Raw genomic sequence first — 57671 nt, forward strand, 5'->3', positions numbered from 1 at the left:
CTATTTTACTTTTAATCATGGCCAGGAAATATGGGTGGAGCAATTGGAAGGAAAGATTAACTGGCAAAGTCCTGAAAGTAGAAGCCATTGCAGAATCAGACTCAAATGAAAGACTCATCGAATAATATCCATCCTTCTTTCAGATTAAACGGAATCTCCTATTCTGCTGAAGAACTAAATGAGGTGGCGTACAGCCTTGTAAAGGAAGGACAGGATCATGAGATAGAGGTTGGAGATTTCCTATTAGACTGGCTTTCAGCTTCAGATACCTTGCAGGTTAGCACTTCCGGCTCTACAGGGCCACCCAAAGTAGTTCGTCTGCACAAAAAACATATGAAGAATTCGGCAATAGCAACAGGAGACTATCTGGGGCTAAAAGCCAATGATACGGCTTTATTGTGTTTGCCGATGAGCTATATTGCAGGGAAAATGATGATGGTCAGGGCCCTGGTCCTGGGTTTAGATCTGCATTATATTATCCCGTCATCCTCTCCTCTTAAAAACACCGCAAAACAGTTCAATTTTGCCGCTATGGTCCCTAACCAGCTCAAAAATGATATCGGTGAAATTGAGAGGGTCCAAAAACTAATTGTAGGGGGCGCAGCTATTTCTGAGACCTTAAAGAATTTGATAATTGATAAGGCCAATGACATCTATGAAACATTTGGGATGACAGAGACCATTTCGCATATTGCCATGAGAAAGCTCAGTGGGGGTCACAGTCAGAAGAACTTTAAAACCTTGAACCATATTGCGATCGCTACAGACCAACGTAAGTGTTTGCTGATAAAGGCTCCCCAAATTGGTGTTGAAGAATTAATTACCAATGATATGGTAACTATTGTTTCTGATGCAGAATTTAACTGGCTGGGCAGGATAGATAACGTTGTCAACTCCGGAGGGGTGAAATTGCATCCCGAAAAAATTGAAGCAAAGCTAGAGTCATTCTGCGCCGGAAGATTTTTTGTAGCCGGTGAACCAGATGAATCACTTGGGGAGAAGTTAGTATTGGTAGTAGAAGGCGATCCGGAACCTGAGCAACTGTTTGCTAAGATTAGATTGATTGAAGACCTGGAAAAGTTTGAGGTACCCAGATCTATTCATACGCTGCCCAATTTTGTAATGACCAGCAGTGGTAAAATTAACAGAAAAGAAACACTGAAACTTATATCAGCATAATCAGAATTACCGGGTCTTAATGATGCCAATATTTAATTTTAGTATATCTTTTGAGCATATACTCGTAAAAAGCAATTTTATGAATCGCACAATTACTCTTCTTTTACTGTTCCTATGTTTATCATTACAAGCCCAGCGTGTATTACCAGAAAGTGAGCGGGCAAAAGTGATAGATGAAATCCTGGAAGACCGTTTTAATAATCTGCTTCCTGAGCTTATGGACCGGACTGGAATTGATATGTGGTTACTTATATCCCGAGAGTACAATGAGGATCCTGTCTTAAGGACTATGTTACCCGCAACATGGTTAAATGCGCGAAGGAGAACAATTTTGTTGTTCTATCGCAATAAGGAAAATAATACTATTGAAAAGCTGGCTGTTGCCCGATACGATGTAGGTAACAATATTACCTCTGCCTGGGACAAAGAAAAGCAGCCAGATCAGTGGAAGCGCCTGATAGAGTTGATAGCTGAGCGAAATCCAAGTAAAATTGCACTTAATTTTTCTAAGGACCACAATATAGCGGATGGGCTGGATAAGACAGATTATGATGAATTTATGCAAAACCTGCCAAAAGCGTTTCACAAGAATGTGGTGTCTGCGGAGCAGCTAGCTGTTGGTTGGATAGAGACCAGGACAAAACGTGAAATGGTCATCTATGATCAATTGGTAGATATTACGCATGATATCATTGAAGAGGCCTTTAGTGAACAAGTGATAACGGCAGGAATTACCACCACAACTGAAGTAGAGTGGTGGATGCGTCAAAAAGTTACCGATATGGGTTTGGAAACCTGGTTTCATCCCACAGTAGACATACAACGCAGCAGTGAAAATCTAGTGAGTCATTTATATTCATTTTCGGGAAGGCCGGATGATATGGTCATTTTACCAGGAGATTTGTTGCATTGCGATTTTGGGATAACCTATTTACGATTAAATACAGATTGCCAGGAACTGGCTTATGTACTTAAACCAGAAGAAACCCAGGCCCCTGAATTTCTCCGCAATGGCTTAAAGGCCGGGAACAGGGTGCAAGATTTTCTAACGAGGAATATGATAAAGGGGAGAACAGGCAATGAGATTCTGGCTACTGCGCTGCAACAGGCGAGGGCAGCCGGACTACAACCTGCTATTTATACTCACCCATTGGGAATGTATGGACATTCTGCAGGGACAACCATTGGCATGTGGGATTCCCAGGACGGCGTGATGAAAGATGATGGGGAGAATTATCCCCTTAACCCCAATACGGTTTATGCAATAGAGTTGAATACAACAATCACAATTCCGGAATGGAAAAGGGATATAAGAATAATGCTCGAGGAAGCCGGGTTCTTCGGGGAAGAGGGGTTCAGATATGTTAATGGAAGGCAAACAGACTTATTGCTGATCCCTAGGGTTAAAAAACATCAGGGCAACTAGAATTTATAACAGGTGATCTTGACCACGGTTGTGTTACACTTGCAACACTCCCATATTAAATGCCTTCTCTATCGGCGCATTATTCGCCGCTTCAATTCCGGTTGAAATCCATTTTCTGGTATCCAAAGGATCAATTACGCCATCTGTCCATAAGCGAGCTGCTGCATAATACGGAGAGCTTTGGGTATCATATCGCTCCTTAATTTCTTTATAGAGCGCCTCCTCTTTAGCCGTGCTGATCTTTTCTCCTTTTTTTAAGAGCGAAGCTTTTTCTATTTGCAGTAAGACCTTAGCTGCTGAATTACCGCCCATAACCGCTAATTCTGCACTTGGCCAGGCCATTATAAGCCTGGGATCATAAGCTTTACCGCACATCGCATAATTCCCGGCGCCATAGCTGTTTCCTATAACCACTGTAAATTTGGGAACAACAGAATTACTAACTGCATTCACCATTTTGGCACCATCCTTAATTATGCCGCCGTGTTCACTTTTACTTCCTACCATAAAGCCTGTGACATCTTGTAGGAAAACCAATGGAATTTTCTTCTGATTACAGTTGGCAATAAATCTGGTGGCCTTATCAGCAGAATCTGAGTATATAACCCCTCCGAAACGCATTTCGCCCTGTTTGGTCTTTATCACTTTGCGCTGGTTGGCTACTATGCCAACTGCCCATCCGTCTATGCGGGCATAACCGGTTAATAGTGTTTTACCAAAGCCCTCTTTGTATTGTTGAAATTCAGAATCGTCTACCAGGCGCTTAATGATCTCGAGCATGTCGTATTGTTCTGTCCGGGTGTCTGGCAGAATACCGTAAATTGCCGAAGTGTCTTCTTTAGGAGGGAGTGCTTTGTCCCTGTTGAAACCTGCATAATTGGGAGTGCCGAGTTTATCTATTAAATTTTTAATAGTGTCCAGGGCATCTTTGTCATCTTTTGATTTATAATCTGTTACGCCACTTATTTCACAATGCGTTGTGGCCCCACCAAGGGATTCATTATCAATATCTTCGCCTATTGCAGCTTTTACCAAATAACTGCCAGCAAGAAAAATGCTTCCCGTTTTATCTACAATAAGCGCCTCATCACTCATTATTGGCAGGTAGGCACCACCAGCCACGCAACTCCCCATAACTGCAGCTATTTGGGGTATTCCCATACTGCTCATCACTGCATTGTTGCGGAAAATACGGCCAAAGTGTTCTTTATCCGGGAAGATCTCACTTTGCATGGGAAGATAAACTCCTGCACTGTCTACCAAATAAATTATAGGTAGTCTGTTTTCCATTGCTATTTCCTGCGCTCTTAAATTCTTTTTGCCGGTAATTGGAAACCAGGCACCGGCTTTTACTGTTGCATCATTGGCAACTACTACGCATAATCTGCCTTTGACATGACCAATTTTTATTACAACACCACCAGAGGGGCACCCACCGTGTTCTTCATACATACCTTCACCCACTAATGCCCCAATCTCTATAGCGTTATTTGAATTATCAAGGAGATAATCTAAACGTTCTCTGGCCGTCATTTTTCCCTGGGCATTTTGTTTTTCAATTCTTGATTTACCGCCGCCTAGTTTTACCTTTACCAGTCTTTTCTTTAAATCTGAGAGTAGTAGTTTGTTGTGATCTTCGTTTTTGTTGAAGTTGATATCCATGCTAAAATTTACGTTTCTTAACACCTATAAAGATAAGGAGTATAATTGACTAACTTTGACAAAAATAAATTCACATATGACAAAAACAATAGGTTGGGGAATCATAGGCTTGGGTAATATTGCGCACAGCTTTGCAAAAGATCTGGAACTCGTTAATGGAGGCCGACTGGTTGGCGTGGCCTCAAGAAGCCTGGACAAGGCCGTTGAATTTGGAAATCTGTATAAGGCCGACTATCAATTTGGCAGTTATGAAGAATTATTTCGGTGTAAGGAAATAGATGTTGTTTATATCGCCACCCCCCATACATCGCATGCAGAATTGTCTGTTATGGCCATGAATATGGGAAAGGGTGTTTTATGCGAAAAACCATTTGGAATTAACTCTCTTGAGGTAGAGAAGATGATTGCGGCTGCAGAGCAGAACGGAGTATTTCTAATGGAAGCCATGTGGAGCAGGTTTAACCCCTCAATAAAAAAAGTGAAGCAGCTTATTGCTGAAGGTAACATTGGAAAAGTAGGCTACCTTCATGCAGACTTTGCTTTTTACGCCCTGGACCGCAGTGAGCAGGGGAGATTATTAAATCCGGCGCTGGCGGGTGGTTCTCTTTTGGATATAGGGATTTATCCTATCTTTTTATCGTATCTCATGTTGGGAAGTCCTGATAGTATAGAGGCTATTTCTAATTTTCATACTACAGGGGTTGAAGTACAAACATCTATGATATTCAATTACCCTTCGGCCCAGGCATTGCTATATAGTGGTTTAAATTCCAATTCTGAAATGAAGGCCCAAATAGCAGGGAGTGAAGGCAGTTTATTTCTTCATTCGCGCTGGCACCAATCTCAAGGCTATTCTCTGGAAAAAGATGGAGAACTGCATCAATTTGAATTGCCTACAACTGGTAAAGGCTATTCACATGAAATAGAAGAAGTACATCATTGCCTTAATCAAAATCAGAAGCAAAGTAAACTTTGGTCGCTTGAAGACAGCCGAAATCTTATGGCCATCATGGATGAGATCAGACAGAAATGCGGCATTAGCTTCCCTTCGGAAGTATAAAGTTTAGTAAAACCACTTAAAATATCCTCTAAAATTTACGATATTTGAGATTCAGCTAAACCAACTAACATGGGAATGAATAAAAATACAGTCTTGGCATGGGCCACTTTTATAATGATAATTGTTGGCCTTGGTCTAATGGCACTAGGGGCCTTTAGATATGATGATGTTGCTGGCTGGGGATTTGGAGCAGTAGGTTTGGGATTCTTTGCCGTTGCATGGGTATTTAATGCCCTGAAGGGCCGGGTATAGCATTTACAATCAGGAATGCTAGATAGTTGATTTTTTTGAAGTTGTATTATGTTTTGCCTACTGATCTGTTTGGGATTTACAGAACCTCAGGCATCCGTTAGATTGCCGAAACCCTATGTACTACTTCATGTTAAAAGTTAAATACACACTTCTATTTTCTTAATATTCAACAAACTATTTACAGAATAAATACATTATGAGCGACGATAAGAAAGTGATTTTCTCCATGTCCGGGGTTACAAAAACCTATAAGAATGCTAATACTCCGGTAATTAAGAACATTTACCTAAGCTTCTTTTATGGTGCTAAAATTGGAATTCTGGGGCTGAATGGCTCTGGTAAATCTACCTTGCTCCGAATTATTGCCGGAGAGGATAAGAACTATCAGGGAGATGTTGTTTTTTCTCCTGGATATAATGTTGGCTATCTGGAGCAAGAACCCCAGCTTGATGAAGATAAAACAGTACTTGACATTGTTAAAGAGGGAGTAGGAGAGACCGTTGCTATTCTGGACGAGTATAACAAAATTAACGAGATGTTTGGTTTGCCCGAAGTTTATGAAGATGCGGATAAGATGCAAAAATTAATGGACAAGCAAGCCGAACTCCAGGATAAAATAGATGCCTCCAACGCCTGGGAGCTGGATACCAAACTGGAAATTGCCATGGACGCCCTGAGAACCCCGGAACCAGACAAGAAAATTGCCGTACTTTCCGGAGGAGAACGCAGAAGGGTGGCGCTGTGTAGATTATTGCTTCAGGAACCGGAAATATTGCTCCTGGATGAACCTACCAACCATTTGGATGCGGAGTCTGTGCATTGGTTAGAACATCATCTGGCACAATATAAGGGAACCGTGATTGCGGTAACGCACGATAGATATTTTCTGGACAATGTTGCTGGGTGGATTTTGGAATTGGATCGTGGAGAAGGTATTCCCTGGAAAGGAAACTACTCTAGCTGGTTAGACCAAAAATCCAAGCGACTAGCCCAGGAACAAAAGCAGGCCGGGAAACGTCAAAAAACATTAGAACGTGAACTAGAATGGGTGAGACAGGGAGCAAAAGGAAGGCAGGCTAAACAAAAGGCAAGACTAAACAATTACGATAAACTCCTTAGCCAGGATCAAAAAAAGCTGGATGAGAAACTGGAAATATATATACCTAACGGACCACGCTTAGGTACCAATGTCATCGAAGCAATTGGGGTAAGTAAAGCATATGGCGAGAAACTCTTGTATGAAGATCTGAATTTTAAATTACCCCAGGCCGGTATTGTGGGCGTAATAGGGCCCAATGGTGCAGGGAAAACAACCATTTTCAGAATGATAATGGGAGAAGAACAACCAGATGATGGAGAATTTAAGGTAGGGGAGACCGCAAAAATAGCCTACGTGGACCAAAGTCACTCTAATATCAATAGGGATAAAACCATTTGGGAGAATTTTAGCGACAGCCAGGAATTAATAATGATGGGTGGCAGACAAGTAAACTCCCGTGCCTATTTAAGCCGGTTTAACTTTTCCGGAAGTGAACAGAACAAGAAAGTAAGTATGCTCTCGGGGGGGGAAAGAAACAGGCTGCACCTGGCGATGACATTAAAAGAAGAAGGAAACGTGCTATTGTTAGATGAGCCTACTAACGATTTGGATGTGAACACCTTAAGGGCTTTAGAAGAAGGATTAGAAAACTTCGCAGGTTGTGCGGTTGTGATCTCTCATGACAGATGGTTCCTGGATAGAATTTGTACCCATATATTGGCCTTTGAAGGGGATTCTCAGGTATATTTCTATGAGGGGTCATTTACAGACTATGAAGAGAACAAGAAAAAACGCCTGGGCAAAGATATCATGCCCAAGCGTATTAAATATAAAAAATTAATAAGATAACTGCTCTCTTTGTTTGCAATACTATTATTGCTTCAAAGGTTGCTGCATAGTCTGCTGTATCTGATTTTCAATCTTCTCTTTGTCCCCGACAACAATAAGGGTCATGTTCTCCGGCTTAATGTATTTCTTGGTCATCTCACGGACTTTTTCCGGAGTAACCGCATGCATGTTTTTGACCTTATTGGTCAGAAATGACTCATCCAGATCATGGGTGTCTAGAAATATCAATTGCCCAATTATCCCATTCGGTGTTGAATTTTGAAGTACATATATTCCCGATTCATAGTTTATGATGCCATCCAGTTCCTCCTGGCTGGGCGGTTCGGTCTGTAGCTTCTCTATTTCTTTTTTAATCTCGGTCAATGAAGCTCCGGTATGCTCTGTAGTAACATCTGCCACCTGATACCACACCCCGGATTTATAATTGGCCTGTAAACTGCTGTAGGGCGAATAGGTATATCCTTTATCTTCCCTGATGTTACTTGTAATTCTAGAGGCAAATGAACCTCCAAGTATAGAATTAGTAACGTCTAAAGCAATATAGTCAGGATCAGATGGGTCTGCTACAGGAAGACCATAATATATTGTTGACTGGGGTGCCCCAGGACGATCTATTATCTTCACCTGGTTTGCAGTAACCGGCTGGGCAATAACATAATTGGCCTCTTTACCTTTTCTCCAGTCTCCCAGGGCTCCTTCAACCGACTTTGTAACTGCTTCCCTGTCAAAGTTGCCAGCCACGTAAACGGTGGTTCTGAGGGCTCCAAAATTTTCATCATAGAACTTTTGTATTGCTTCTACAGTATATGAATCTATTTGTGCCTCTGTAGGGAATACTCTTCCATAGGGGTGATCCGGATAAAGTTCCGCAAAGAAATCCCTGTTGGCTTGTGATTGTGGAGTAGACAGATTTACGGCCAAATTCCGTTTCATATCATTCTTTAATCGCTCTAATTCTTCCGCTGGCCATTTTGGAGATTTCAATACTTCTGCCATCAATGCAATAGCATCAGGGGCAAATTCGTAAAGTACAGAAGAGCTTATCCTGGAGGTATGGACTCCAACCCCAATATTGAGGTTCCCGCCCATTCCGGCCATTTCATCGGCGATCTCTTTTGCTGTTTTGGTTGTAGAACCTTCCTCCAGCAAGTCTGCCAATAAATCTGATAACCAAACCTGGTCTTCCTGTTCGTCTATATTTCCGGTTTTAATGCTAATACGAATGTTAGCCTTGGGGATAGACCCGTATGGTACCATTACAAGAGTAAGCCCGTTATCATAGGTAACTACTTCTTTTTTTGGTAATGTAAAGTTTTTGGGTTCGCCTCCCTTTGGAGGTTGTTCTTTTTCCTGCGCGTTCACAAGAGACAGGGAAAATAGAAATGCTATGAGGTAAATTGCTATATTTTTCATGTAACTAGTTTGTTTTTTCGTTTTCTGCAAGTAATGGGTTAACTTCCAGGATAGTCCTGTTAGTAGCGATAAGATAGTCGTCAATGACACTTTTAACTGTTTCCGGGCTTATTTTCTTGAACTCTTCCTCAAGCGTATTAATTCTTTGCGGATCATCATCAAAAAGTGCAAAACTGCAGAGTAAATCGGCTCTCCCCAAACCAAATGTACCTCCAATATTATCGTATAATTGTGATCTTATTTTTACAATAGCACGGTCTATCATCTCCTGTGAAATACTCGTTTTCAGCTCTGTCATAACCTCCTCAACTGCGTTAAGAATATCTTCTTTTGAAGTTTCCTGGTCATAAGTTAGGTTATACATCCAAAGCATGGGGCCATTATAATTAAACATATTCCCCAAATAATTGATACCACCATTTACATTAGATGTATATCCATTATCCTTTACTAATTTCTGGGCAAGAAGGCTGTTATCACCTTGTACTAATATCTGATCCAGAAGTCCCATTGCATAATACTCCGGCGTATTTCTTTCGGGCATATGATAGGCGAGGGCAATTGCAGGTTTATTGGCCAGAGAATCATTTTTTACAAATGTTTTTTCCTCCGTTTGTTTAGGCTCTGAAATATCTGGTTTCTCAGGCAATTCCGATGCAGGAATGTTTCCGAAGTACTTTTCAATCCACTCTTTTGTTTCCCCGACTTCAAAATCTCCAACTATAGAAATAGCCGCGTTGTTTGGTGCGTAATAGGTTTTAAAGAAACTGGCAACATCCTCAAGATTTGCAGCGTCTAAATCTTCCAGATCGCCGTAGAAGTTATGTGCGTTGTACCAATTGGTGTTGGCGTATTGTGGCATGTCTAACCAGGGAAAGCCTCCATAGGGCTGATTAAGCACATTGACTTTAACCTCGTTTTTCACCACTCCTTGCTGGTTGGTGAGGTTATCCTGACTTATATCCAGACCCCGCATTCTGTCGGCTTCTGCCCATAACATGGTCTCCAATTTGTGGGAGGGGACTATCTCAAAATAGTTGGTAAAATCAAAACGCGTAGAACCATTTAAGACTCCTCCGTTCTGTTGAACAAGTTTCACAAATTCCATTTTACCCAGGTTTTTTGAACCCTGGAACATCATATGTTCAAACAAATGGGCAAACCCAGTTCGGTCCTTGGGTTCTATTCTGAAACCAATATTATAATATACTGCTACTATTGCTGTTGGTGACGTTTTATCCTGGGAAAGAATAACCTTGAGCCCGTTATCCAGTTTGTAATATTCTACCGGTACTTTGAACTCTGACATCTCGTTCTTCTTATCCGTTTCCTCGGCGCAACCCAGGACAAAAGCTGCCGAGAGGCCGAGTAGTAGTAATCTAAAAGATAATTTCATTGATGAAGTTTTAATTATTAGTTGATTTTGAAAGATTAAATATTAAATATGTTTAGCTTTTAGTAAGACTCAGAAGCAGCGCCAATGTTACATAATTTTATTCGTTTTAATAGGATTTATCAGGGTACCAATCCAATAGCACTACTTCAATCTCCGGATCCGATGCATTTACCAGGGCTTTAAACTTGTTTACATCGCTGATGTTAGGTCTGCCCCTGTAATGATATGGATATACTTGCCTCGGTTTAAATTGCAATACGGCATCGGCTGCACTTTCTTCGGTCATAGTATACGGTAAATTCATACAGATGAATGCCTTATCTATGTTTGTTAACTCCCTCATTTCCGGAATATCCTCTGTATCGCCAGAAAAATACAAGCGTTGCGGCCCCAAATTAATAATATAGCCATTACCTCGGCCTTTTTTATGAAAGTTTAACGCTTCCTCTCTTAAATTATACATTGGAACTGCTTCTACCAATATGCCAAACCTTTCCTTAGACTCCCCATTGTTAAGTACATCTATTAGAGGAGTGAATTCTTTAGGTAACAATTCAGCAACCGCCCTGGGAGCAATTATTTTTGCTACTCCATTGTCTAGTTCTTCGAGAGTTTCCAGGCTCAAATGGTCACCATGGATATCGGTAATCAGAATGAGATCAGCCCTCTTTTGGCCTTTAAATGCGGCAGCACCCCCTACAGGGTCTATATATATGGTAATATCTCCCCATTCTATTATAGCCGTGGCATGTTCAATTGGCACTATTTTTAATGAAGGTACTTCATCTGAACTTTGGGTAATAACCGTTGTATCTGTCTTATTTTGCTCATTTTTAGGGCCTTCCTTGCATGCTATTAGCGCTGAAAGACAACAAAATACAGGAATATATTTTTTTTTCATTTTTTTAGGCATTTTTAATTAAAACTCCTGAAAGCCCTTTATTTAGGTAGGTTTGAGAACTATAAACCGTATAAAGTTACAATTTGCTGTAGTCAAATTTAACAGAAAATCGATTTTTTTCAATCTAAAAAATCTAAATGAAAATATTAACCGTATATAGACTGAAACAAACAAACAATTTAAACCAGAATTAAAGAGTAATTAATTTTTAACATTATGACTGAAACAAAAAGTAATAACGGATTGAAGGTAATTGCAGGATTATTGGCTGTAGTTCTTTTGGGTACGATTATCTACACTGTAAGTCTTTATCAGGACAAGAAGAAGACTACTAATATGTTGACTCAGGAAAAAGAGTTGGTAGTAGAAGACCTAAATAGCTTGAAGTCAGAATATGACAAAGCCATTCTTGAAAGCAATGCTACTAATGAAGAATTGGTTGCAGCAAGAGATAATATTGCAAAATATATTGATTCTGTTAAAACTATGAAGGCAGACCTTGGTACTTTAAGAAGGTACAGAAATCAGGTGAGCATCCTTAAAAAAGAAAGAGAGCAGTTGTTAGCTCAGGTAGATTCTTTAACTCAATCTAACACCCTGATAGCTATGCAACGCGATAGCACTTTCGTTCAGCTAGAGAAGCAGACTGTATTCAACGATTCTTTGGTAGTTCAAAATACTCAGTTGGCAGATGCTGTTGAGAGAGGTTCGGCCTTAAATCTGGCTACTTTGACTGTTGATGCTGTTAGAGAGCGCAACAGTGGTAAACTGGTATCAACTTCAAGAGCTAAATCTACAGATAAATTCAAAATCTGTTTTACCGTTGCAGACAATGTAATTGCTGAAGCCGGAGATAGAGAATTTTTACTTGAAGTATTAGATCCACAAGGTAACATTCTTGGTGGAGGTGCTTCTAAGTCTAATGATGATGGTGCTTCTGTTACTTATAGCAAAGGAACTAACTTCTACTATGAGAACAAAAACCTTGATGTTTGTGATTATATCAATAAGCCTGCAGGAGATTTCCAAAAAGGAAATTACATGGTAAATGTTTATGATGACAAGCTTAAATTAATGGCGACTTCTAAGTTCACATTAAAATAGCATACAGACACTATCCATTTATATAAAAAAGGGGATGATTTTCGGATCATCCCCTTTTTAATTTATCAGGTAATTCACCTATTTAAGGCCTCCAACCATGTCTTCCGGTTTTACCCATGCCTCATATTCCTCCGCAGTAACATAGCCTAAGTTAATAGCTTCCTCTTTTAAAGTAGTCCCATTTTTATGTGCCGTATTGGCAATCTCAGCAGCTTTGTAATACCCAATTCTGGTATTTAAAGCTGTCACCAGCATTAAAGAATTATTCAAAAGTTCATTTATCACGGCAGTATTAGGTGCTATTCCAACGGCACAATTCTCATCGAAACTTACACAGGCATCCCCAAGTAATTGGGCAGATTGAAGAATATTAGCGGCCATCATAGGCTTAAAAACATTAAGTTCATAGTGTCCCTGCGTACCTCCTACAGAGAGTGCCACGTCGTTACCCATTACCTGTGCGCAAACCATGGTCATGGCTTCACATTGTGTCGGATTAACTTTCCCCGGCATTATAGAGCTTCCCGGTTCATTTGCCGGGATGGTAATTTCACCAATCCCTGATCTTGGCCCCGAGGCCATCATCCTAATATCGTTAGCTATTTTATTGAGGGAAACGGCAAGTTGCTTTAATGCCCCATGACTCTCTACAAGTGCATCATGAGCTGCCAGCGCTTCAAATTTGTTAGCTGCCGTTATGAAAGGCAGTCCTGTAAATTGCGAAATATATCTTGCCACAAGCACGTCATATCCCTTGGGGGTATTTAAACCGGTGCCTACGGCTGTTCCGCCAAGTGCCAGTTCGCTTAGATGTGGTAAAGTATGCTGCAAAGCTTTCAGACCGTGTTCTAATTGGGAAACGTAACCAGAAAACTCTTGCCCCAGGGTTAGGGGAGTAGCATCCATAAGGTGGGTTCGTCCAATTTTCACAACATCACTAAAGGCTGCTACTTTCTTATTCAAAGTCTCTTTCAATTGCGTAACACCAGGGATGGTTACTTCCACTATTTTCTTATAGGCCGCAATATGCATTCCTGTGGGGAAAGTGTCATTTGAAGATTGCGATTTATTTACATCATCATTCGGCTGTATTGTTTTTTCCCCTTCTCCAATAACCTTGCCAGCCAATTCATGAGCCCTGTTAGCGATGACCTCATTTACATTCATATTACTCTGTGTGCCAGATCCGGTTTGCCATATTACCAAAGGGAATTGATCATTGTGCTTACCTTCAAGGATTTCATCACATACTTGCCCTATAAGGTCTCGCTTGTCTTCACTTAATACTCCCAATTCACAGTTAGTATATGCAGCCGCCTTCTTCAGATAAGCAAAACCCATGATCACATCTAAAGGCATAGAAGCCTCGGGGCCTATTTTAAAATTGTTTCTGGATCTCTCGGTTTGTGCTCCCCAATATTTATCAGAAGGGACCTTTACTTCACCCATGGTATCTTTCTCTATTCTAAAGTTCATTTTGCGACTGTTTTAGTTCTAACAAATGTAGTGGTTTAACAAATTAATTCCTTTTGATGCATTAAGGAATTTATCTGAGCAGAGATTTTTATATTTTCATTTGCAGTATTACATCTTCCCAACTATCTTTGTACCACAAATAAGAAATATTATGTTTGAATTTGACCAGTACTTGGGATTTCTTGCCTTTTTAACCATTCTTACTATTGGGTTTTGGCTGATGATGTTTTTGTTATTATTTGTCGTTCCCTACTGGTTGGGAGGTAATTTAATAGAACTTTGGAAAGAAAGACGTGAGGCGAAACGCGCCAAACGCGAAGCATAAAAAAAGAAGCCCATGGGCTTCTTTTTTGTTTTAAGTAGGAGAGGGATTATCCTTCAAATTCAAAATCGTCATCTCCACCACCGTTTCTTCTACCATTCCTTCCTCTTTGCTGCTGCTGTTGATTAAATCTGTAAAGAAATGACAATGTCACCTGTCGCTGTCTCCATTGAAATTCACTGTAGGTAAAAACATTTTCCGTTCTGGTTTCACTTCGCCTTTTCCTGCTGTTAAACAAATCACTCACATTTAAGGAAAGCGTTGCCTTGTCTTTGACAATGTCCTTACTAAAAGCCAAATTAGTACTCAATATACCTTTAGATCTGCTCTGAGCATTTTCCCTTGGCCCCCTGTAGAACAGATTGGTCTGAAAATCTATTGCCGCCGGTAGTGGGATTTTTGCACTGAAACGAGAGAACCAGGTTAAGTTATCTGCATCAAAGTTTTGGGTGATTTCCTCATTTTGAAAATTGATATAAGAGTAATCACCCCTGAGTTTTTGCTGAAACAGATTAAAGTTCCAGGTAAGCCTCCAACTTCTTTTGGGGGTATACGTAGTGGTAAATTCCATTCCTACTCGGTCATCGGTGGCAAGATTGATTGGAGTTCTCGTTTGCACAGGGACCAATACCGGATTGGCCGGATCATCCGGGTCATCTATTTCCACAAAGTCGCCCGTCTCCTGTGTAATGAATTGAAATACTCCAGTAGAATGGTTGTAATAGGCCGAGGTGGTAAATGTTATTTTATCCCATCTTTTTAGATACCCAAGGTCAAAAGCATTGGTGTAGGTGGGATCCAGATCCGGGTTCCCCTGAAATAAATTGGTATTACTGGACCGTGATGGAAACGGGTTTATAAACCTTGATCGGGGACGCCTGAGCCTTCTGCTGTAACTGACCGTGAGTTGCTCAGTTTCTGAAAATTCATACCCTAGGAACAAGGAAGGAAACCAATCTACATAATCCTTATTTTCTAGCTGATTCGTATTTACCAATTCTATTGCTATATCGGAAGCCTCCATTCTAAGACCACCTAAAATGTTGAACTTATTTAGCTTTGTGCCCAGTTGCATATATGCAGCGTTTACATACTCCTTATAATTGAGCTCATTGCTAAAATTGGGATCGCTGTCCAAAACACCATTCTCCAGAACCCCAAAATCAAAATCTGTATTGAAGTTGTTGAATGTGCCTCTATAACCCAATTCTAGCTGCGAGGTATTATCCTTTCCAAAAGGCCGGACATAGTCTGCCTGAAGCAATTGCCTTTTCTGAGATTCGTCATTAATGGTTTGTTCCGTAGGTAATTTGATATTTTCTCCAAGTACTACTTCATTAATAATTGAATTTTCCAATTCAAATCCTCTTGAATACTGATAATCCATAGTGAGTTCGTGACCCTCCTTATTAAATTCTTTTCTATAATTAACAGAATATTGCACATCTTCTTCGTCTTCCGTTTCTGTAGTGAACCTGTTTCTTTGAATTGTGGGATTCCCCTGAGCATCAAAATTTTCGAAATCAATATCCACAGTATCTTCCCCTTCAGAATTGCGATAAACAAGAGAATTGGTAATACTACTGCTGTCATCTATAAAATACTCAAATCCAATATTGGTATTGAAACCCTCATTCTGCCGCTGATAATCTCTTTCTTCATCCTGAAAGCTGGCAGTGCTGCCATCCGGATTAAAGTTTTCCTGTTCAAATAACGCATTTCCCGGAGCATCCCTGTAACGGTAAGAGGTATTAGTAAAAATGTTGAACTTTTCGCGCCTCAGATTCAGACTTAGCGCGCCTCCATAGTTATCTGGCTGTCCGGCATTAAGAGAAATAGAGCCATTTACTCCGGCAGTTTTACTCTGCTTCAGGATGATATTCAGTATGCCTGCTGTACCTTCCGCATCATATCTTGCAGATGGGTTAGTTATAACTTCTACTTTCTCAATAGCCTCGGCAGGCAGTTGTTGCAGGGTTTCGGGGTTTAGTCCAGAAAGGGCTGATGGTTTCCCATTGATGAGGATACGGACACTTTCATTACCTCTCAGGCTAATATTACCTTCCACATCTACCGAAACAGAGGGGACATTGTCCAGAACATCGGTAACAGATCCACCTTTTACAGTCAGATCGGAGCCCACATTGTATACTTTCTTGTCCAGTCGGAGTTCAACCGTGGTTCTTTCACCAATTAGCTCTACATCTTCAAGTTGCTCAACATCCAGTGCCAGTTCAATAACCCCTAGATCTGTAGATGATCTTAGGGTCTGATTTTCGAGCGAAAAGGTGGTATATGATATGTATTCTATCCGTATGTTGAAGAGGCCGGGATAGGTCTCAACATCAAATTTCCCATTTTCGTCAGTTATACCTCCGGTAACCCGCTCCGGGTTTCTTACCCTCTGCAGTATTATAGTGGCGTATTCTAAGGGGGCTTTGGAATCCTGATCTATAACTGTTCCAGTAATTTTTATTGGGTCTGGCCGTTGTCCCTGGCCCTGTGGTCTTTGTGAAAAAGAAAATGATATTGCCAATAGAAAAATTGGCAGTAGAGTTTTGCGCATTAATTAATCTTTAGATTTCTTTTTTTTCTTTTTCTTTTTCTTCTTTTTATATCCTTCTTGTTGAATGGCTACCAGGGCATTGTATTTGTCTTCCGGAAGACCTGCCATAAGTTCTTCTTTCTGACCTGCCCGAATTTTCTCCATAGCTTCCCGGGTTTTATCCGGATCTAGCTTTAACAATTGTAGCTCAATACTCTGCTTTACATATTTGGTGAGAATGGAAGAAACAACAGCATGCTCAAATTCGTTCAGCTCAAGGGCTTCCGATAATTTCGGCATTTCCCTTGCGACAATTTCCTCAGCGGTGAGTGGGTCTTCTTTTTTGGGAGTAGTATCTGCCTGAGGTACAGCAGATCTTTGGCGGCCATATCTATTTGTATTGCCATATCCGTAGCCATACTGAGCTTCAGCAAGGGGTAGGGTTAGAATCGTTATCAGGATGCTTAGGAAAAAGATTTTATTAGTATTCATAACGGCATTGGGTATTGGATGTCAAAAATAGATGAAGGTTTAAACTCCATTGGTTAAATGTATGTTAAAATGACACAAATAGTGTGCCGTAAAACGCTGTTGATCAGCAGAAAAACATTAAAACAATTCATTAATCTTCTCAGCTGGCCGGCCTACTACCGCCTTGTCACCAGATATTATAATTGGCCGTTCAATAAGCTTGGGGTACTTAATCATAGCAGCTATTATCTCATCATCGCTTAAGGATTTACCTCTAAAGTTTTCTTTCCAAATAGCTTCTTTCTTCCTGACAAGCTCTATGGGCGTATAACCTAACTTTTTTATAATGGCTTTCAGTTCATTTTCGCCGGGTGTTTCTTCTAAATAGCGCACGGTTTCATATGATTTGCCGGAAGCCTCCAGAAAAGCTATACCTTCACGAGACTTAGCACATCTGGGATTGTGATATATTTGAATCATAACTTAAAACTTAATTATTTTTTAATACTGAATACTGAATACTGATTAGCAATTACTGATTACTGCCAGCAGCCAACGGCCTGCAATTTATTCTTCTTTCTGCCCGGTCATCATTAAATATGCTTTGAGGAACTGATCAATTTGCCCGTCCATCACTGCATCGACATTCCCGGTTTCTTCCCCGCTTCTGACATCCTTTACCAATTTATACGGATGCATCACATAATTTCTGATTTGGGAGCCCCATTCTATTTTCATCTTGGAAGATTCTATTGCATCCCTGGCTTCCTGCTTTTTTCGAAGTTCAATTTCGTAGAGCTGCGATTTTAGCATTTTCATGGCCGTTGCTCTGTTATCGTGTTGAGAGCGGGAATCGGAGCAGGAAATTTGAATACCTGATGGCTTGTGCACCAATTGTACTTTGGTTTCAACCTTATTTACATTTTGACCACCGGCACCGCTAGATCTTGCCGTTGTTATTTCAATATCCGATGGGTTGATGTCTATTTCTATGCTGTCATCCACAAGTGGATATACATAAACAGAGGCAAATGAGGTATGGCGTTTCGCATTGCTATCAAAGGGAGAAATACGTACTAATCTGTGTACTCCATTCTCGCCTTTCAGCCAACCAAAGGCATAATCGCCATCAATTTCCAATGTTACCGTTTTAATGCCGGCAACATCACCTTCCTGGTAGTTCAACTCTCTTATTTTATATCCATTTTTTTCGCTCCACATAATATACATCCTCATAAGCATAGCCGCCCAATCGCAACTTTCTGTCCCGCCTGCGCCGGCTGTTATCTGGAGCACGGCAGTCATTTCATCGCCTTCTTCGGAAAGCATATTCTTAAATTCGAGTTTTTCAATGGCCGCGAGCGTCTTTTGGTAGTGGAGTTCTACCTCGGCCTCCCCAACATCTCCTTCTTGTAGAAATTCCAATAAGACTTCCAAGTCGCTTAATAAGGTATTGGCCGCGTTATAGTCGTCTACCCACTGTTTTTTGGACTGTATAAAGCGCATATGCGCCTGTGCTGTCTGCGGGTTGTCCCAAAAATCTGGCGCCAGGGTTTTCTCCTGCTCATTTTCTATTTCAATAAGTTTGGCATCTATGTCAAAGATACCTCCTTAACGCACCAAGGCGATCTAAAAGACCTTTATAAAGGTCTGTGCTAATTGTCATTCCTAAAATTTGAAACAAAAATAGCACACTTTTTTGGAAATCCATCGGTTATGAGTCGGTCCCCATCTTGTTCGGAATGCCCAAATACATTTCGTTCTAAATGCTATGTAGAAAGTATGTGCATTTATAAGAGGAAATTATCTAAATTTAGTGCTTGCTAACGAGGATTAAAACTATAACATGAGAAGAAACAACTTTTTATCTATTTGCTTGCTATTTTTTTATTGCACTTTACTTCAGGCGCAATTCTCGGAGAAAAGTAAAGATTATCAAAAATTTAATGGTTTTTTTAATTTCTATTATGACGATAGTGCCGATAAGATATATCTTGAAGTAACGGATTTAAACACGGAGTTTCTCTATGTGTATTCCCTTAGTAGTGGAATAGGAAGTAATGATATAGGTTTAGATAGAGGACAACTTGGAAATGAGCAAGTTGTGTATTTTAAAAAGTCAGGAAGTAAACTTTTGCTGATACAGCCGAATATGCAATTCAGGGCCTTGACAGATAATGTACTTGAAAGGAGATCTGTAGAGCAGGCCTTTGCTAAATCGGTGCTTTGGGGCTTTAAGATAGAGGAAGAGAAAAACGGCAAGTACATTATTGATATAACCGATTTTCTCATGCAGGATGCTCATGGAGTGGCCAGGAGCTTAAAGCTGGCGAAAGAGGGTTCTTATACCCTGGATAAATCTAAAAGTGCGTTAGCATTGGAGCGGACCAGGGGCTTTCCTAAAAACCTGGAATTTGATGTTACATTAACCTTTAAAGGAGAACCAAAAGGTGACCTCATCAGATCTGTTGCTCCTAATCCAGGACTTGTTACGGTAGCCCAACATCATTCTTTTATAGCACTGCCTGATGACAATTACAAAAAGAGGGTCTTTGATCCGCGATGTGGCTCTTATCCTTTTAGCTATTATGATTACGCAACTCCTGTTGAATCGCCTATTCTAAAACGATTTATTACCCGCCACAGGTTGGAAAAGAAGCAGCCGGAAGCAAGTATGAGTGAGGCCGTTGAACCTATTATTTATTATTTGGATAATGGAACTCCGGAACCGGTTCGTTCTGCTTTGCTCGATGGTGGCAGATGGTGGAATGAGGCCTTTGAAGCCATAGGGTTTAAAAATGCTTTTCAACTAAAAATCTTACCAGACGATGCAGATCCCCTGGACGTGCGATACAATGTTATTCAGTGGGTGCACAGGTCTACCAGAGGTTGGAGCTATGGCAGCAGCATAACAGACCCCAGAACTGGCGAAATCATTAAAGGTCATGTAAGTCTGGGAAGTCTCAGGATACGACAGGATTTCCTTATAGCCCAGGCTCTGATGAACAAACCTTTTGCCGAGCGTGATGATAATCATGAGGCCATGCTAAATTTAGCCCTGGCAAGGATACGACAGCTCTCTGCTCACGAAATTGGGCATACTCTGGGTTTTGCTCATAATTTTGCTGCAAGTACCAATAACCGGGCTTCCGTGATGGATTATCCGCATCCTCAATTTAGTTTAAATAATGGGGAAATCGATTTTTCCAATGCCTATGACACCGGAATAGGGGCATGGGATAAGGTTACCGTAGCTTATTCCTATTCGCAGTTCGCAGAGGAGGCAGTGGAACGCGATGCGCTAAATGTAATTCTGGATAACGCCAAGAATGCCGGACTTCGATATATTTCAGATCAGGATGCCAGACCAATGGGTGGGGCGCATGTACTGGCACACCTATGGGATAATGGTAAAAGTGCAAGTGACGAGCTCAGTGAGGTTTTAGAAATTAGAAAAGTTGCCATTGATAACTTTTCCATAGATAATATCCGTTCAAATGAGCCCAATTCTGTGTTGGAAGACGTATTTGCCCCCCTGTATTTCTTTCACCGCTACCAAACCGAGGCCGTGGCCAAGGTAATTGGTGGGCTAAATTACAATTATACCGTAAAAGGAGATGGGCAAACAACAGTGCAGGTGGTAGAAAGAACGATGCAGGAAAATGCCCTTAAAAGTATTCTTACAACCCTGGACGCCCAGCATCTGGCAATTCCCAGAGAGAAACTATCTCTCTTTCCACCAAGGGCCATCGGCTATGAAAAAACCCGGGAATCGTTTAAAGGAAAAACCGGAGTATCTTTCGATGCATTATCAGCAGCAGAAACGGCTGCAGATATGACTCTGACATTACTATTGCATCCCGAGCGCGCATCCAGGTTGATACAACAGACAGGTTTAGATCCTAAACAACTGGGGCTTGACGAGGTTTTTGACATGTTGGTAAAAAACACCCTGGAGAAGAAAAAAAGTGATGCTTACCTCAATGAAGTGCAGCAGAGTATTAATTTTCGTGTACTCTTCCATATCATGAATCTGGCAGCACACAAGGGGGTACATCCTCAAGTGAACGCTTTGGCCAATGCCCAATTGCAAAAACTGGCTTTAAAAAACATTACAATCCCTGTTGCGTCAAAAGATAAAGATCCTTACAGGGGAGAGATAGCAAGAAGAATTTCTGACTTTTATAAATTTCCAGAACAGTTTAAGGTAATTGCTGCACCAAAAATTCCTGATGGATCACCTATTGGGATGGCTTGTATGCAATAAGCAATTATCAATTAACAATAAACAATTAACAATTAGCAATAAACAATAAGAAGAGGAACCCTTGAAGATAAATCTAATAAGTGATACAGTAACAAAGCCGAGTCCGGGAATGTTATCGGCCATGATGTCTGCCGAGGTAGGCGACGATGTATTTAAAGAGGACCCCTCGGTTAATGCATTGGAGGAGAAGGCTGCTTCTCTTTTTCAAAGGGAGGCGGCATTATTTTTCCCGAGTGGGACTATGACCAATCAGACCGCCATTAAACTTCATACGAATCCAGGCGACCAACTTATCTGCGACAAATATGCACATGTATATAACTATGAAGGGGGAGGGGTGAGTTTTAATAGTGGAGTTTCTTGCCGATTGGTTGATGGTCACCGGGGTATGATGAAGGCAGAGCAGGTAGAAGCAGCAGTGAATCCGCCAGATTTCTATCACAGTCCACTTACAAAACTGGTCTGTATAGAAAACACGACCAACAAGGGAGGGGGCGCCTGCTGGGATTTTGACGAGTTAAAACATATTCAGCAAATATGTAAAAAGCATAGCCTTGCGTATCATCTGGATGGTGCACGTTTGTGGAATGCCCTGGTAAATGGTAGTCATACCGCCTCGGATTACGGAAAACTTTTTGATACAATCAGTGTGTGCCTCAGCAAAGGACTAGGTTGCCCGGTAGGATCTATTTTAATTGGTGACAGTAACACTATAGAAAAGGCCATTCGCATACGGAAAATCCTTGGAGGGGGAATGAGGCAGGCCGGTTATCTGGCAGCTGCAGGAATTTATGCTTTAGACCACAATATTGACAGGCTAGCAGAGGATCACAAGAAAGCGAAAGAAATTGCTGGGGTGTTAAAAGCACATAAACTGGTAAAAAAAGTTGAACCTGTAGAAACTAATATTATCATTTTTGAGGTGAACGAGGACATGGTAAAAGCGGAACACTTTATACAAAAATTACTAGAGAAGGACATCCATATCATAGGAATGGGGCAGGGGAAACTCAGGATGGTTACTCACCTGGATTATACCGATGAGATGCACGGATATTTGTTAGAAATTTTAAAATCAATATAAACCAGCATCTCCGGAAATACTGCTAATCCGGTTTTTCAAGTTTTTAATGCCGTTTTCCATTCCCGCTTCAGAGCCGTAACGCTGACTTTTGCCAATCACCTTGCCGCTTAAATCTTTTAAGTTGAACAGGAAATTGCCCTCATGATCTGTCTTCCTTTCAAATACGGATTGCTTTTTTATAATAGGATTTAAATCGTCTATAGTTCGATGTACTTCCTCTTCACTTTTAAAATCAACGCTGTTTAAAAGGACATTGCCATCACGTGTTTTAAGCTTAAACTGATAGGAATTGTTTTTTCCTTTATTAATCTCGATCATAGCACTACTTTTTCTAAAAATAACACAAAATCTCCAATAAAGCTATCGACTTATTGGCAAGGTTTATAAGGATTATTTGAATAAACCATCCATTCCCGGAATATTGGGCATGCCTTCTTTGGCAACTGCTGCCAATTCCGTTTCGTGAATTTCCGAAGCCTTCGCAATTGCCTTGTTAATGGTTAAAACAAGATAATCTTCAAGCTGTTCTTTGTCATCGAGTAAACTATCATCTATGCTGATAGATTTCAGCACTCGATTGGCGGTAATCGTAACCGAGAGAAGCTGGTCTGAAGAACTTTCCTCCAATGTTACTGTATTTAATCTTTCCTTTGTCTGCTTAACCTTTTCCTGGGTTTCTTTGAATTTACCCATCATTCCCATGAGATCTCCGAACATATCTTTTTGTTTAAAATGCTAGATCAAAATTAGTAAATTATGCCCCTAAATAAAGAATTAATGTATGCATTTATAAAAAGAGACCTGGTTATATTATTAAGTATTACTTTAGCCGTTTCTTGTCAAAATCAAAATAAAAAGATGTTGAGAGCAAAGGCGCCAGTTGCCGAAAAATCCCCAAAAGAACTCGAGAAACACGGAGACATAAGGGTAGATAATTACTATTGGTTGAATGATAGGGAAAATCCAAAAGTCCTCAGCTACCTGGAGGAAGAAAATGCTTATTATAAAAAACTTACTGCCCATACTAAGGAGTTTGAGCAGTCGCTTTTTGAGGAGATGAAATCGAGGATTAAGGAAGACGACACTTCTGTACCTTACAAGAAAAACGGATACTGGTATGTGACACGTTATGAAAATGGAAAAGAATATCCGATATACGGCAGAAAAAAAACAAATCTTGAGGCTGATGAAGAGATTATGTTCAATTGCAACGAAATGGCATCGGGACATGAATATTTTAATTTGGGAGGGTTATCTGTCAGTCCAGATAATAAGCTGGCAGCTTTTGGTGTAGATACGGTTTCCAGAAGGCAATATACCATTAGAATTAAGGATTTGGAATCTGAAAAAATACTGGATGACATCATAGAAAACACTACGGGCGGTGCGGTGTGGGCAAATGATGGTAAAACCCTTTTCTATTCGAAAAAAGACCCCGAGACCCTGCGTTCTAACAAAATTTATAAACATAAAGTGGGCACGCCCTCTTCCTTGGATGAAGTGGTATTTCATGAAGAGGATGAGACATTCAGCACTTTTGTCTACAAAACAAAGTCGAAGAAGTACATTGTAATTGGCTCATACAGCACCCTGACCACAGAATATCAAATAATCCCTGCTGATGATCCAGATAGTGCATTAAGGATGTTTTCTCCCAGAACTCGAGGCCTGGAATATAACATTTCGCATTATGGTAATCATTTCTACATACTCACCAATAAGGATAATGCCCGGAATTTTAAACTTATGAAAACTTCAGAAGATAGCACCTTAGCCGATAATTGGGAAGAATTTATTGGTCATAGGAAAGATGTGCTATTGGAAGATATCGATATTTTCAAAGATTATTATGTCCTCACAGAAAGAGAGAATGGGTTAAATAAACTAAGAATTGTCAGATGGGATTCACAGGAGGAGTATTATTTACCTTTTGATAGTGAGACTTATACGGCCAATGTGGGGATTAACCCGGATTTTGATACTGAAACCCTGAGGTATTCTTATAATTCGCTGACCACACCAAGGTCTATAATAGATTTTAACCTGAGTACCAGGGTAAAGGAAATTAAAAAGGAACAGGAAGTACTTGGGGGTAAATTTGACAAAGCCAATTACCGATCCGAAAGAATTTGGGCAACTGCAAGGGATGGGGTTAAGGTTCCTATTTCCCTGGTGTATCACAAAGACACCCGGATTAATAACAAGACCCCCCTGTTACAGTATGCATACGGATCTTACGGAGCCACAATAGATCCTTATTTTTCTACGGTAAGATTAAGCCTTCTGGATAGAGGTTTTGTTTATGCCCTGACACATGTAAGGGGAGGACAGTACCTTGGGAGGCCTTGGTACGATGATGGGAAGCTGCTAAATAAAAAGAACACGTTTACAGACTTTATAGACTGTTCAAAATTCCTGATTTCAAAGCAATATACCAGTTCGGAGCATTTGTATGCCATGGGAGGTTCTGCCGGTGGGCTGCTAATGGGTGCTATTGTTAATATGGCACCTGAGCTTTATAATGGCGTAATTGCGGCAGTACCTTTTGTAGATGTCATAACAACTATGTCTGATGAATCTATCCCTCTTACGACGGGCGAATACGATGAATGGGGCAATCCTGACGATAAAGTGCAATATGATTATATGAAATCGTATTCTCCATATGATCAGGTAAGTGCACAAGAATACCCTAATATGTTGGTAACCACAGGATTACATGATTCTCAGGTGCAGTATTGGGAACCTGCTAAATGGGTTGCTAAACTTAGGCAATACAAGACAGATGATCACCTCTTATTTCTCGACACCAATATGGACGCCGGGCATGGCGGGGCCTCAGGAAGGTTTGAGGCTCTAAAGGAGGTGGCAAAGGAGTACACCTTTTTGCTCGATTTAGAACGGAAAATTCCATAATTCAAAAAAAAGAGTAATTTTGCGTTTAGATTATGGCTGTTTTCAAAACACCAAATTTTGCTAACCTTACTTTATGGATAACAAGATAAATGCTTATAACAATATTCTTGAACTTATAGGTAATACTCCCTTAGTCAGATTAAATACTATTACAGCACCACTAAAAGGTAATTTCTATGCCAAAGTGGAGGCATTTAATCCGGGACATTCATCAAAAGACAGAATCGCGGCATATATTATTGAAAATGCCGAACGTAAAGGGATACTCAAAGAGGGTAGCACTATTATTGAAACCACTTCTGGAAATACGGGTTTTAGTATAGCCATGGTGAGTATCATCAAGGGATATGAATGTATTCTTGCCGTAAGTTCAAAATCTTCGAAAGATAAGATTGACATGCTGCGTTCTATGGGTGCCAAGGTCTATGTTTGTCCTGCTCATGTTAGCGCTGATGATCCCAGATCCTATTATCAGGTTGCAAAGAGATTACATGAAGAAACCAAAGGATCTATCTATATTAATCAATACTTCAACGAATTAAATATAGCAGCTCATTACAATACAACTGGTCCTGAGATTTGGGAACAGACCAATGGGAACATAACACATCTTATTGCCTGTAGTGGAACAGGTGGAACGATTTCCGGTACTTCCAGGTTTTTAAAAGAACAGAATTCGGATATCAAGGTAATCGGAGTGGATGCGCATGGTTCGGTATTGAAGAAGTATCATGAAACAGGCGAATTAGACACAAATGAGATCTATCCTTATCGTATAGAGGGGCTTGGAAAAAATCTTATTCCAGATGCGACAGATTTTGAAGCCATAGATGAGTTTATTAAGGTAACAGATGAGGAGAGTGCTCATACGGCTAGAGAAATATCTCAAAAAGAAGGGATATTTGTAGGATACACCAGTGGCGCTGTAGTTCAGGCAGTAAAACAACTAAGTAAAAAAGGGGAATTTACCAAAGACAGTAATGTAGTGGTAATATTTCCAGATCACGGTTCCAGGTATATGAGTAAGATCTATAGTGATCAATGGATGAATGATCAGGGCTTCCTGGACAGTAAAAGTGTCGGTGAAGAACGTGAAATACAGTTCGTAAAATAATAAAATATCCAATTTTTATATAAGGGGCAAAGAGCAATAACTCTCTGCCCTTTTTTATTGGTACTCAAAATAATTTATGAATCATGGACAAAAATCCATAATTTTGCGCAATCCCGAATTTTTACCGGACAGGGCCGCGGTTGGCATCTTCCAGTTATGAATTATGGGATTACCAAACTAAACTAAATGAGAGACTTATTTGCTAGGATTACCGAAAATAAAGGACCATTGGGAAAATGGGCCTCGCAGGCAGAGGGATATTTTGTTTTTCCAAAACTAGATGGGCCTATTTCTAACCGGATGAAGTTCCAGGGGAAAGAAGTAATTACCTGGAGTATAAACGATTATTTAGGCCTGGCCAATTTGCCCGAAATCAAAAAAGTAGACGGAGAGGCGGCAGCTGAATTCGGTGCGGCGTATCCAATGGGTGCACGTATGATGAGCGGCCACACCAAATTCCATGAGCAATTAGAGCAGGAACTTGCTACTTTTGTGCAAAAGGAATCGGCCTATCTGTTAAATTTTGGGTACCAGGGAATGGTATCTGCTATTGACGCCCTTGTAGCAAAAGATGATATAATTGTATATGACGTTGATTCCCATGCTTGTATTATAGATGGCGTAAGACTGCATATGGGCAAGCGTTTTACATTTAAGCATAACGATATAGACAGTCTTGAAAAGAATCTTGTACGTGCCACCAAAATGGCCGAGCAGACAGGGGGTGGTATTCTGGTTATATCTGAAGGTGTATTTGGTATGCGTGGTGAACAGGGCAAACTGAAGGAAATTGTAGCACTAAAGAAGAAATTCAATTTCAGATTGTTTGTTGATGATGCCCACGGTTTTGGAACATTGGGAAAAACTGGTGCTGGGGCAGGAGAGGAGCAAGGCGTGCAGGACGATATAGATGTATACTTTGCCACTTTTGCAAAATCTATGGCCGGAATAGGAGCCTTCCTGGCAGCTGATAAAGAGATCATAGATTACCTTAAATACAATCTGCGTTCTCAAATGTTTGCCAAATCATTGCCTATGATATATGTAAAAGGCGCGTTGAAAAGACTGGATATGCTTAGAACCAAACCTGAACTTAAGGCAAAGCTTTGGGAGAATGTAGATGCACTGCAAAACGGTCTTAAGGAAAGAGGGTTTAATATTGGCACCACAAGTAGTTGTGTTACCCCGGTTTATCTTAACGGTAGTATTCCGGAAGCCATGGCATTGGTTAAAGACCTTCGGGAAAATTATGGAATATTCTGTTCCATTGTGGTTTATCCGGTAATCCCTAAAGGGCTGATATTACTTAGAATGATCCCGACAGCTACCCATACAATGGAAGATATTGCGGTAACTCTGGACGCCTTTTCTGCGATCAGGGATCGACTTCAAAATGGGACCTACAAAAGACTATCAGCAGCTGTAGCAGCCGCGATGGGGGAGTAAACAATAATCAATTAAAAATTATTGGGGAGTTCTGTGTTTTCTGGTTGTTTAAAACCAGCTGCTTTGTTGCGTTTCGCATGCAGATATTCATCGCCTGATATTTCTTAGAGGTTTTTTCTGTACGTGCGGCGTCTTTTGTGTGTAACAGGGTTAAAATGCTTCCACATTTGACGAATGGCAACATTTTCTTCCAATTCAGGAGTACGGTAACAGGTAACTATTTTCTTCTCCTTAAAAGTGAGATAGAATTCGTTAAAAATTATTGAGGTGACCCCTTTATTTTGGTATTCCGGGTGTATGCCGATCAAATAGAAGGTAACATCTTTGCTGTGCTTTTTGGCCTGCAACAAATGGTAAAAACCAAAAGGGAACAACTTCCCTTTGGCCTTTTGTAAAGCCTTGGAAAACGATGGCATAACAATAGCAAAGGCTATAAGCTGATTGTCTTTGTCAACTATGAACTTGATATACTCCGGGTTAATAAAACTTATATACTTCTTTTTGAAATAAGCCTTCTGAATGTCTGTTATAGGCACAAAAGATGACAGGCTGGAGTAGGTTTCGTTAAAAAGATCGAACATGCGATCTGCCCAGGGCATAATTTCACTGGTTTTTGTAAAATTCATTTCACGCAGGCCATAACGCTTTTTAATTAGCAGTTGTACCCTGGCAAAGAATTTTGGATCTGCGTTGGCTGCAGGAAATTTATTTTCCAGGTATTCTTTTTCTTTTACAAAACCCAATTGTTCATAATGGTCCTTGTAATAAGCATGGTTGTACCAGGTGATCATAGTGCCTATATGGTCAAAACCTTCCGTTAGCACACCAACTTTATCGAGGTTTGAAAAGCCAACAGGACCTTCCATAAAATCCAGTTGTTTTGCTCTGCCTATTTCTGCCACTTTATCTAACAAAGCCTTAGAAACGTTTAAATCGTTGATAAAATCGAACCAGCCAAATCTCATTTTTGGCAATTTCTGCTGCTTTATTTCTATCCAATTCACAATAGCAGCAATTCGGCCAACTATTTTGTTGTCTTTATAGGCCAGAAAAAAGCTTGCTTCTGCATCCTTGAATACCGGATTCTTCTCCTTGTCGAAACTAGCCAGTTCTTCACTGATTATTGGGGGCACCCAATAGGGGGAGTCTTTGTATATTGAAAATGGAAATTTTACAAACTTCTTTAATTCGGATTTAGTAGTGGCTTCCTTTAACGTAATCATTCCTGGGTTTTACGGCATCAATATTAGGAATAATTAAGATCAGATTAAAAAATTAAAAGAATTTTATCCTGGGTATTTTTAGAGTTAAAGCGGGAAGAAATTAAAAGTCGATCACCCCATTATCAGAATTTGAACTCTTTTTTTGTTTTTTATTTAGCTTGCGAAGCTGCTTTTTGGAAGGACCAAGATCTATATCTTCGGCACCAGCGCCTTTATTTTTATTTTTCCTTTTTTTCTTATTCTTTTTCATGCTGTTCTTTCTGATGGGTCCGCCATTTGCACCAGCTTTCTGGTCATCGATCAATATTGGGGCATCTTTGTGGAAATCGAAGCGATACGAAACACCAGCAGTTACAAATATCCTGGAGGGCTTGTTTTTAAAACTGGCTCCTAAATTCATGTCTACCTGGAGATCCTCACTGATCAAATGTGCCACCCCACTTCGAAGTAATACATCGGAATACCTGTCGCTCTTAATTCCCTGGTTTTCTACAAATACGCTCCATTTAGGATTTCTAAATGCATGTGAGAGCGACAACAAATAGCTCCATTCCGGGAAATCTGTGGCAATTCGGTCGTATGCAATATTCGAAATCAGTACAAATCTTGGTGTTAGCCTGCTTTGTGTAGCTACCATTACTCTTGGTGATACAATGGGATCTTCCCTGTAGTAGGGGTTATCGCCCAATACGAAGTTTGCTCCTGCGTAAACCGAAATTGATGGGATTAAATTCTTAAGCTGAAAAACATTGTTGGCCCTCCAACTTCTAAGATTGGGTTTATTCCTTTGGGGATCTTTGTACCTGTCATAGATTAAATACTTAACCCCTAATCTGTTTCTGTAAAAATCTGTTCTGGATTCATCAAATCCAAAATTGGTAAATGTAATATTCTGATTTTGAAACGTGCCCTCATAATTCAATTCCAATTCTTCAAACAATAACCCATACCGCAATGAAATATCACTTCCCCAAATGTTAGACGCTGTATTGAGTGTGCTGTGGTCTTGCTGCTCGTAGAATAATCCGGCTTCTAATTGCAACACATTTTTGCCAATGGCGTATGCGCTTACCGATAGCCCGGGACGATTAGAATTTATTACATCGGTGTATTGAGAAATGGCCAGAATTGGCAAAACAAATGCCAATAGCAGAAGAATCTTTTTATTGCAAATCATTTTAACGAGATGGACCTCGGCCCCTTTTTATTATTATTTTATGACTTTTGTACTGTTATTACAACGCTGGAATTGTATTTTTGATATAAATATTTTAAAGAATATGACTTTTTTAAAGACGATTTTAATAATCCTGCTGATCTACTATCTGTTGAAGATACTGGCAAGATGGTTTGCTCCTAAATTGTTTGGATACGCCGCTAAAAAAGCAGAAAGGCATTTTCAGGAGACTTTCGGGGCCTATCCCGGTCAGGAGTCGGCCGAAGAAGGAATATGGGGCAATACTAAAAAACAAAATAAAAGGACAACAAAGGAAGCTTCAAAAGATATTGGAGAATACATAGATTTTGAAGAAATAGATTAACCAATCCTGTTAAACCAACCGATGAGCAAAAAACTCAACGCTTTATTTGTCCATTTTTTTGCACTTGCATTTTTCGTTCTGGCGTCTCTGGTATATTTCTATCCGGTACTTCAGGGTAAAACCATTAGGCAATCTGATATTGAACAGTTTTCCGGTATGGCCAAGGAGCAGAACGATTTCAGGAAAAGGACAGATCAGGAACCTTATTGGACAAATAGTGCTTTTGGCGGGATGCCAACCTATCAGCTAGGGGCTTATTATCCGCATGATTATGTTAAGAAACTGGACCGTGTCATACGCTTTTTACCAAGACCGGCAGATTACCTCTTTTTATACTTTATTGGGTTTTACATCCTTTTATGCTGCATGAAGGTAGACTATAGGCTGGCCGTCTTAGGGGCTCTGGCCTTTGGTTTTTCTACATATTTTATCATCATATTAGGGGTTGGGCACAATGCAAAAGCTCATGCCATAGGCTACCTGCCCATTTTACTTGGTGGTATTATACTCACTTTCAGGAGAAAATATTTATGGGGATTTGTGCTTTCGGCTCTTGGTATGGCACTCGAAGTAGGTGCCAACCACTATCAGATGACTTATTATTTTATGCTGTTAGTACTTGTACTGGGGGTAGTTTATTTGATTGACGCCATCCGAAAGAAAGTACTTAAGCACTACTTTACAGCAGTTGGGATATTGCTTTTGGCAGTAGTATTGGGAATTTCGGCAAATGCCACTGCCCTGATGGCTACCAAAGAATATGCAGACTGGAGTACCAGGGGAAAGTCGGCCCTGACCATCAACCCTGATGGGAGTGCCAAAGAGAAAACAGACGGATTGAGCAAAGACTATATTACCCAATGGAGCTATGGCATAACGGAGTCTTTGAACCTATATGTCCCCAGGCTATTTGGAGGGTCTAATGGTGAAAATTTGGGTGAAGATTCCAAAACCTATAATTATCTCTTAGATCAGGGGCTGCCACGTACAAGGGCATTGGAATTTACCAGTAACTTGCCACTGTATTGGGGACCGCAACCCGGTACCTCAGGGCCGGCTTATATCGGGGCGATTGTATTCTTTCTTTTTATTATGGGACTCTTTTTGGTAAGGGGCCGTGTAAAATGGTGGCTGTTGGGAGGCGTTATTCTGTCTTTATTACTCTCCTGGGGTAAAAATTTTAGCCTTTTGACCAATTTTATGATAGACTACTTTCCGCTCTATGATAAATTCAGGGCAGTTTCATCTATACAGGTTCTTTTGGAATTGTGTGCTCCTATAATGGCCATAATGACTCTGGTGGTACTATTTAAACCTACCGTCGGCAAGGAGAAGAAAATGAAGGCTTTGAAATTGGGTTTCCTGGTCAGCATGGGAATAGGAGTTGGGCTGCTTTTGTTTAAAGGTAGTTTTGATTTTTCTGCAGCAAATGACGCTGCCTATCAGCGCTATTTCGGCGATGAGGTTTTGGCCATGATAGTTAGAGATAGGGAGGCGGTTTATATAAATGATACTATCCGGTCTTTGATTTTTGTGGTTTTGGCTGCTCTGGCTATGTGGTTATTCTTAAAGGAGAGAATCAGGCAAAACATCCTTGTGATGGCCCTTGGATTATTTATTCTGGTAGATTTGGTTGGTGTAGACAGACGCTATGTCAATAAAGATAATTTTGTGAGACAACGATTGGTCGACAGACCATTCCAGGAGTCTGCTGTAGATAAGGAAATTAGGCAAGACAAGGGGATTTTCCGTGTTTATGATCAAACACAGGGTTTTGAAGGAGCCAGAACCTCATATTTTCATCAGGCGATCTCCGGATATCACGCTGCAAAACCAGCCAGGATGCAGGACTTGTATGATTTCCATATTCAGAAAGGGAATATAGGTGTGTTTAATATGATGAATATTAAATATGTCATACAGCAAGATGAGGAAGGAAAGAGTTATGCAGGAATAAACCCTGACGCCAATGGCAATGCCTGGTTTATAAGTAAATTAAAGGAAGTAAGCAGTGCGGATGAAGAAATAATGTCCCTGGACAGTCTGGATCTTAAAAATGAGGCTGTTATTAACAGTACAGTTTTTAGTAACATAAACAGGTTTAATTTTCAAAAAGATTCTATTTCCTCGGTTACACTTACAGCATACAAGCCCAATCATTTGACTTACAGAACCAGAAATTCATATGCGGGCGTCGCTGTTTTTTCAGAAATGTATTATCCAAACGGTTGGAACGCCTATATAGATGGTAAAATGACCAATCACTTTAAAGTTAATTATGCATTGCGGGCAATGAGGGTGCCTGCCGGAGATCATATAGTGGAATTTAAATTCGAACCGGTGCTTATTAATACTGGAAGTAAAATTACACTGGGGTCGTCTCTTTTACTGGGGCTTATTATCTTTGGAGGAATTGGGTTTTCTTATTGGCGCAGAAAAAGTGAAGCCAAATCCGGGGCGGCGGAGGAAGCACAATAGCTTATTAAGAATTCACCTGCATCTCTATATAATTGGCAAAGAAAGTACTCATAATCACTTATTATTGGCCTCCGGCCGGAGGCCCGGGAGTTCAGCGCTGGTTAATGTTCGTAAAATACTTAAGGGATTTCGATATAGAACCTATAGTCTACATTCCTGAAAACCCCACTTATCCCATTATTGATGAAACTTTAGCAAAGGAGGTTCCAGAGGGCGTCAGATGCTATAAAAATAAAATTAAAGAGCCATATAACCTGGCAAGGCTCTTATCTGGTAGAAAGACTAAAAAGATCAGTTCGGGGATAATAGCAAACAAGCGCTTGTCTTTTATTGAAAAGTTTATGCTGTGGGTAAGAGGGAATTTTTTTATTCCGGATGCGAGAAAAAATTGGGTACAGCCCTCAATAAGTTATTTATCCGAGCTGCTGAACAAGGAGGATATTAATACCATAATTACTACCGGACCGCCCCATAGCTTACATTTAATAGGACTGGGGCTAAAGCAGCAACATGGGGTGTATTGGGTCGCAGATTTTAGAGATCCCTGGACCAGTATCGGTTACCATAATAAATTAAGACTGACAGCATCTTCCCGGAAAAAACATAAGGAGTTAGAGCGGAGTGTTCTGAGTTCAGCGGACCAACTTATTGTTACCAGCCCTACTACCAAAAAGGAGTTTCAGGGAATTACAGACGTCCCTATTGAAGTCATTACAAATGGTTATGATGGCGATTACCAGGGAGGAGCCCATTTGGATGATAAGTTCAGTATAGCACATATAGGCTCATTACTCAGTGGTAGAAACCCGAAAAACCTATGGAAAGTACTCTCCGAACTGACAACCGAAAATGAAGCTTTCAGATCACTATTGCAAATCAATTTTATAGGAGTGGTTAGCAAAGAGGTTATGGATAGTTTGTACCATTATGAATTAGCACCTTATATCAAACTAAAAGGATATGTTTCACATGCACAAGCACTTAGAGAGCAAAGAAGTTCGCAGCTACTTTTACTTGTTGAGATAGATGCTGAAGTGACCAAAGGGATTGTCCCTGGAAAATTATTCGAATATATGGCGGCTAAAAGACCAATATTGGCAGTTGGTCCTGAAGGTTGGGATGCGGCCAGAATAATTAATGACACCCATACTGGAAGTACCTTTAATTATTCAGCACACTTAGAATTGAAACAATTATTGACAGACTGGTTTAAACAATTTCAAAAAGGAGAACTAAAGGTTGCCGATGGCAATATAGAACAGTATAGCAGAAGAGAACTTACCCGTAAATTGTCAGAATTCTTGCTATGGGAATAGTTTTTAAACAGTCATTGGTTAACACAATAATCACTTATGTGGGATTTGGAATAGGGGCAATTAACACTTTGTTTCTATATACTCGTTTTCTGACTGAAGAATATTATGGTCTTGTAGGTGTAATTTTATCGACAGCAACAATTCTAATGCCTATTCTGGCGTTTGGGGTGCCCAATACTATGGTGAAGTATTACAGCAGTTTTAAGGATTCCCGCGAATCAGATGGTTTTCTTTCACTTATGCTTTTATTACCTCTGCTTTTCATTATTCCTGTTGCATTTATTAGTTATGTCGCCAACGCGGCCATAGGAGAGTTTCTTGCAAGTAAGAACGCTATTGTCAGAGATTATGTATGGTACATCTTCCTAATTGGGATGGCATTAGCCTATTTTGAAGTGTTTTACGCCTGGTCTAAAGTACAGTTGAAATCGGTTTTTGGAAATTTTATGAAGGAGGTTTTTGTCCGTTTAGGAGTTACCATTTTACTGATACTTATCTACTTCGACCTCATAGATGTTACTATCTTTTTAAAGGCCTTGGTTGGCTTATTTTTGCTAAGAACAGTGGTGATGAAAGTCTATGCCTATACTTTAAAGATGCCAGGTCTAACATTTAAATTCCCCGGGAATACCAAAAACATATTAAACTATAGCAGCCTGATAATTCTGGGAGGCTCTACTGCGGTGGTGTTATTGGAGATAGATCGTTTTATGATCAATCAGTTTATCCAGATCCAGAATGTCGCTTATTATAGTGTGGCCATATTCATTGCTGCTGTAGTAGCCGTTCCTTCCAGGGCCATGCATCAGATAACATATCCGATGACAGCGGAGCTTTTAAATGCAGAAGACTGGACCGGACTAAAACATCTTTATAGGAAAACCTCTCTGACACTTTTTATTATTGCCGGAATTATTTTTGCCGGGATCATCCTGAACCTTACAGATTTGTATACTTTATTACCGGAAGCCTACAGAGGAGGGTTTATTGTGGTTTTCCTTATAGGCCTTACCAAGGTTTTCGACGCATTTCTGGGTAATAACAATGCTATCTTATACAATTCTGAATATTATAGAACATTGCTGCTAATGGGAGTATTATTAGCCGTGATAACAATTCTGTTTAATCTATGGCTGATCCCTGTTTATGGCTTGTCCGGTGCAGCAATTGCCTCATTTCTGGCCATCTTTATGTACAATTGTGCCAAACTAATTTTTGTCAAAGTAAAATTTAATATACTCCCTTTTACAGCAGAAACATTTAAGGTATTGGGCTTGCTGTTATTTATTGGAGCCCTTTTCTATTCCCTGCAATTTCCATTTCACCCTATTGTCAATATCATCATTAAGAGTATCTTGATGCTAGTAATGTATGTTGGTGTCCTGTATCGACTGAGGATATCTGAAGATGTTTTTGCGGTATTATCAAGGTATTTGAAACGATAGTGTGTTTTATGGCTTAAGCATTGATAAAAAAAAGCCCCGCAGCAGACGAATCCACTACGGGGCTAAACAACTAACCAACCTAAAAACTATCTTTATTGCACTCTTGTGCGACTACTTCTACTTCTTGTTCCACTGCTATTGCTTCTGGAACTTCTGGCCGGAGCTTTACTAACCGTTCTTCTTGAAGAACTTTTACTTACTCTGGCATTACCGCTTCGGCTACTTTTACTGGCAGGTCTTGCCTGTGAGCTACGTTGTGTAGTTCTTTTAGCTACAGTTCTGCTGCCAGTACTTTTGCCTTGTGGTTTCTTATAGCTCCTTGTGCTACGAGTAACCGTTTTACTTCTTGGGGTAGTGGTAACCGTTCTTTTGCTCACCGTTCTTCCGGAGTTGGAACGAATTCCGCTATTATTCCCTTTTCTTACAGTGGTACTTCTTGTAACCCTGTTGTTATTATTAGAAACAGTTCTTTTCACTGTTCTGCTACTAGTTCCGCTGTTCTTGCGCACATTGTTTCTGCTGACGGATCTGTTATTTCTGCTAACATCACCTCTTTGGTTTACACGACTATTAGACCTTGATCCGCTATTATTGTTTGCGGCAATTCTCTGGTTACTTCTGAGTCCGTCTGCTCTTCTGCTCCTATTCGTGTTCTGACGAACCGCAACTCTTTTGTCGTTTCTATAGACCTTATTTCTTCTATGGCCTCTATCATAGCGGTAATGATTTCCAACATTGGCATACGCTCTTCTGTAATTATATCTGTACGGCCTGTAATAGGTATATCTGATAGGGGAATAATACTGTCTGTATGGTCTTCCGTATACCAGGCAGAATCCTAAAGCAGGTCTTACAAAGAACCTGTGAAAAGGCCTGTAAACATAATGTCTGTTATATATATTAATGTATCCGGTATGGTAATCATAGAATCCACGGTTATTGTAGTAGACATAAAGACCACCAACACGTCTTACCCTTCCATTCCTATAGCGAATGTCCACATCACCAATCTGATTTACCCGTCCGTAGTAGTCGTAATAAACAGGGACATTCTCTACCTGGATTACTGCACCATAATCATCGTACTGTGCATAAGGACTATAGTCGTAACCCGAGTTAAAAGTGATTCCATTCCTACGACCACTTACATAATTATCTATGTAAAAATCGAATTCGCCATCCGGATATACTGAAAACGTAATGCCATTTTCAACAAAAATGAATGAGTTGTTGTAGTTATAAGCATTGCGCAGTGCAACCTTATTTTCTGGGGTCGCAGCATAGGTACTCGCCGTACCTAAAACTAAGGCTGCTATTAAGAGTACTAAATTCTTCATGATATAAGGTTTTAAATTTCCGAATGCAACTTTTACATTCTGATAGGTATATACCAAACAGCGTGCCAAGAATTTAGAGTATTCTCTAACAAATTGATAAACAATTAGTTATATACATAAAAATTGAAGAACCAGAAAATTTCAGCTAGCAACTATAAATTCAGGAATAGAATGTATTAATTAGATTCTTTGAACTAATTAAAGTCGTAATTTTCAGTTCAGTAAAACAAGTACTGTATTAATTAATACTATAATAGCGTATAAAATGAAGGCGTTAGTTTACCATAAGTACGGTTCCCCGGATAATTTAGGTGTTGAAGAGCTACCCATACCAGATCTTAAAAAGAATGAGGTGCTCATAAAAGTGCATTCGGCCGCGATTAATTCATGGGACTGGGACCTCTTGAGGGGTAAGCCTTTTATTGTACGACTTGCAGGGGGTGGTTTGACCAAACCAATAAAAAAGATCCTGGGATGCGATGTAGCTGGTGTAATTACTGCGGTAGGGGCAGGGGTAAAGAAATTTAAAATTAATGATGAAGTGTTTGGTGATATTAGTGAAAGTGGTTGGGGAGCGTTTGCAGAGTACGTCAGTGCAAAAGCAGACACCCTTACTTTAAAACCCAGGGCACTTAGTTTTACAGAGGCGGCAGCGTTGCCTCAGGCCGCAGTAATGGCGCTGCAGGGAGTTAAGGATCATGGACAGGTAGCATCCGGCCAAGACGTTTTAATCAATGGTGCAGGAGGCGGTGTAGGAAGTTTTGCCATACAGCTGGCCAAAATGCGCGGTGCCAGCGTAACTGGGGTAGACAATACAGATAAGATTGAATTTATGCAAAGCATGGGGGCCGATAATACCATTGATTACACCAAAGAAGATTTTACTAAAAGGGAGGAACAATACGATTTAATTCTGGACGTAGTAGGACACCATTCTCTTTTAGATTTTAAGCGGGCATTAAAGCCCGTAGGTAAATACAAAATCATAGGTGGGCATACAGGGCTGATTTTTCAAAGTGTTTTTCTCGGACCTTTGATATCTGCCTTCTCTTCCAAGAAAATGGGCATTCTTGCACACCAACCAAATAAAGGGTTGAGCGCTATTGCGCAGATGGTAGTGGAACACAAACTTCAGGTGATCATAGACCGGATATTTACTTTAGACCAGTTGCCAATGGCATTTAGATATTTCGGCGAAAATAGCTTTAAAGGTAAAATAGTGATAAGCATGGTTGCAGCTAATGAAATCTCTTAAAAACCTCTTTAAAAAGATTTCTAATTTGTCATTCTGCTCCTTTGTACAAATGCCCTATCTTTAATGAACCCCCATGTTGGTATTGCCTTATTAGTAGCATGAAATGAGGTCTGCCAGAGTTCTTATACTCAAAAAGAAGTTTCAACCGCAAAAAATATATTGTGAAATATCATAAACCAGAGCTCTTACTTATATTGTTATTAGCCTTTTGTATTACAGGGTGCAGAGAAAGTACCCACTCCCAACAGTTGGCCAAAGCCCAAACAAATTTTTCAACCAAATGCGCAATGTGTCATTATGGTAAAGGTGCAGCAACTGCTCCTTCCGTAACACATATGAATGCCATGAGTCCCAGAAGCATTGTAGCGGCATTAGAATCTGGTAAAATGCAAATACAGGGCAGCAGTCTCAGTAAAGAAGAAAAAATAGGGATCGCGGAAATGCTCACTTCAAAAAAATACTCGGAGGGCACTGCTCCGGTAAATATGTGTGATGCACCTGACCTGCAGTTATCAAATATAAAATACTCCGGCTGGGCGGGTAATGTGGAAGGGACCGGGTATATCGCTTCAGAAGTAGCGCAACTCTCATTAGAAGAGGTACCCAAACTTAAGTTGATATGGGCATTTGGATTTGATGGAGGAACAATAAGCAGATCTAAACCGGCAGTTATCGATAATAGTATTGTTTTTGGAAGCCAATTTGGTGAAATATACTGTTTAAATATGCAGACAGGTTGTGTTCAATGGATATTCAGGGCAGATAGTAACGTTAGAGGTGGTATTGCTGTTAGCCAGGATGAAACTGGGGAGGTGAGTTTGTATTTTGCCGATTTTAATTGCACCACCTACGCTCTTAAAGCCAATACGGGGGAATTACTTTGGAAGGCTAGCGTTAGGAATGAATCTGCAAATGCAGTTACAGGCACCGTCGCCTATTTTGATGGAATGGTATACGTACCCCTGACCTCCATGGAGGTAGTGTCTGGTAATGAGCAAAGCTATGAGTGTTGCAAAGGGTCTGGAATGGTGGTGGCCGTGGACGCTGAAAATGGAGAAGAGGTATGGCGCCACCGTGTTGTTGAGGAAAAAGCTACTGCTCAGGAGCTAAGCTCCGCAGGCACCATGAAATATGGCCCTTCCGGGGCTCCTGTTTGGAGCAGTCCTACTATAGATGCAAAAAGGGGATTGCTTTATATTGGAACAGGAGAGAATAATTCTTTCCCTACGACCGATAGTTCCGATGCTTTGCAGGCCTTAGACTTAAAAACCGGAGAATTGGTCTGGAATTACCAGGCGACTACGGGAGATGCCTATGTAATTGGAACATTTAGTGCAGATGGAACAAGCATGGAACCTTGTGCTAATTGTCCGGATCCCACTGGTCCCGATTTGGATTTCGGTATGGCTCCTGTGCTTACCCAAAGACAAGATGGTAAAGAAGTATTAATAGTCGGGCAAAAGTCTGGGGTGGTGCATTGTCTGGATCCCGATTCGGGCATACCCATATGGCAAAAGAGAATTGGCCGGGGAGGAGCGCTTGGAGGAATCCACTGGGGTATTGCTACCAGGGACAATATTGCTTACGTCTCTAATTCTGATTGGTTTCCATTTGGTGGTGACGAGACTTACCCCGCAAGTCCAGGACTGTACGCCATGGATTTGATGAATGGGGAGATAATATGGAAGTCAGTGGCGGACCCAGGAATTTGCAATGGCATCCAGGGCTGTTATAGTGGTAATTCTGCTGCACCTACGCTTATAGATGAAGTTGTATTTGCAGGGAACCTCGACGGGCATGCCAGGGCGCATAATGCCCGGACAGGTGAAGTTATTTGGGACTTTGATACCCTTAGAGATTTCGAAACCGTGAATGGCGTAGCTGCAAGTGGAGGATCTATTGATGGGCCAGGCCCGGTAATTGCAAATGGGATGGTATTTTTTAATAGTGGTTATGGAATGCACAGCCAGAAAGCCGGAAATGTATTCTTAGCTTTTGGACTGGAATAAGCCAACTGACTGCCTTAGTACTATCTTTTTGGTGTGGGAATAAATATCCCTCCAATTCTAATTACAAATATCCTACCTTTAAAACCATAAAAACAATACAAGAAGTATGGACAAATTGATATGTAAGTTAGTAGTTTTCCTTTTTATAGTAGCGCCTGTAGCCTTAACTCAGGCCCAAATTCAGAAAGGCAGTTTAACCCAGGGCAAATTGGTCAGTGCAGAAATAGGTCCTGCTGATAAACACAACTACGATTTAATTTTAGAAGAAGGCCAATTTGTATTTCTTAAACTGATGCAGAGAGGAGTGGACATGAAAATTTCCACTTTTGATACAAATGGTGATAAAATAGAGGATTTTGATAGCCCCAATGGGAAATATGGCCCGGAACTATTTACATTAACCTCTGGCGAGAAAGGCAAATACCGAATAGAAGTGTCGCCTTTTGATGAGGAAGAACCTGAAGGGGAATATGATATCATAGTGGAAACTATTAAGCCAAAAGCCACTACTCTGGAAGGGAAAACTGATGAGGTATTTGCAGCTTGGAATAACGATTATAGTCCTGGAGCTGCTGTAGCAGTTGTTAAGGACGGGGAAATTATCTACAAAAAGGGGTATGGATTATCTAACCTGGAATACAACATTCCAATTACTCCTGGTTCCATATTCCATATTGCTTCCGTTTCGAAGCAGTTTACTGTCTTTGCTATACTCCTCCTTGAAAAGCAAGGGAAACTGAGCCTGGAAGACGATATTAGAAAATATGTACCAGAAGTCCCGGATTTTGGGAAGACTATTACCCTAAGGCACCTGGCCACGCACACAAGTGGTTTAAGAGACCAGTGGAATCTGCTTGCTATGGCCGGATGGCGCCTGGATGATGTAATTACTTTGGAACAGGTTCTAAAGTTGGTTAGTAAGCAAAAAGATTTGAACTTTAATCCGGGAGACGAATATTTGTATTGTAATACAGGATTCACCCTCTTAGCTGAGGTGGTCGCCAGGGTGTCTGAAATGTCTTTTGCTGAATTCACAGGGCAGGAAATTTTTGCCCCCCTTCAAATGAAAAACACGCTCTTTTATGACGATCATGAAAAGATTGTTAAAAACAGGACCTATTCATACAAAACTGATAGCACGGGATATAAGAAAAGTGTCCTTAGCTATGCCAATGTTGGGGCTACCAGCTTGTTCACGACGGTTGAAGATTTAAGTCTGTGGGCAATGAATTTCTCTAATCCCAAAGTTGGAGACGAAACAATTATTAAGAAAATGAATACCCCGGCAGAACTCAATAGCGGTAAAACCTTTGGCGGAGCTTTGGGGCAGTTTGTTGGTAAATACAAAGGGTTAAATCAGATACAACATGGGGGTGCGGATGCCGGGTACAGGTCCTATCTGGCCCGCTTTCCAGATCAGGATTTTGCTGTCAGTGTGTTTAGCAATTCGGCCGATTTTAATTCGGGAAGGATAGCTCACAAGGTGGTAGATATTTTTCTGGAGGAAGCCCTTGTGGAAGAACCCGAAGAGGAAGTCACTGAAACAGAGGCACAAGCGGAATCCATAAGCGTTGCAGCAGATATATTAGATTCCTATGTGGGCGATTTTGAGTTGCAGCCCGGATTTATTATTGGCGTTATCTTAAAAGAAGGGGAACTGATTGCACAGGCCACAGGACAACCTGAAGTTGCATTGGCTCCCATATCGGAAACAGAATTTGATGTGGTGGGGGTAGAAGCTAAGCTGGAGTTTATCCCCAATGGCGGTGATAAAGTAAAGGCTATTAAACTATATCAGAACGGTCAGATAATGGAAGCTCCCAGGTTAAAGGCATTTGACAAAAATGCCGTTGTCTTGAAAGAATTCGAGGGGAGCTACCACAGCGAAGAGTTGTCTACGACCTACCATTTTAAGGTGGTAGATGAAAAGTTGATGGTACAGCATAGCAGGCATAGCGACTTTGCTGTCAACCCCCTCAAGGAGGACACTTTTGGTGGCAACGCCTGGTTTTTTGGACAGGTGGCATTTCAGAGGGATGAAAACAACAAGATTGTTGGATGTAAAGTGTCTTCGGGAAGGGTACGCGATCTGGTATTCAGCAAAGTGGAGTAAAAAGTAGCGCCAGACTGTTTTAAATCGTCTTATGTTAAGCCATGCAGCATTTCTATCTTAACTTTTCCCTTAAGTATCGTGCCGTATGCGAGTGTTTATTCTGAGCTACTTCTTCTGGAGTACCTTCTGCCATCAATTGTCCGCCGCCTTCACCACCTTCCGGACCCAGGTCTATAATGTAATCGGCACATTTTATCAGTTCAATATTATGCTCTATTACTACAATGGAATGCCCGGTAGCAATAAGAGCGTCAAAAGATTTCAGCAATTTCTTAATATCGTGAAAATGGAGCCCGGTGGTGGGTTCGTCAAATATAAAAAGTGCCTGATCTTTAGATTTCCCCTTTACCAGAAAAGAGGCTAATTTTATTCGCTGGGCTTCGCCCCCGGAAAGCGTAGAGGAGGATTGGCCTAATGTAACATAGCCAAGGCCTACATCCTGAAGGGGTTGTAATTTGTTGACAATTTTAGTCTGCTTGTGCTCGGTAAAAAATGCAACAGCGTCATCAATGGTCATATTTAAGACATCATCTATACTGGCTCCTTCAAATTTCACCTCCAGAACTTCTTTCTTAAAACGCTTACCGCTGCAGGTATCGCATTCCAGATGCACATCGGCCATGAACTGCATCTCTACGGTAATCTCGCCTTCACCCTTGCATTTTTCACAACGCCCCCCATCTACATTAAAAGAGAAATGTTTGGCCTGGTAAGCACGGATTTTGCTTAGTTTCTGGCCCGCGTACAACGCCCTAATATCATCATATGCTTTTATGTAAGTTACTGGATTAGAACGTGAAGATCTACCGATGGGATTTTGGTCTACAAATTCTACATTCTTCAAAAACTGGTACTTACCTTCAAAAGCTGTAAACTGTCCTGCTTTTTCACCATAACCACCAATTTCCTTCAAAATAACAGGATATAGTAATTTTTTAACCAGGGTACTCTTGCCACTACCAGATACCCCGCTGACTACAGTAAGCATGTTGAGTGGAAAGGTTACATCTATATTTTTCAGGTTATTTTCACGGGCTCCTTTAATACTAATGTGATTTTTAGAGCTTCTCCTTTCGACCGGTACGCTAATCTCTTCTGTCCCATTCAGATAGCTGGCTGTTAATGAGGCCGATTTCAAAATTGCTTCCATAGTCCCATGTGCCACAACTTCGCCGCCATGTGTGCCGGCTTCCGGGCCAATATCTATAACCTCATCTGCAGCCATCATAATATCTTCATCGTGCTCTACAACGATTACCGTATTTCCCAGATCGCGCAGGGACTTCAATACTTCAATAAGGTTTTCAGTGTCTTTGGGGTGAAGACCAATACTGGGTTCGTCTAAAATATACATAGACCCCACAAGACTACTTCCCAATGAAGTGGCCAGGTTTATTCTCTGGCTTTCCCCTCCGGATAGGGTGTTAGACTTTCTGTTGAGCGTTAAATAGCTAAGTCCTACTTTACTTAAAAAGCCCAGACGGGTTACAATTTCTTTTAAAAGGCGACTGGCGATAATGGTATCGTGTTCATTCAAGGAGATATTATCAAAAAAGGGGAGGAGTTTAGCAATTGGTAGTTCTACCAGGTCCGAAATAGATTTTCCTGCTACTTTAACATATTCTGTCTCCTGACGTAAACGCCTTCCTTTACATTGTGTACAGCGTGTTTTGCCCCTATACCGCGATAACATTACCCGGTTTTGTATTTTATAGCTCTTTTCTTCGAGTTTTTTAAAGAAATCTGATATTCCTTTAAAATGAGCATTGCCGTCCCATGCCAGCTGCCGTTGCTCTTCGGTAAGTTGAAACCAGGGTTTGTGGATGGGAAAGTCGAACTTATACGCATTATTCACCAATTGGTCTTTGTACCTACTCATACTTTCCCCTCTCCAGGGAAATATGGCACTCTCATATATTGAAAGGGAGGTGTTTGGGATTACAAGGTCTTCATCTATCCCTATTACATCGCCATATCCTTCACAATTAGGACAGGCCCCATAAGGGTTATTAAAGCTAAATAGGTGCGCATTTGGTTCCAAGAAGTTCATCCCATCTAATGAAAACTTATTACTAAATGAAATGATATTACCGCTTTCTAACTCTTCTATAAAACATTCGCCTTTACCTTCAAAAAAAGCAGTATCCACTGCATTGGCCAATCTGTTGTAAAAATCCTCGTCTTCTTTTTTTACAATACGGTCTACCACCAGGTCAAATTCTGAACCGATGTTTTTTAGTGAATCGTCAATTCTAATTACCTCGCCCTTGTACTTAATTCTGGCATATCCTTGTTTGGAAAGCAACTGCACAGATTTAAATGGATCTCGCTCTTTGGGAATCTTTATTGGTGCTAATAAAAGTAATTTAGTTCCTTCATCATAAGTTCGAAGGTGGTTGATGACATCTGACACCGTATGTTTCTTAACTTCTTTGCCCGAAACCGGTGAAATGGTTCTACCTATCCTGGCAAATAGTAATTTAAGATAGTCGTAAATTTCCGTAGTGGTCCCAACTGTAGACCTGGGATTAGTAGAATTTACTTTTTGTTCAATAGCTATTGCCGGAGCAATACCTTTAATATAATCTACCTTGGGTTTATCTAGTTTACCTAAGAACTGTCTTGCGTAAGAAGAAAGGCTTTCCACATAGCGCCTTTGCCCTTCAGCATAAAGGGTGTCAAAGGCCAGGCTTGATTTTCCCGAACCAGAAAGCCCTGTAATTACCACCAGTTTATTTCTGGGAATTACTACATCAATATTTTTTAAATTGTGCAGTTTTGCCCCTTTAATAATGATATTCTCCTTTGGATTTACGTCGGCAATTGCAGTCATGAGGCTAATTAAGGGTACAAAGATACACTGCAAGGTTGCAATAACCAATAGAGGTGTTTTTACATCGAATTTTTACCAAATCACAACATTGATTTTCTGCGAGCTAATATTTTTTCTATATTTGAACTGTTAATAATACAAAATCGATTCGCCTATAAAGCAACAATTACTTTTTAGATTAACCTAGACAACTGAACCCTTACACTCCCTGAACATCGAAATGGGAGCTAAGGAACCCCTAAGTTGAACCAATAAAAAGTAATTGTATGGAACTACAGATCGATGACTCCGTTTTAGTTAGAGATTATATGAGCGGGGACGAAAGAGCCCTTGAAATTCTGATTGGAAAGCACAATCAACGCCTCAGCAGTTTTATTTACTCCAAAGTATTAGACAGGACTATCACCGAAGATATCTTTCAGGATACTTTCATTAAAGTGATTAAAACCCTTAAAAGAGGATCATATAGCGAGGAAGGTAAATTTCTACCCTGGGTAATGCGAATTGCCCATAACCTTATAATAGATCATTTTAGGAAAACAAGGAGAATGCCCAAATTTGAAGGCAGTGATGATTTCAATATTTTTTCTGTAATTGGAGATGATAGGCTTAATGCTGAGAAGCAGCTAATTAAAGATCAGATAGACTGTGACCTTGGAGTATTGATACAGGAATTGCCAGACGACCAAAAAGAGGTTTTGGTAATGCGTATATATAAGGATATGAGTTTTAAAGAGATATCAGAGAACACCGATGTAAGTATTAACACTGCTTTGGGGCGTATGCGCTATGCTCTTATCAACCTTCGAAAGATAATTGAGAAAAAGAACATTGTTTTAACGAGTTAATTTGCATTCAATCGAGCATTTCTTTTTTAAACGATTTTATCAGCTTCTAGAACGAGTAATACCATAGGAAGCCACAATAGTTGCGTTATTTAGCTATAACAACATACAACTATGGCACAAATTTACTCTGAAAACACCGATAAATGTAAACTGGTTAAAACCAGTGATGAAACCGTGAAGTTTCTTTTAAGTTATTCCAGATCGCTAAATATTGTAAAGCATGAGGGAATGACTTTTGAAAATAACTTAAACTAAATAAGAGCTTTAGCGCTTTTGTTAAAAGATATTCCCCCTGATTAGCTGTAATCAGGGGGATTTTTATTGGTATAAAGTTAATCTGAACCCATATCCACGTTTGTAAGAGAACTTTATTTCCACTTCAGAAAGGGACTACCCAACTGCATTTTGGGCATTTTATTATACTGATTATTGCCAAAATGCGATTTTACATCATAAATGGCGTGTTTGACAACATAGTTTTTCACAAGGCTCCCTGTTTATATACTTTTATTCTGTAATTAATAATGAAACAAATAGTAGCATTATAATAACAATAAAACTAATAAACCAAAAAAGGCTTTCCTCCTGTGGGAGATCTTAATCTTAACCAAAAAAACTATCTTATGAACATTCAAATAGAAGATTCTGAATTAGTTAGAGACTATATCAGCGGGGACGAAAGAGCATTAGAGATACTAATAAAAAAGCACAATCAACGTATCACCAGTTTTATTTATTCCAAAGTTCTGGACAGGGATATTACTGAAGATATTTTTCAGGATACTTTTATTAAAGTAATTAATACGCTTAAAAAAGGGTCTTATAGCGAAGAGGGGAAATTCTTACCCTGGGTAATGAGAATTGCTCATAACCTTATTATAGATCATTTCAGAAAAAATAAGCGTATGCCCAAATTTGAAGGTAATGATGACTTCAATATTTTTTCTGTAATAGGTGATGATAAGTTAAATGCAGAAAAGCAGATTATCAAAAACCAGATTGACAGTGATCTTGGGCAGTTAATAGAAGAACTTCCGGACGATCAGAGAGAGGTGCTGATTATGCGTATTTATAAGGATATGAGCTTTAAAGAAATATCTGAAAATACGGGAGTAAGCATTAATACGGCGCTTGGCCGTATGCGGTATGCCCTAATTAACCTTAGAAAGATCATTGACAAACACAATATTGTCCTTACCGATTAAATGAACAAATCTTAATTGAGCAATATTTCCATATTAGTTGCGTTATAAATGCATAACTATACTATTTTCTTATGGAAAAAATTTACTCTGAAGAAAAGAATGCTTGTGAACTGACAAAAGTTGGTTCGGATACAGTTCAATTTTTATTGGACTATTCCAAATCCCTTCGGATTGTAGGGTACAAGAGCTTCAAATTTGAAACAAATTTGAATTAAGACTATAAAAGCCCGCTATTTGCGGGCTTTTTTATTATAGTAGTCGTTCAAAACCGTTTTTCTTCCAATGGTTTTTGTAATTATATCCTTATCCAGATCCCAACCTCTGGCTGGTGAATATTCCCTGCCATACCATATTATCTGAAGATGAAGATTGTTCCATAAAGATTTGGGAAACAGTCTTTTAGCATCTTTTTCGGTTTGTACTACATTCTTACCGTTAGAAAAACCCCATCGGTACATGAGCCGGTGAATATGAGTATCCACAGGAAATGCAGGAATACCAAATGCCTGAGCAACCACTACACTGGCAGTTTTGTGTCCAACGCCTGGCAATTCTTCAAGTAACGCGATATCTTTTGGAACTTCACCCTGGTATTTATCTATCAGAATTTGCGAAAGCCCGTAAATGCCTTTTGATTTCATGGGTGAGAGTCCGACTGGTTTTATAATTTCCCTGATCTCTTCCACAGACAGTTTAACCATGTCGTAGGGGTTATCTGCTCTGGCAAATAATAGAGGGGTTATCTGGTTTACCCTTACATCGGTACTTTGTGCAGAGAGTAGCACCGCTATTAGTAGGGTATAGGGGTCTTTGTGTTCCAGAGGGACGGGAATAACCGGATATAATTCCTGTAAAGTTTTTATTGCAAATTCTACCTTCTCGGTCTTGGTCATTTCCTTATTTTTGTACTCGAAAATAAAAAGCGAATTTAGCCAAAAAAACAGCATGAAAACATTAAAAGTGGGCGATAAGGTGCCTCAATTTACTTCAAAAGACCAGGATGGGAATGATGTTCAATTATCCGATTTCGTTGGGAAAAAACTGATTGTATTCTTTTATCCAAGAGCCAGTACCCCTGGTTGTACAATGGAAGCCTGTAATTTAAGAGATAATTACCAGGTCTTGCAGGATAGGGGATATGCGTTATTGGGGGTAAGTGCAGATTCACAGAAGAAACAGACGAACTTTAAGAATAAGTTTAATTTACCTTTTCCACTTCTGGCAGATGAGGACCATACAGTTTTGAATATTTTCGGAGTTTGGGGTGAGAAAAAATTCATGGGCCGCATATATGACGGCATCCATAGAAAAACATTTATAATTGATGAAGAAGGCACCGTGGAGCGGGTTATTGACAAGGTAAAGACCAAGGACCATGCTGCTCAAATCCTGGAATAGAAGTACTACTTAATTATTTTGGTAAAAGTTACGCCTTCTCTTTAGGAGCTGCTTTTTCTTTAGGTTTTTCGACATTTTGCATAAAGAGCTTCTTCTTTTTGATGGTATCTGCAATACCTTCCGGAAGCATTTCTTCCCAGCCATCCTCTCCGCTGGTGAGTTTTTTAAGGACATCCCTGGAAAAAATATGCATAATCTCAGGATCGTAATCAATGATATCCATTACCTTCCCGTTGTATTTGAAGAATTTGTAAAGTTCTTTCATTCTCGGGTGTACCTTAATATTGTTGCTGGTCATGATTTGTCCCGTTTCGTGGTTTTTCATTGGGTACAGATACACCTTAAGGTCTTTAAAGAATAGTTTACCAAAGGCTTCCAGGATGCCTCCACTGAGGTGCCTATAGTACTTTTCGTCGAAAATATCCACAAGGTTGTTGACCCCCATAGTTAAACCAACTTTGGCTTTGGTATAATTACTGAAATACTCGACCAACTTAAAATACTCCTGGAATTTTGAAATCATCACATTATGCCCCAGAGAGCATAGGAGCTCTGCTCTGTCCAGGAAATCTCGTTCATCTATTTCGCCGGAAGCCCGTAAGTTAGACAGGGTTATTTCAAAAATTACAATTGAGTTGTCTTCTTCAACAGAGGGTTCACGAATAAAAATGTCATAAGATTTACGAAACATGTCCATGTTGACCTTGGTTACAGGTCTGAAACTACCCCTCATCGCCAAAATATTCTTTTTGTATAGCTTGGCTGCAGGCAGCAGGTTATTTCCGTCTGCCCCGAACATTACCGCATCTGTCATATCATTCCTGATCAGCTGCAAGCTCATAAGTCGGTTATCTACATGTTCAAAATTAGGGCCGGAAAAATTAATCATATCAATTTCCAGGGTATCCCTGTCTATATGATCATAGAGATATTTTAGTAATTTCCTGGGCTTGTGGTATTTATAAAAAGCACCATAGATAAGGTTTACTCCCACGGTACCTAAGGTTTCCTGTTGCAGCCGCGCCTCATTTTGCTTGAAACGTACGTGCAATATTATTTCGTCAAATTCTTTTTGTTTCGGATCTAACTGAAAACGCATCCCCAACCATCCATGGCCTTTATATCGTTTAGAAAAGTCGATCGTGGCCACAGTATTGGCATAACTGAAAAACAGCCTGTCAGGATGTTCTTCACGGTCTATGCGTTCTTCCATGAGTTGCATTTCATGGGATAGCATTGTTTTTAACCTGGCTTGCGTTACATATCTGCCATCTTTTTCCGTGCCGTATATGGCATCACTAAATGCTTTATCATAGGCGCTCATGGCCTTTGCAATAGTTCCTGAAGCCCCACCCGATCTAAAAAAATGACGGGCTGTTTCCTGTCCAGCACCTATTTCAGCAAAGGTGCCATAGATATCTGGATTTAAGTTAATTCGGAGTGTTTTTGCTTTTATTGAAGGAATATTTTCGAAAGCAAATTCTTTGGTTAAAACGGTAGCCATTTTGTGCATTTTGTTTACAACAAAGTTAACAAGATTGGGTAATCTACTAAATAAATAAGTTATAAATTTGAAATAAATAGTTGAGGGGTTGAAAATTACGTTTTTGGGTACCGGAACATCGCAGGGAATTCCTGTTATTGGAAGCAATCATCCGGTTTGTTTAAGCGAAGATCCAAGAGACAAGAGACTTCGGGTTTCAGTACTGGTTTCCTGGGATGATTACAATTATGTGATCGACTGCGGCCCTGATTTCAGGCAACAAATGCTTAAAAGCAAAGTGAGTAAGATTGATGGCATCTTATTTACCCATGAACATGCCGATCATACCGCTGGGATGGACGACATCCGGCCTTTTTTCTTCAGGCAGGGAGATATCCCAATTTATGCACATAAACGGGTGCTGGCATCCCTGAAAACCCGTTTCGATTATATCTTTACAGACAAAGACAGATACCCGGGTGCACCTTCTGTTCAATCTAACGAAGTACACAATGATGCCCCATTTAAAATTGGCAATCTGGCGGCTATTCCAATTGAAGCTTTTCACAATAGATTGCAAGTATTTGGATATCGTATTGGTGACTTCGCTTACCTTACAGATATTAAGACAATTGATGATAAAGAGATTAATAAGTTAAGAGATCTTAAAGTGTTAGCATTGAATGCTTTAAGGATTGAGCCTCACCATTCACACATGAATTTAGAGGAAGCTCTTGAACTGGTCGCAAAGGTCTCCCCGGAGCGCGCTTATTTTACGCATATAAGCCATTATCTGGGGTTCCACAAAGAAGTAGAAAAAAAACTACCTAAAGGTGTACATTTGGCCTATGATAATTTAGAGTTGAAACTCTAAGATGTTTAGATGAATACAATAACAACATAATTTTATATGAAAAGTAAGATATTCCTTTACCTGTTTATTTTCGCTTCAATGATTGCACTTTACTTATTTGTAAGCAGCAACAATAAGGTAAACGACCTGGACAAAAGGATGGTGAATCAAAAACTACAAATAGAGGCACTCAGAGATTCTCTTTTAGAAAAGGAAATGACGGTGCTGGATATGCAGTATTTTTCACTTGAAAATAATGATGATGCCTTAGCCTATTACGATCATTTAAACATTAATGACCCCTCTAGATACATAGCAGATAAGCTGTTAGAAACCAATGAGACTAAAGGAGATAATCCGCTGGTCCCTTATGCGGGAATGGAAAACGATTTTAAAATAAACAAGATAAAGATTCTGAACCACAAGTGGATCGTGGCAGATTTTTCTGATGGAACATTTTGGGGAGAACTGATTTTGAAATATGAACTAAAAGATGATCTTGGTGTAGATTTTACGCTATTAGATCATCTACTTTATACCCGCAGTAATTAGAACAATCCTGAGGATTACGGAAATCTGAATTAACCTTTTCAAAGGTGGTATAACCGGTTTATAAACTGGGAATGCCTGTTTTTAAAATTTTGGATTGCTGCTAATTTTACACTAAAGCCGATAGAATATTGGTAGTTCTCGAAGATTATGCCTTAAATCTTATCCTCTAACCACCTTCTTAAAGATTGAAAATTTTGTGGAGATACGCCGTGGCCGACTGGATATTCCTCATAGACATGATCTATATTCAATTCCTCCAAAACTGGAAGCCCCTGCTGTGCTAACCAAGGGGGGATCACCGCATCTAGCTGTCCGTGGGAAGCATATACCTTAAGATTTTCATGATCTTTTTCATGATAATTTTCGACAAGTATATTTTTATCTATATAACCACTAAGAGCAACCACATTCTTTATTTTATCCGGATACGAAAGGGCAATGGCATAGCTGAGTACCGTTCCCTGGCTAAAACCCAATAAACTTATTCGCTCCTCATCTAATTGGTAGGCCTCACAGGCTTCGTCTATAAAGTGAAGTACTTTATTTCTGGAAGATATCGCCTGTTCATTATCACTCCATTTACCAAAAGAAGCATCAAAATTTAAAGCATACCAGGCATTTCCAAACATTTCTAAAGTGTATGGAGCCCTGACAGAGATAACACAAAGCTCTTGTGGTAACTCGTTGGCAAAAGAGAACAAATCCTCTTCATTGCTGCCATAACCATGAAATAAAAAGATAACCGGGGGCTTTCCTTCTTTCATAGAAGATGGGCGCAGCAAATGAAATAGGGATAGAAGAACTGTATTCATATTATTTTATAAAAGTAAACCATTCCTGAAAGTACGGTCCTAGTACCGGAACCGATTGTTTCCTATTGTTAAGGGCTCCCATAAATCCGTAGAACCAAAGGACAATATAACAAATGTACAGGCCATACCATGCATATTTATTGAACCACACACTTAGAAAGATAGCACATCCAAAAAATATAAGATGTAATCCAAATGCCTGCCTGGTATGAAAACGGGCAAAATCATTTTTGGGTTCCATGTTCATTGTAATTGCAATTAACGCTCCAATCATAGTCATATACGCTATGATCGCGGTAGTTTTGCCCTCTTTAACACTATTCATTTTATGCGTTTTGTAGTCTAATATTCCTTAGTCTTAGCTGCCGATAGCCCCAATTAAAGGTAAAGGGTCAGTTTTTCCTTTAATAGCATTAATAATACCCATAATCGCCAGAATCCAGCCGACCCATCCCAGGTATCCAAAAAATCCCATTCCTGTGTATATCACCATAAATATGGCAAATAAATAAAGGATAAGTCCTAAAATCCATACTCTTAATGATTGGCCAATATGGAATCTGGTAAAGGCGTTGTTCTTATCCTTATTGGATAAAAAAGCAATTAATAGCCCAATAAAGGTGATGTAGCAGATTGCTGCCATTGTTTTCCCTTCTTCAATTGTATTATCATCCATAAATGTTTGTGTGTGGATCTGGCTAAGCGATGAATTTAACTTATCTGCTTATTTTTCGCTATTATACCATAAACCTGCCCCTTTAGCTCTTGCCCCAGGAACATGCTGTTTTTAGAACTACTGTTAATATGTTCTTCAGAAAATGTATACTTATAATCAGGATCAAACAAACTCAAATCGGCAGTACTGCCCTGGGCTATGCTTATCGGTGGAATCCCAAATCGTTCCCGTCCCTTGGTAAGTAATTGTATAGCACTGTTGGTATCTAATAGTGAATTAAGCACTCCAAAGGCACTTTCCAAGCCAACGGTCCCGCTTGCGGCATTATCAAACTCTACATGTTTTTCTTCTAAGGTTTTGGGGGCATGATCCGAAGTGACAAAATCTATTGTCCCGTCCTTGATCCCTTTTAAAAGAGCTTTACTATCATTTTTTGTCCGTATAGGCGGCATCACCTTAAAAGCACTGTCGAATTCATGAAGAACGTCATCATCAAAAAACAAATTATGGAGGGCTACACTGCAACTCACATCCAATCCTTTTTTCTTGGCCGCTGCAATTAGCTTAACCGATCCTTCACAACTAATGGTCGGGATATGTAATTTTCCACCTGTATATTCCAGGATAAAAAGATCTCTTGCCACCTGAATGGTTTCAGCAAGTACGGGGATTCCTTTCAGTCCGAGGGCGGTTGATACTTCTCCTTCATTTACCATGCCCTTTGCCGCAACAGCTGTATCCATTGGAAAGGAATGTACTAAGCCACCTGAGTTTTGAGCATAAAGCAACGCAATTTTTAAGAGGTTGGCATTGGCAATGGGCGACTTAAAATCATAGAATCCTACTGCCCCGGAATTTCTCATATCGTAGAGTTCGGCCAGATCACTGCCTTCTTGTTTCATTGTTAAAGATCCCAATGGGTACAAACTGGTAGCAGAAACTTTGGCAGCATTTTTAAGAAATACAATATCTCCGCTACTGTCCGGTACGGGGTAGGTATTCGGATTTAGGACAACAGCAGTAAATCCGCTCTTTGCTGCTGTGCTTAAACCATTTTTAATAGTCTCTCTATCCTCAAAACCTGGTTCTCCAAAACTCACGCTACTGTCTATCCAACCTGGGGAGACATGCAGGTTTCTATATTTTAAAGCCCGTGTTTTGCCATTTGCATCTATTTTAGAGGCAATTTTTTCAATGGTTCCATTTTTAATGTGGATATCTCGCTTCTTAAGATGATAGGACTTATTCCCCGGATCAACAATAATGGCAGATTTAAGGATTATATCCATTTTACTTTATTATCATTAGAATTTGTGCCATACCGCTGTTTTTTATGATGACCCTGGCATATTTGGTAAAATCGTCACTCATTTGAATATTTTTTGTATCACAATTTCAGTGAGCATAAACAGTAGTGCTAAAATAACAAACCATTTCCAAAGGGTCGTAACCCGATTGTCTTTTTCAATTTGATCAAATAAAGCTGCTATCGAATCATTTTTTGAGTCAGCATTTAAGTTATCAATATTTATATAGCGCAAATCACTTTCTGTTCTTGGCATATTGAAACTCAAATTTTGAACTTTGTTATCCCCATCAGTGACCGTGTAAATTCCATCTTCCTTAGGCGTATCCCCGAACATTAATCTTGTTTTGTTCGCAAAATATTGTTGCTCCGGAATAAATTCATATTCATTCAGGCTAACCTTTAAAATATCATCCTGGCCAATAACCAATGGAATATCTACCTCCTTATTAGCACCAATATATTGATATAAGCGGGGTAATTTTAAACTATTTGTGGCCATGGAGTAGAGTGTAGGGACAATTAAAGGAGAATTTTTAAAGTTAGAATTCTTATTGTCCAGGGAAGATGTAAAAAGATATATGCCATTCGCCTCTAAGAGAAATGGTGCATCATTCTGGAATGATAAAATTTTGGCTGCTCTGGATTGCACCCTATAATACTGTGATACCATAGGATATTGGAAGTTGGTCACCTCCCTTTCAAAAACATTTTGATATAACGGATGATCAAATGAAATCCCTGTTACCTTCAGTTCCCGGTCTAACTTTTCTCCAAATGTGGTATTGCCGTAGTTTCCTAAGAAGCTATTGTAACTCTCGAAATTCATTTGGGCAGGTGGAATTATAGTCATGCTTCCTCCTGATGAAATAAAGGACCTGAGGGCATTTTGAAGTGCATTGCTCAGGGCCGGAATTTCATTGAGGATTATGAAATTCTGCTTATCAATATTGGTGAAATTCAGATTACTAAGGGTAGTTTTACTAAAGTCGAATTCGTCATCGGCATAAAGGCGAGTCAGATAATCGTCATCGGCATCCCCAATAGCCAGCACTTTAATTTTCTCTTTTTGATTGAGGTTGAAAAACAGCTGATTATCGTAGCTCAGGGCTGCGTCCGAAATTTCTATTTCACCATTTACAACTTCATTAGGGGGCAGCGTAAATAGTATAGAAGCTTTGTTGTCTTCATCAAAAACAGCGGCTGTTTTTGCAATGAGATTTTGGTCGTTGTATAAAGAAACTGGAATACTTTCTAAGTTACCCGTGCCAGATAATTGTGTTGTTAATTCCAGGCTATTTGGAGAAGTCTGTGAAATGAAGGCGGTATCAATAATGATATTTGTTGTGTTATCCGGGGCGAGTTGAATTAAATGCTGTTTTATTGTAGTGGCAGATTCCTGACGGGCCGAACTTATCCGTGCCTGAAAATCGGAAACGATAATACAGTTTTTGATTGGTGCAGCATCTGAACTAAAAAGCGTTTGTGCTGTCAATGCAATTTCGTGCAATTGCAATTGCTTGGCAGAATACTTAAGTTCTAAAAGTTGGTTCTGAATATCTTTTAAAGTAACATCCTTAAATACATCTTCATTGGTAAATAGACTAAAGGATCTTTCCCTGGGTATAACTTCAATAAGTTCCTGCACTGCAGCCTCCAGCAATGTTTCCTCATTTTTTTTAGCCTGCATGCTAAAAGAGTTATCCAGATAAATTACCGTCTCCTTCTGAGCTAAAGCAGTGGTGGCCGCAAAAAAGGGTTGGGAGAAAGCAAAAACCAATCCCGTTACAACCATTAATCTGCTAAATAGGAGCAACCATTTTTTTAAAGCACTGCTCCGCCTCGACTCCGCCACCACCTTCTGTAAAAGTTTTACATTGGTAAAAGGGGTCTTCTTAAATCTTCTGAGCTGAAAGAGGTGAATAATTATAGGAATCAGTAGTAGAAATAGGGCCCAAAGGAGTTCTGGATATTTAAACTGCATTCCTTAATTTGATTTGGCAAATATAATGAATTCAAGCTGTAAAGGATAAAGTTTACCATTTATTTAGAACTTTAAGTGTGGCATATAGGGGAGAGGCGGCCAACTTTCAATCAGCTTCAAACCTATCAGAAGGGTATTAACAGAAGAAGAAATAATCTGCTATTGCCTTTTGACCCAGATTATTAAGGTAGCCCTGAATCTCTTCCTGGGCCTCTTCATTGGCTACAGATATTATACTTTGTGGTTGCCTCAATTGGCCTAGATATTGGTAGTGGAAAAGTTCCTTGCCATAGATTTTTTTGCCAATTTTCCTGGGATTATCACAGAGCCAGTGAAAGCTGATATTTTTCTCTAATAATTTTGATGCTATTGTTTTGCCTTTACCTCCGGCTCCCCAAACTACCAGTGGTCTGGAAGGATTATGGTCTAGCTTTAAAAAGTAATGTACTTTAATGTCGAGGAAATAATTTTGTTCATAATGCTCACTGGTCCGGGAAGTACGGGTTGGGTAATCTCTCCATAAATGTAGCACTTCAGAGCAAGGAATACATTTGAGTCCGTACTCATAAAACCTGAATGTAAGATCATAATCCTCGGGGTATCTGTTGGGATTAAAGGCGTCGCAAGCTTCCAGATCTTCTTTAAATATCATCCAGCAAGGGGAGGGGATCACACATTCCTTGTATATCTCTGAGTAATTATTTCCGCTTTCCGTTAAGCGGTTTAACCAGGCCTCGTACCTGGCATAACCATCACTAATTCCTTTATCCGAGAAGTAACTCACCTTCCCAATCGCAACATGTCCTTTACCTTTTTTGAGCAGGGCGCTTACCATTTGATCTAGTTTGTATTCCTTCATAATGTCATCAGAATCCATACGGGTAATAAGATCGCCTTTGCTAAGTGTATATGCAGTTCTTAATGCTTCTATGATTCCTTTACCCTGATTGGGATAATATTTAATCCTGCTGTCTTTTTCGCAATAGGCTTCAACAATAGACCTACTGTCGTCGGTAGAATGGTCATCCACGGCAAGTACTTCCCATTGCTCAAATTGTTGTGAAAGAATTGAGTCCAGACAG

The 57671-nt window shown here is 40.0% G+C and carries 49 protein-coding genes (2 of these 49 only partly in view); 26 read left to right on the plus strand and 23 right to left on the minus strand.

Annotation, left to right across the window (positions count from 1 at the left end):
* The 3 genes from J1G40_RS10185 to J1G40_RS10195 all read left to right on the plus strand — a co-directional run.
* On the plus strand, positions 1-125 hold the 3' end of the coding sequence (locus tag J1G40_RS10185) for a CPBP family intramembrane glutamic endopeptidase (protein WP_265242526.1). The gene continues 838 nt to the left of window position 1, outside the view; the window shows 125 of its 963 coding nt (coding positions 839-963); its start codon lies beyond the left edge, outside the window; its stop codon occupies positions 123-125.
* Positions 106-1179, plus strand: coding sequence for an AMP-binding protein (locus J1G40_RS10190; RefSeq protein WP_265242527.1), 1074 nt, complete (start codon positions 106-108; stop codon positions 1177-1179). Before J1G40_RS10185 ends, J1G40_RS10190 begins: the two co-directional genes overlap by 20 nt.
* Before the next feature lie 79 nt (positions 1180-1258).
* Complete coding sequence (locus J1G40_RS10195) at positions 1259-2605, plus strand: aminopeptidase P family protein (protein ID WP_265242528.1); 1347 nt, start codon at positions 1259-1261, stop codon at positions 2603-2605.
* 33 nt (positions 2606-2638) lie between these two features.
* Here the strand turns inward: J1G40_RS10195 and J1G40_RS10200 are convergent, their stop codons facing one another.
* On the minus strand, positions 2639-4267 hold the full coding sequence (locus tag J1G40_RS10200) for an acyl-CoA carboxylase subunit beta (RefSeq protein ID WP_265242529.1): 1629 nt from the start codon (positions 4265-4267) through the stop codon (positions 2639-2641).
* Between the two features lie 76 nt (positions 4268-4343).
* On the opposite strand from J1G40_RS10200, the gene J1G40_RS10205 reads away from it, so the two are divergent.
* The 3 genes from J1G40_RS10205 (at position 4344) to ettA (ending at position 7467) form a co-directional block, all read left to right on the plus strand.
* On the plus strand, positions 4344-5327 hold the full coding sequence (locus J1G40_RS10205; RefSeq protein ID WP_265242530.1) for a Gfo/Idh/MocA family protein: 984 nt from the start codon (positions 4344-4346) through the stop codon (positions 5325-5327).
* A 69-nt stretch (positions 5328-5396) separates the two neighbouring features.
* Positions 5397-5579 (plus strand): CAL67264 family membrane protein, encoded by a 183-nt coding sequence (locus tag J1G40_RS10210; protein WP_265242531.1) that lies wholly within the window; start codon positions 5397-5399, stop codon positions 5577-5579.
* Between the two features lie 196 nt (positions 5580-5775).
* A complete protein-coding gene (ettA, locus tag J1G40_RS10215) occupies positions 5776-7467 on the plus strand; it encodes an energy-dependent translational throttle protein EttA (protein ID WP_265242532.1) in 1692 nt (563 codons plus the stop codon).
* A gap of 24 nt (positions 7468-7491) precedes the next feature.
* On the opposite strand, the gene J1G40_RS10220 is transcribed toward ettA, so the two are convergent.
* The 3 genes from J1G40_RS10220 to J1G40_RS10230 form a co-directional block, all read right to left on the minus strand.
* Positions 7492-8880, minus strand: a complete 1389-nt coding sequence (locus J1G40_RS10220) for a M16 family metallopeptidase (protein ID WP_265242533.1) — start codon at positions 8878-8880, stop codon at positions 7492-7494.
* Between the two features lie 4 nt (positions 8881-8884).
* The gene (locus J1G40_RS10225; RefSeq protein ID WP_265242534.1) at positions 8885-10276 is read right to left on the minus strand and encodes a M16 family metallopeptidase; all 1392 of its coding nucleotides are present in this window, start codon (positions 10274-10276) and stop codon (positions 8885-8887) included.
* Between the two features lie 106 nt (positions 10277-10382).
* Positions 10383-11177, minus strand: a complete 795-nt coding sequence (locus tag J1G40_RS10230) for an MBL fold metallo-hydrolase (protein ID WP_265242535.1) — start codon at positions 11175-11177, stop codon at positions 10383-10385.
* 216 nt (positions 11178-11393) lie between these two features.
* Between J1G40_RS10230 and J1G40_RS10235 the strand changes: the two genes are divergently transcribed.
* Positions 11394-12281, plus strand: a complete 888-nt coding sequence (locus tag J1G40_RS10235) for a hypothetical protein (RefSeq protein ID WP_265242536.1) — start codon at positions 11394-11396, stop codon at positions 12279-12281.
* A gap of 78 nt (positions 12282-12359) precedes the next feature.
* Here J1G40_RS10235 and fumC read toward each other — a convergent pair whose 3' ends face one another.
* Positions 12360-13757 (minus strand): class II fumarate hydratase, encoded by a 1398-nt coding sequence (gene fumC / locus J1G40_RS10240; protein WP_265242537.1) that lies wholly within the window; start codon positions 13755-13757, stop codon positions 12360-12362.
* A gap of 151 nt (positions 13758-13908) precedes the next feature.
* Here fumC and J1G40_RS10245 point away from each other — a divergent pair, with 151 nt between their 5' ends.
* Positions 13909-14082 carry a hypothetical protein gene (locus J1G40_RS10245; RefSeq protein ID WP_265242538.1) on the plus strand — a complete coding sequence of 58 codons (174 nt, stop codon included), beginning with the start codon at positions 13909-13911 and terminating at the stop codon, positions 14080-14082.
* Between the two features lie 46 nt (positions 14083-14128).
* On the opposite strand, the gene J1G40_RS10250 is transcribed toward J1G40_RS10245, so the two are convergent.
* The 4 genes from J1G40_RS10250 to prfB form a co-directional block, all read right to left on the minus strand.
* Positions 14129-16645 (minus strand): TonB-dependent receptor domain-containing protein, encoded by a 2517-nt coding sequence (locus tag J1G40_RS10250; protein ID WP_265242539.1) that lies wholly within the window; start codon positions 16643-16645, stop codon positions 14129-14131.
* 3 nt (positions 16646-16648) lie between these two features.
* Positions 16649-17116: a hypothetical protein gene (locus J1G40_RS10255; RefSeq protein ID WP_265242540.1), complete on the minus strand. Its 468-nt coding sequence runs from the start codon at positions 17114-17116 to the stop codon at positions 16649-16651.
* A 117-nt stretch (positions 17117-17233) separates the two neighbouring features.
* Complete coding sequence (arsC, locus tag J1G40_RS10260) at positions 17234-17575, minus strand: arsenate reductase (glutaredoxin) (RefSeq protein ID WP_265242541.1); 342 nt, start codon at positions 17573-17575, stop codon at positions 17234-17236.
* An 87-nt stretch (positions 17576-17662) separates the two neighbouring features.
* Positions 17663-18761, minus strand: a protein-coding gene (gene prfB / locus J1G40_RS10265; RefSeq protein ID WP_265242542.1) for a peptide chain release factor 2 whose coding sequence is annotated in 2 segments (ribosomal slippage) — positions 17663-18694 and positions 18696-18761 — 1098 coding nt in all. Because the reading frame shifts where the segments join, the coding sequence is not laid out codon by codon here.
* Positions 18762-18941: 180 nt separating this feature from the next.
* On the opposite strand from prfB, the gene J1G40_RS10270 reads away from it, so the two are divergent.
* Entirely contained in the window at positions 18942-21362 is a 2421-nt protein-coding gene (locus tag J1G40_RS10270) for a zinc-dependent metalloprotease (protein ID WP_265242543.1), read from the plus strand.
* A gap of 61 nt (positions 21363-21423) precedes the next feature.
* Positions 21424-22446 carry a threonine aldolase family protein gene (locus J1G40_RS10275; protein ID WP_265242544.1) on the plus strand — a complete coding sequence of 341 codons (1023 nt, stop codon included), beginning with the start codon at positions 21424-21426 and terminating at the stop codon, positions 22444-22446.
* Here the strand turns inward: J1G40_RS10275 and J1G40_RS10280 are convergent.
* Positions 22438-22764 (minus strand): YegP family protein, encoded by a 327-nt coding sequence (locus tag J1G40_RS10280; protein ID WP_265242545.1) that lies wholly within the window; start codon positions 22762-22764, stop codon positions 22438-22440. The genes J1G40_RS10275 and J1G40_RS10280 overlap by 9 nt on opposite strands.
* Before the next feature lie 72 nt (positions 22765-22836).
* Entirely contained in the window at positions 22837-23163 is a 327-nt protein-coding gene (locus J1G40_RS10285) for a YbaB/EbfC family nucleoid-associated protein (RefSeq protein ID WP_265242546.1), read from the minus strand.
* A gap of 60 nt (positions 23164-23223) precedes the next feature.
* Here J1G40_RS10285 and J1G40_RS10290 point away from each other — a divergent pair, with 60 nt between their 5' ends.
* From J1G40_RS10290 to J1G40_RS10300, 3 genes are all read left to right on the plus strand, one after another.
* Entirely contained in the window at positions 23224-25362 is a 2139-nt protein-coding gene (locus tag J1G40_RS10290) for a S9 family peptidase (RefSeq protein WP_414855666.1), read from the plus strand.
* 73 nt (positions 25363-25435) lie between these two features.
* A complete protein-coding gene (locus tag J1G40_RS10295; RefSeq protein ID WP_265242548.1) occupies positions 25436-26476 on the plus strand; it encodes a PLP-dependent cysteine synthase family protein in 1041 nt (346 codons plus the stop codon).
* Positions 26477-26662: 186 nt separating this feature from the next.
* Positions 26663-27922 (plus strand): aminotransferase class I/II-fold pyridoxal phosphate-dependent enzyme, encoded by a 1260-nt coding sequence (locus J1G40_RS10300; RefSeq protein ID WP_265242549.1) that lies wholly within the window; start codon positions 26663-26665, stop codon positions 27920-27922.
* A gap of 104 nt (positions 27923-28026) precedes the next feature.
* Here the strand turns inward: J1G40_RS10300 and J1G40_RS10305 are convergent, their stop codons facing one another.
* Together J1G40_RS10305 and J1G40_RS10310 are read right to left on the minus strand one after the other, a co-directional pair.
* Complete coding sequence (locus J1G40_RS10305) at positions 28027-29145, minus strand: GTP cyclohydrolase (RefSeq protein WP_265242550.1); 1119 nt, start codon at positions 29143-29145, stop codon at positions 28027-28029.
* 100 nt (positions 29146-29245) lie between these two features.
* Positions 29246-30322, minus strand: a complete 1077-nt coding sequence (locus J1G40_RS10310) for a transporter (RefSeq protein WP_265242551.1) — start codon at positions 30320-30322, stop codon at positions 29246-29248.
* A 40-nt stretch (positions 30323-30362) separates the two neighbouring features.
* Between J1G40_RS10310 and J1G40_RS10315 the strand changes: the two genes are divergently transcribed.
* The 4 genes from J1G40_RS10315 to J1G40_RS10330 are packed head-to-tail and all read left to right on the plus strand — an operon-like array spanning position 30363 to position 35925.
* On the plus strand, positions 30363-30686 hold the full coding sequence (locus tag J1G40_RS10315; RefSeq protein WP_265242552.1) for a DUF4834 family protein: 324 nt from the start codon (positions 30363-30365) through the stop codon (positions 30684-30686).
* Between the two features lie 21 nt (positions 30687-30707).
* A complete protein-coding gene (locus J1G40_RS10320) occupies positions 30708-33164 on the plus strand; it encodes a YfhO family protein (protein WP_265242553.1) in 2457 nt (818 codons plus the stop codon).
* 32 nt (positions 33165-33196) lie between these two features.
* The gene (locus tag J1G40_RS10325) at positions 33197-34480 is read left to right on the plus strand and encodes a glycosyltransferase family 4 protein (RefSeq protein ID WP_265242554.1); all 1284 of its coding nucleotides are present in this window, start codon (positions 33197-33199) and stop codon (positions 34478-34480) included.
* A complete protein-coding gene (locus J1G40_RS10330) occupies positions 34471-35925 on the plus strand; it encodes a lipopolysaccharide biosynthesis protein (RefSeq protein WP_265242555.1) in 1455 nt (484 codons plus the stop codon). The genes J1G40_RS10325 and J1G40_RS10330 overlap by 10 nt, the downstream gene beginning before the upstream one ends.
* Positions 35926-36017: 92 nt before the next feature.
* On the opposite strand, the gene J1G40_RS10335 is transcribed toward J1G40_RS10330, so the two are convergent.
* A complete protein-coding gene (locus J1G40_RS10335; RefSeq protein WP_265242556.1) occupies positions 36018-37262 on the minus strand; it encodes a hypothetical protein in 1245 nt (414 codons plus the stop codon).
* Positions 37263-37527: 265 nt separating this feature from the next.
* Here J1G40_RS10335 and J1G40_RS10340 point away from each other — a divergent pair, with 265 nt between their 5' ends.
* The 3 genes from J1G40_RS10340 (at position 37528) to J1G40_RS10350 (ending at position 42639) form a co-directional block, all read left to right on the plus strand.
* Positions 37528-38517, plus strand: a complete 990-nt coding sequence (locus J1G40_RS10340; RefSeq protein ID WP_265242557.1) for an NAD(P)-dependent alcohol dehydrogenase — start codon at positions 37528-37530, stop codon at positions 38515-38517.
* A 161-nt stretch (positions 38518-38678) separates the two neighbouring features.
* A complete protein-coding gene (locus J1G40_RS10345) occupies positions 38679-40526 on the plus strand; it encodes a PQQ-binding-like beta-propeller repeat protein (RefSeq protein ID WP_265242558.1) in 1848 nt (615 codons plus the stop codon).
* Positions 40527-40632: 106 nt separating this feature from the next.
* On the plus strand, positions 40633-42639 hold the full coding sequence (locus J1G40_RS10350; RefSeq protein WP_265242559.1) for a serine hydrolase domain-containing protein: 2007 nt from the start codon (positions 40633-40635) through the stop codon (positions 42637-42639).
* Between the two features lie 52 nt (positions 42640-42691).
* Here J1G40_RS10350 and uvrA read toward each other — a convergent pair whose 3' ends face one another.
* Complete coding sequence (gene uvrA / locus J1G40_RS10355) at positions 42692-45472, minus strand: excinuclease ABC subunit UvrA (protein WP_265242560.1); 2781 nt, start codon at positions 45470-45472, stop codon at positions 42692-42694.
* Between the two features lie 266 nt (positions 45473-45738).
* Between uvrA and J1G40_RS10360 the strand changes: the two genes are divergently transcribed.
* The 3 genes from J1G40_RS10360 to J1G40_RS10370 all read left to right on the plus strand — a co-directional run bounded on the left by J1G40_RS10360 (position 45739) and on the right by J1G40_RS10370 (position 47525).
* A complete protein-coding gene (locus J1G40_RS10360) occupies positions 45739-46320 on the plus strand; it encodes a sigma-70 family RNA polymerase sigma factor (protein ID WP_265242561.1) in 582 nt (193 codons plus the stop codon).
* Positions 46321-46431: 111 nt separating this feature from the next.
* Positions 46432-46575, plus strand: coding sequence for a hypothetical protein (locus J1G40_RS10365; protein ID WP_265242562.1), 144 nt, complete (start codon positions 46432-46434; stop codon positions 46573-46575).
* Between the two features lie 368 nt (positions 46576-46943).
* A complete protein-coding gene (locus J1G40_RS10370) occupies positions 46944-47525 on the plus strand; it encodes an RNA polymerase sigma factor (RefSeq protein WP_265242563.1) in 582 nt (193 codons plus the stop codon).
* A gap of 230 nt (positions 47526-47755) precedes the next feature.
* Here the strand turns inward: J1G40_RS10370 and J1G40_RS10375 are convergent, their stop codons facing one another.
* Positions 47756-48418, minus strand: coding sequence for an endonuclease III domain-containing protein (locus tag J1G40_RS10375; protein ID WP_265242564.1), 663 nt, complete (start codon positions 48416-48418; stop codon positions 47756-47758).
* A gap of 52 nt (positions 48419-48470) precedes the next feature.
* Here J1G40_RS10375 and bcp point away from each other — a divergent pair, with 52 nt between their 5' ends.
* Complete coding sequence (gene bcp, locus J1G40_RS10380) at positions 48471-48923, plus strand: thioredoxin-dependent thiol peroxidase (protein WP_265242565.1); 453 nt, start codon at positions 48471-48473, stop codon at positions 48921-48923.
* A gap of 28 nt (positions 48924-48951) precedes the next feature.
* On the opposite strand, the gene J1G40_RS10385 is transcribed toward bcp, so the two are convergent.
* Positions 48952-50427: a TonB-dependent receptor gene (locus tag J1G40_RS10385; protein ID WP_265242566.1), complete on the minus strand. Its 1476-nt coding sequence runs from the start codon at positions 50425-50427 to the stop codon at positions 48952-48954.
* An 88-nt stretch (positions 50428-50515) separates the two neighbouring features.
* Between J1G40_RS10385 and J1G40_RS10390 the strand changes: the two genes are divergently transcribed.
* A complete protein-coding gene (locus J1G40_RS10390; RefSeq protein WP_265242567.1) occupies positions 50516-51280 on the plus strand; it encodes an MBL fold metallo-hydrolase in 765 nt (254 codons plus the stop codon).
* A gap of 36 nt (positions 51281-51316) precedes the next feature.
* Positions 51317-51811: a hydrolase gene (locus tag J1G40_RS10395; RefSeq protein WP_265242568.1), complete on the plus strand. Its 495-nt coding sequence runs from the start codon at positions 51317-51319 to the stop codon at positions 51809-51811.
* Positions 51812-51963: 152 nt separating this feature from the next.
* Here J1G40_RS10395 and J1G40_RS10400 read toward each other — a convergent pair whose 3' ends face one another.
* The 6 genes from J1G40_RS10400 to J1G40_RS10425 all read right to left on the minus strand — a co-directional run.
* A complete protein-coding gene (locus tag J1G40_RS10400; RefSeq protein WP_265242569.1) occupies positions 51964-52623 on the minus strand; it encodes an alpha/beta hydrolase in 660 nt (219 codons plus the stop codon).
* Between the two features lies 1 nt (position 52624).
* Positions 52625-52948, minus strand: a complete 324-nt coding sequence (locus J1G40_RS10405) for a hypothetical protein (RefSeq protein ID WP_265242570.1) — start codon at positions 52946-52948, stop codon at positions 52625-52627.
* Positions 52949-52981: 33 nt separating this feature from the next.
* Positions 52982-53299: a DUF4870 domain-containing protein gene (locus J1G40_RS10410; protein WP_265242571.1), complete on the minus strand. Its 318-nt coding sequence runs from the start codon at positions 53297-53299 to the stop codon at positions 52982-52984.
* A 35-nt stretch (positions 53300-53334) separates the two neighbouring features.
* A complete protein-coding gene (locus tag J1G40_RS10415) occupies positions 53335-54588 on the minus strand; it encodes a dihydroorotase (RefSeq protein WP_265242572.1) in 1254 nt (417 codons plus the stop codon).
* A gap of 78 nt (positions 54589-54666) precedes the next feature.
* On the minus strand, positions 54667-56589 hold the full coding sequence (locus J1G40_RS10420; RefSeq protein WP_265242573.1) for a BatA domain-containing protein: 1923 nt from the start codon (positions 56587-56589) through the stop codon (positions 54667-54669).
* A 136-nt stretch (positions 56590-56725) separates the two neighbouring features.
* Positions 56726-57671: the 3' portion of a glycosyltransferase family 2 protein gene (locus J1G40_RS10425; RefSeq protein ID WP_265242574.1), read on the minus strand. The gene runs 62 nt beyond the window's last position; 946 of the gene's 1008 nt are visible here — the last part of the coding sequence; its start codon lies off the right edge, out of view — the gene reads right to left on this strand; its stop codon occupies positions 56726-56728.

This window comes from Muriicola sp. Z0-33 (assembly GCF_026126425.1).
Lineage (GTDB): Bacteria > Bacteroidota > Bacteroidia > Flavobacteriales > Flavobacteriaceae > JAFMPW01.

Coding starts and splice junctions, on each gene's coding strand:
- J1G40_RS10195 (WP_265242528.1), top strand. CDS start 1,259: ATGAATCGCACAATTACTCTTCTTTTACTGTTCCTATGTTTATCATTA.
- J1G40_RS10415 (WP_265242572.1), bottom strand. CDS start 54,588: ATGGATATAATCCTTAAATCTGCCATTATTGTTGATCCGGGGAATAAG.
- J1G40_RS10360 (WP_265242561.1), top strand. CDS start 45,739: ATGGAACTACAGATCGATGACTCCGTTTTAGTTAGAGATTATATGAGC.
- J1G40_RS10370 (WP_265242563.1), top strand. CDS start 46,944: ATGAACATTCAAATAGAAGATTCTGAATTAGTTAGAGACTATATCAGC.
- J1G40_RS10295 (WP_265242548.1), top strand. CDS start 25,436: ATGGATAACAAGATAAATGCTTATAACAATATTCTTGAACTTATAGGT.
- J1G40_RS10190 (WP_265242527.1), top strand. CDS start 106: ATGAAAGACTCATCGAATAATATCCATCCTTCTTTCAGATTAAACGGA.
- J1G40_RS10290 (WP_414855666.1), top strand. CDS start 23,224: ATGTATGCATTTATAAAAAGAGACCTGGTTATATTATTAAGTATTACT.
- J1G40_RS10280 (WP_265242545.1), bottom strand. CDS start 22,764: ATGATCGAGATTAATAAAGGAAAAAACAATTCCTATCAGTTTAAGCTT.
- J1G40_RS10270 (WP_265242543.1), top strand. CDS start 18,942: ATGAGAAGAAACAACTTTTTATCTATTTGCTTGCTATTTTTTTATTGC.
- ettA (WP_265242532.1), top strand. CDS start 5,776: ATGAGCGACGATAAGAAAGTGATTTTCTCCATGTCCGGGGTTACAAAA.
- bcp (WP_265242565.1), top strand. CDS start 48,471: ATGAAAACATTAAAAGTGGGCGATAAGGTGCCTCAATTTACTTCAAAA.
- J1G40_RS10315 (WP_265242552.1), top strand. CDS start 30,363: ATGACTTTTGTACTGTTATTACAACGCTGGAATTGTATTTTTGATATA.
- J1G40_RS10405 (WP_265242570.1), bottom strand. CDS start 52,948: ATGAATAGTGTTAAAGAGGGCAAAACTACCGCGATCATAGCGTATATG.
- J1G40_RS10375 (WP_265242564.1), bottom strand. CDS start 48,418: ATGACCAAGACCGAGAAGGTAGAATTTGCAATAAAAACTTTACAGGAA.
- J1G40_RS10250 (WP_265242539.1), bottom strand. CDS start 16,645: ATGCGCAAAACTCTACTGCCAATTTTTCTATTGGCAATATCATTTTCT.
- J1G40_RS10395 (WP_265242568.1), top strand. CDS start 51,317: ATGAAAAGTAAGATATTCCTTTACCTGTTTATTTTCGCTTCAATGATT.
- fumC (WP_265242537.1), bottom strand. CDS start 13,757: ATGAACTTTAGAATAGAGAAAGATACCATGGGTGAAGTAAAGGTCCCT.
- J1G40_RS10400 (WP_265242569.1), bottom strand. CDS start 52,623: ATGAATACAGTTCTTCTATCCCTATTTCATTTGCTGCGCCCATCTTCT.
- J1G40_RS10230 (WP_265242535.1), bottom strand. CDS start 11,177: ATGAAAAAAAAATATATTCCTGTATTTTGTTGTCTTTCAGCGCTAATA.
- J1G40_RS10235 (WP_265242536.1), top strand. CDS start 11,394: ATGACTGAAACAAAAAGTAATAACGGATTGAAGGTAATTGCAGGATTA.
- J1G40_RS10340 (WP_265242557.1), top strand. CDS start 37,528: ATGAAGGCGTTAGTTTACCATAAGTACGGTTCCCCGGATAATTTAGGT.
- J1G40_RS10350 (WP_265242559.1), top strand. CDS start 40,633: ATGGACAAATTGATATGTAAGTTAGTAGTTTTCCTTTTTATAGTAGCG.
- J1G40_RS10330 (WP_265242555.1), top strand. CDS start 34,471: ATGGGAATAGTTTTTAAACAGTCATTGGTTAACACAATAATCACTTAT.
- J1G40_RS10420 (WP_265242573.1), bottom strand. CDS start 56,589: ATGCAGTTTAAATATCCAGAACTCCTTTGGGCCCTATTTCTACTACTG.
- arsC (WP_265242541.1), bottom strand. CDS start 17,575: ATGATTCAAATATATCACAATCCCAGATGTGCTAAGTCTCGTGAAGGT.
- J1G40_RS10200 (WP_265242529.1), bottom strand. CDS start 4,267: ATGGATATCAACTTCAACAAAAACGAAGATCACAACAAACTACTACTC.
- J1G40_RS10310 (WP_265242551.1), bottom strand. CDS start 30,322: ATGATTTGCAATAAAAAGATTCTTCTGCTATTGGCATTTGTTTTGCCA.
- J1G40_RS10210 (WP_265242531.1), top strand. CDS start 5,397: ATGGGAATGAATAAAAATACAGTCTTGGCATGGGCCACTTTTATAATG.
- J1G40_RS10305 (WP_265242550.1), bottom strand. CDS start 29,145: ATGATTACGTTAAAGGAAGCCACTACTAAATCCGAATTAAAGAAGTTT.
- J1G40_RS10255 (WP_265242540.1), bottom strand. CDS start 17,116: ATGAATACTAATAAAATCTTTTTCCTAAGCATCCTGATAACGATTCTA.
- J1G40_RS10335 (WP_265242556.1), bottom strand. CDS start 37,262: ATGAAGAATTTAGTACTCTTAATAGCAGCCTTAGTTTTAGGTACGGCG.
- J1G40_RS10365 (WP_265242562.1), top strand. CDS start 46,432: ATGGCACAAATTTACTCTGAAAACACCGATAAATGTAAACTGGTTAAA.
- J1G40_RS10220 (WP_265242533.1), bottom strand. CDS start 8,880: ATGAAAAATATAGCAATTTACCTCATAGCATTTCTATTTTCCCTGTCT.
- J1G40_RS10385 (WP_265242566.1), bottom strand. CDS start 50,427: ATGGCTACCGTTTTAACCAAAGAATTTGCTTTCGAAAATATTCCTTCA.
- J1G40_RS10410 (WP_265242571.1), bottom strand. CDS start 53,299: ATGGATGATAATACAATTGAAGAAGGGAAAACAATGGCAGCAATCTGC.
- uvrA (WP_265242560.1), bottom strand. CDS start 45,472: ATGACTGCAATTGCCGACGTAAATCCAAAGGAGAATATCATTATTAAA.
- J1G40_RS10300 (WP_265242549.1), top strand. CDS start 26,663: ATGAGAGACTTATTTGCTAGGATTACCGAAAATAAAGGACCATTGGGA.
- J1G40_RS10245 (WP_265242538.1), top strand. CDS start 13,909: ATGTTTGAATTTGACCAGTACTTGGGATTTCTTGCCTTTTTAACCATT.
- J1G40_RS10205 (WP_265242530.1), top strand. CDS start 4,344: ATGACAAAAACAATAGGTTGGGGAATCATAGGCTTGGGTAATATTGCG.
- J1G40_RS10320 (WP_265242553.1), top strand. CDS start 30,708: ATGAGCAAAAAACTCAACGCTTTATTTGTCCATTTTTTTGCACTTGCA.
- J1G40_RS10225 (WP_265242534.1), bottom strand. CDS start 10,276: ATGAAATTATCTTTTAGATTACTACTACTCGGCCTCTCGGCAGCTTTT.
- J1G40_RS10285 (WP_265242546.1), bottom strand. CDS start 23,163: ATGTTCGGAGATCTCATGGGAATGATGGGTAAATTCAAAGAAACCCAG.